Consider the following 55,456-nt stretch of genomic DNA (forward strand, 5'->3'; position numbering starts at 1 on the left):
GGCGCGGACCGCCCTCGCCCTCAGGGCGCCGCTCGCCGCCGGCGGCGCGGCGCTGGTCGGGCCGGCCGCCCTCGGGGCGCGCCCCCTCGGGCCGGCCGCCCTGGCCCGCGTCCCGGCCGCGGCCGGCGCCGCGCGGGCGGTTCTGCGGCCGGGCCTGGGGCTGGCGCTGGTAGCGCTGGAGCCGCCAGACCTCGACCTGGGGGACCTCGACGGGGGCGCTCTCGCTATCGGCAGCCTCGGACGCCTCGGCGGACGGCGCCGCCGCGACCGATTCGGCGGGGGGCTCGCCATCCGTCCCGGCCCCGTCCGTGTTGGCGGGCGCCGACGCGGCGACGGGCTCGGCGTCCTCGCCGGCCCGCTCGGACGCGCCGTCCGCGGCGGACGCCGCCTCGGGGACGGTCTCCTCGGGGGCAGCCTCCTCGGTGGTGGCCTCCTCGGCGATGGTCTCCTCGGCGACGGCCTCCTCCGCGGCGACCGGCTCGGCGACGGCCTCCTGGGGGGCGTCCTCGCCGGGACCCGCCGCCTCGGTCGCCTCGGCCGCGACCGTCGTCTCGAGGTCGGCGAGCGCCGCCTCCTCGGTCACGGCGGTCGGGACGGCCTCTTCCACGGCCTGTTCGCCCGCGCCGGCCTCGGTCGCGGCCTGGGATGGGGCCGTCTCGTCCGGGCTGCCGGCCTTGGCGGGCGCCTGCGCCGCGTCCGGTACCGCCGCGTCCGTCGCCGCCGCGTCCGCCGCGGCCTCCGGTCCGGCCGCCAGGGTCTCGGACCCGGCGGCCGCCGAGGGGGCGGCCGGGGCGGTCGCGGCGGCGGGCAGCAGCGGCACGGTGACCGCCGGTCCGGGCCGCGTCTCGGAGACGTAGCCCAGCGATTTCAGGATCGAGGCGAAGTCCTCGCCCGAGCAGCCGACCAGCGAGGTCATGCCGACGGTGGCGACGAACCCGTCCCCGTCGGCGGTGCCGTCCGGCGCCGCGCCGGGCGTGGTGCCGGGGCGGTAGGCGATCGCCGGGCGGATCAGGTCGGCCAGCCGCTCCAGGATGTCGACCCGCACCGCCCGCTCGCCGCAGACGCGGAAGCCCGCCGCCCGGTAGAGCCCCTTGGCGATCTCGCGGTCGACCTTGATCGAGGTGCGGCCGGACCCGGCCAGATGCGCGATCTCGTCGAGGCCGCGCTGGTCGAGGCCGCCGTTGCGCAGGGCCCAGAGCTGCGCCGCCAGCGTGCGCGGAGCCGGCTTCAGCAGCGCGGGCAGGAAGATGTGGTAGGCGCCGAAGCGCACCCCGTGCCGGCGCAGCGCCCCGCGGCCGTCCTGGTCGAGGCTGCGCATCTCGTGGGCGACCTTGGCGCGCTCCAGCACGCCCAGCGCCTCGACCACCTGGTAGCCGATGCCCTTCGACAGCCCGGTGAGGTCGGCGGCCGTCTCGATCTCCATCAGCGGGCCGAGCAGCCGGACGATCTGCGCCTTCAGCCACGCGTCGAGCCGCGCCTCCACCCGCTCCCGGTGGCCGCCGGCGAGGCTGTCGTCGGCGAGCAGGCGGATCTGGGGGGCGAACAGCTTGTCGCCGGGGGCGAGCTTGGCCACCGGCGCGCCGGTCCAGCGGATCGTGCCGTCGTGGCTGAGCACGAGGGAGGCGTCGGGCGTGGCCGCGAAGCGCTCGGCGCGCGCCTCGATCTCGCCGGCGAGCGCCTTCTCGGCGGCGCTGCGCAGGGTCTTGGCCTCGTGCCCCTCGGCGCTCGCGTCCGGCACGAACAGGAATCCGTGCAGGTGACCGACGTGCTGACCCTCGACGGTCACGTCCCCGTCGGGGGTAATCTGGGCTTCGAGCATCGTGTTCTCTCTCAGGCGCCGCATCAGGACGCTGGTGCGCCGGTCGACGAAGCGGCTCGCGAGACGTTCGTGCAGGGCGTCTGACAGCCTGTCCTCTACCCGACGCGTCTCGCCCTGCCAATGTTCGGGGTCGCGCAGCCAGTCGGGCCGGTTGGCCACGAAGGTCCAGGTCCGCCCCTGGGCGATCCGGCGGGACAGGGTGTCGATGTCGCCGTCGACCCGGTCGATCATCGCCACGTGCTCGGCGAACCACGTGTCGGGGATGCGCCCGGCCATGCCCTTCATCAGGAACCGGTAGAGCTGGGCCACGAGGTCGGCGTGGGTCTGGGGGTGGACCTTGCGGTAGTCCGGCACCCCGCACACGTCCCAGAGCCGGCGCACCGCGGCGGGGCCCCGCGCCATGTCGCGGATGTCGTCCTCGCGCATGAGGATCTCCAGCGCCTGCTGGTCCTCGCCCATCGGCGCCCGGGTCAGCCCCGCCTCGTGCGGGTGCTCGTCGAGGCTCCCCTGGAGGGCCTCCAGGCTGCCGAAGCTGAGGTCCGGGTTGCGCCATTGCAGGATGCGCAGGGGATCGAAGTCGTGGCTTTCCAGCCGCTCGACCAGCTCCGCCTCGAAGGGCGGGCAGCGGCCGGTGGAGCCGAAGGTGCCGTCGGAGAGGTGACGCCCGGCGCGCCCCGCGATCTGGCCCATCTCCGCCGGGGTCAGGCGGCGGAAGCGGGTGCCGTCGTATTTCCAGTTCGCGGCGAAGGCGACGTGGTCGACGTCGAGGTTGAGGCCCATCCCCACCGCGTCGGTGGCCACGAGGTAGTCCACGTCGCCGGACTGGTAGAGCTCGACTTGGGCGTTGCGGGTGCGGGGCGAGAGCGCGCCGAGCACCACCGCCGCGCCGCCCCGCTGGCGCCGGATCAGCTCGGCGATGGCGTAGACCTCCTCCGCCGAGAACGCGACGATCGCCGTGCGCCGGGGCAGCCGCGACAGCTTCTTCTCCCCCGCGAAGGTGAGCTGCGAGAGGCGCGGGCGGGTGGTGGTGTGAACGTTCGGGATCAGGTCCTGCACCAGCGGCAGGATCGTGCCCGAGCCGATCAGCAGGGTCTCCTCGCGGCCGCGGACGTAGAGCAGCCGATCGGTGAAGACGTGGCCGCGGTCCATGTCGGCGCCGAGCTGGATCTCGTCGATGGCCACGAACGCCACGTCGAGGTCGCGCGGCATCGCCTCGATCGTGCAGATCCAGTAGCGCGGCCGGTCCGGCTTTATTTTTTCCTCTCCCGTCACCAGCGCGACCTTGTCGGGGCCGACCTTGGCGACGACGCGCAGAAAAACCTCCCGGGCGAGCAGCCGCAGGGGCAGCCCGATCATGCCGGTCGGGTGGGCGAGCATGCGCTCGATGGCGAGGTGGGTCTTGCCGGTGTTGGTCGGCCCCAGCACCGCCGTGACCCCGCGGGCGCGGGCGTGGCGGGGCAGGGAGCGCCGGTCGGAGCGGAACGGGGCGTCGATAATCGGCGGTTCCTCGGGACGGAAGACCGTCGGGGGGAGGAGCCCCGTCAATAGCGGCGGGACCAGCGCCTCTCATATGGGACGCCGCCGCCGTCGCCGCCAACCTGCGGCGTTATGAACGGGTACACGTCGATCTGCATGTTGGCGGCCGGCCCCTGCGGCGCCACGTCGGCGCACAGCGTCTGGGGCACCGCCACCAGCGGGCCGCGCTGGGGGCCGTCGACCACCTGGGCCGAGGAGTAGGCGTCGCCGCCGCAATCGGAGCCGGAGCCGGCATCGAGCGAGCCGGCCGCGGCCGGGGCGGCACCGAGGAGGGCGAGGAGGGGGAGGAGGGGGAGAAGCGTGCGCATGGCGCGATTGGACGGCGCGGAGCGTTAAGGACCCCTCTCCGGGGCGAGCCTCCCCGCGATCACGGTTGACATTAAACCATATGGTTTTACAAAAACCGATATGGTTGACAGATCGGATCAACGTCTCGACGCCATCTTCCACGCGCTGGCCGATCCCACCCGGCGCGCGATCCTCGGCATGCTGGCGCAGCGCGAGCACGCCATCGGCGAACTCGCCCCCGCCTTCCCGATCTCGGGCGTCGCCGTCTCGAAACACGTCCGGACGCTGGAGGCCGCCGGCCTCGTGACGCGGCGCGTGCGGGGGCGGTCCCACCTGTGCCGGCTGGATCCCGTGGCGCTGCTCGAAGCGCATCGCTGGCTGGGCGGCTACCAGCGCTTCTGGTCCGAGCGCCTCGACGCGCTGGAAGCCCTGCTGGAGGAGATGAAGCGCGAGCCCGACGGCCGCTGACCTCCGGCACGGCCACCGACCCGAAACGAGCAGGGAGGACGAGGATGACGCAGGACGCCGCCTATCATCCGGCCGGAGCGCCGACCGGAGCGTCGGCTCGCCGCGCCCCGGCCCCGGTGGAGGCGGCCGCGCCGGCGGGGGACAGCGGCCGGATGCGCCGCGTGGTCGTCGCCTCCTCCCTCGGCGCGGTGTTCGAGGCCTACGACCTCGTCCTGTACGGGCCGATGGCGGCGATCATCGCCCGCACCTTCTTCTCGGGGCTGGACGAGGCCTACGCCTACGTCTTCGCCCTGCTCTCGGCGGCGGTCAGCTACCTCGCGCGCCCGTTCGGCGGCCTGATCTTCGGCCGCCTCGGCGACCTCGCCGGGCGCAAGTACGCGTTCCTGCTCACCATCGTGGTGATGGGCGGCTCCACCGTGCTCATCGGCCTGCTGCCCTGCTACGCGGCGGTCGGGATCGCCTCGCCGATCCTGCTGATGAGCCTGCGCTTCGTGCAGGGGCTCGCCTTCGGCGGCGAGTTCGGCGGCGCCGTGACCTACATCGCCGAGCACGCCAGCGCCCGGAACCGCGGGCTGGCCACCAGCGCGGTCGGCATCACCATGGCCTGCGGGCTGATCCTCGCCATCCTGGTGGTGCTCGCCTGCGAGACCCTGCTCGGCAAGGCCGCCTTCGAGGCCTGGGGTTGGCGGATCCCCTTCCTGCTCTCGGCCGTGCTGATGCTAGTCTCGGTCTACATGCGCCTGCGCCTTCAGGAATCGCCCCTGTTCCTGCGCATGCGCAGCGGCGGCGGCCTCGCGAAGCGGCCGGTGCGGGAGGCGCTGGGCCAGTGGCGCTACCTGCGCACCGGCCTGCTCGTGCTGTTCGGCGCCGTGGCCGGGCAGTCGGTGGCGACCGCGACCGGCGCCTACCCGATCTACCTGCTGATGCTGAACCTGAAGATCGACCCGTTCCTGCTGCACTACACGATCCTCGGCTACAGCACCGGCCTCGTCGCCTGCCTGATCGCCGCCGGCTGGCTCTCGGACCGGGTCGGCCGCAAGCCGGTGATGCTCGCGGGTTTCATCGGCACCGCCCTCGTCGCGCTCCCCGTGTTCCAGGCGGTCACGCACCGCGCCCACCCGGCCCTGGAGACGGCGATGGCCGCCCATCCCGTGGTGGTGGCGGCCGACCCCGCCGGGTGCAGCCGCCAGTTCGATCCCCTCGGCCTCGCCCCGTTCCGGACGCCCTGCGACGTCGCCCGCCGGGCGGTCGCCAAGCTCGGGATCCCCTACGAGACCCGGGCGGTCGAGGCCGGCGCGCCGGCGCAGGTTCTGGTCGGCGCGGCGGCCGTGGCGGCCTTCGACGGGCGCGGGATGGACAAGGCGGCGTTCGACGCGGGCAACGCCGCGTTCGGCCGCAGCCTCGCGGCGGCCCTGAGCGAGGCGGGCTACCCGGCCAGGGCCGACCCGGCGCGCACCGACGTGCCGGCCCTGATCGGGCTGCTCGTGCTCCTCAACGCCTTCGTGGCGCTCGCCTCCGCCCCGCTGGCCGCGTGGATGATCGAACTCGTCCCCACCCGCATCCGCAGCACGGTGCTGTCGCTGGCCTACAACCTCGGCGGGCTGTTCGGCGGCTTCTTCCCGGCCATCGCCTTCTCGGCCTTCACGGCGACCGGGAGCCTCTACGCCGGCCTGTGGTACGCGACGGCCGTGCTCGCCGTCTCCGCGGCGGTCGCGGCGCTGTTCCTGCCCGAAACCCGGGGCCGACCCCTCGACGCGGTCGCGTGAGGCGCGGCCCCCCGGTCTGCACTCAGAGCCGTCCCCGACCGCGTTGCGATCGGGAACGGCTCTAAGTCATTGTTTTGACGCGCTCTCCTTCGCCGAACCGGCATCCACTTCGGCGGCGAGCGCTCTTGGAGGGACCCACGATGTCGGACGACACACGCGTCGCCGTCGTGCTGGTGCGCCAGCTCAACGCCCCGCGGCGGACGGTGTTCGAGGCCTGCACCGACCCGCGGCGGCTGGCGCGCTGGCTGGCGCCGGCGGCCGGCGAGGTCCGCTCGGTCACCGGCGACCCGCGGGTGGGCGGTCTGTTCCGGCTCGACGGCGTCGATCCGAACGGGCAGGCCTACGCCGTGCGCGGCACATACCTGGAGATCGTGCCGGACCGCGGCCTGCTGATGACGTGGCTGTTCGAGGGGGCCGCGCCGCTCGGCGGCCCGCCCTCCCGGGTCCGGATCGACCTGCGCGCCCTCGGCGCCGACACGACCGAGATGACCCTGTCGCACGAGCGGATCGACGATCAGGCCGTGGCCGACCGCTACGGGACGGCGTGGGCGATCTGCCTCGACCGGCTGCGCTGGTCGACGGATCCCAAGCCCGAGGGGGCCGTGTTCCGCTCGCCGCTGGGGCAGATCGGCAGCCTCTACGGCGACCGGCACCGGGTCCTCCAGGACGCCTTCGGGACCCGGCCGCTGGCCAACCGCCTGCGCGGCCTGTCCGTCACCAGCGCGATGACCGACGCGCAGATGCGGTTCGTGGCGGGGCGCGACGCCGTCTTCCTGACCACGATCGACCATCGCGGCTACCCGACCTGCTCCCACAAGGGCGGCCAGCCCGGCTTCGTGCGGGTGCTCGACGCCGCCACGCTCGAAATCCCGAGCTACGACGGCAACGGCATGTACCTCAGCGCCGGCAACGTGGCGGAGAACCCGAAGGTTGGCCTGCTGTTCATCGATCTCGAGCGGCCGCACCGGCTGCGGGTCCACGGGACGGCGTCGCTGCTGCGCGACGCGGGGGCGCTGGAGGCCCATCCCGGCGCGGAGCTGGTCCTGCGGGTCGCGATCCTGGAGATCTTCGCCAACTGCCCTCGCTACATCCACCGCTATCGCCGCGTGGCGACCTCGCGCTTCGCGCCCGGCGAGGACCGGGCGGGGGAGGTGCCGGCCTGGAAGACCATCGACGTCGTCCGCGACGCGGTGCCGGAGCGGGACCGCACGCGGATGGAGCGCTCCGGCGCGGCGCCGATCACGATCGAGACCTACCGGGAGCGTCTGGAGCGCGGCGAGACGTGACCGCGCCCCGTCGACGCCCTCGACGCGCCGGTCGCGGCTACTGGCCCGGCAGGCTCGCCTGCGCCATCGCCGGTGCGGGCGGTGCGGCCTGCGCGGCACCGGCGGTCGGCGCGGCGGGGCCCGTCCAGCGCGTCGCCTCGATGATGTTGGTGCCGATCTGGGTGAGCACCGCGATGCGCAGCGGGATCAGCACCCGCGTCCCCTCCACGGGGGCGAGCCAGACCGACATCTCGCGGTTGTCCTCCATGAACTTCACCCCGGGCCGGTCGGGCCGGTGGCCGGCGATCGCCTGGTAGCGGGCGGTGCACACGAGCACCGGCCCGGCATAGCCCGGCTTCTGCACCTCGCGGGTCTCGGCGTAGCTCAGCACGACGTTGAAGCGGGTGGCGCCGTCGAACACCGGCAGCGTCCGGTTGCAGTTCTCCGGATCGGTCGGGGCGCCCTGGGCGCGCACCGGCATCACCAGGGCGCTCGCCGGATCCATGATCCCGCGCCGGTTGGCGGCGGTGACCGGCACGCGGTCCTGCATGTCGAGGAGCGGCGGCGTGATCTCGGTCTGCACGACGTTGCCGCGGGCGAGCGCCATGCGCACCGCGATCCCGGCATGCGCCGTGCGGGTGGCGATCGAGAAGGTGCCCGGCACCGGTCCGGCGCCGAGGACGCCCGAGGCGCGGGCCGAGCCCTGGCCGCCGGTGATCGCGCCGACGAGGCCGGTCAGCGTCGCCGAGACGTCCATGGTGTAGCGGTCGCGCTCGAACGCCCCGGCGAGATGCGCCGTGCCGATCGGCAGGCCCGCGAGGTTGATCCCGTACTCCACCGCCACCGCGGTCGTGCCGGGCTTGGCGGCCTTGGCCGCCCGCGAGCGGGCCTCGGCGGGGGCGTGGAGCAGGATCGGCCCGGCGATCCCGACGAGCAGTCCGGCGCAGAAGAGGGCGGCGCTCCGCAGAGTCTTGACGCGCATGGTCCGGATCGAATCCTGAGGTCCGCGCCGGTCGCCCCGCGCGGGATGAGGGTCGGTTATCCGCACCGCATGGTTAACAGACGGTTGGGCCGGCTCCTGTCGCGGCCGCGCCACGGGGCGCACTCTTCGTGACCGGCTTCGCCTTGACGGGACGGGCCCCCCTCGCCTATAGGCTCGCGCCTTCAACAGGACTCCGCCGGACCTGGACGGACGCACGGGCGCGGCCCGAGGCGCGCGACGATCGCGCCGGCTGCGGCCCACCCTCGGCGGAACGAGACGGGATCAAGCATCATCATGGCGCGCCGCTGCGAACTCACCGGCAAGGCCGTTCAGGTCGGTCACCTCGTGAGCCACTCGAACCGCAAGACCAAGTGCCGGTTCCTGCCGAATCTCTGCAACGTCACGCTGCAGTCGGACACGCTGGGCAAGCGGGTGCGCCTGCGCATCACCGCCCACGCCCTGCGCTCGGTAGAGCACCGCGGCGGCCTGGACGCGTTCCTCGTCAAGGCCTCCGAGGGCGAGCTGTCGCAGACTGCCCGCCTGCTGAAGCGCGAGATCCACAAGAAGCTCGCCGAGGCCCCGGCCGCCGCCTGAGGCGTCCACCCGCGCTGTCTCAGAGAGCGGCGGTTCGCGCGAGGCGAGCCGCCGTTTTCGCGCGTCTAGGGGATCGGCCAGGGCTCGACGGCTTGACGGGCCGGCTCCGCTTTGTACCAATCGGTACAGACCGAGCCGGTCGTCCGAGCCGTGGAAGCAAAGCATGTCCGAGAGCCGCCCGCCGCTGCCGCCCTTCGACCGCGAGGCGGCGCTCCGCAAGGTGCGCGCCGCCGAGGACGGCTGGAACGGCCGCGACCCGCACAAGGTCGCCCTGGCCTACACCCCGGACAGCCGCTGGCGGAACCGCACGGACTTCTTCTCCGGCCGCGACGCGATCGTCGCCTTCCTCACCCGCAAGTGGGAGGCGGAGCGCGAGTACCGGCTGATCAAGGAACTCTGGACCTTCGGCGGGGACCGGATCGCGGTGCGCTTCGCCTACGAGTTCCACGACGCGGACGGGGCGTGGTTCCGGGCCTACGGCAACGAGAACTGGGAATTCGACGGCCACGGCCTGATGCGGGCGCGCCACGCCAGCATCAACGACCTGCCGATCTCCGAGGGCGAGCGCCTGTTCCGCTGGGACCGGTCCGGCCCGCGGCCCGACGACCATCCGGGCCTGTCGGACCTCGGCCTGTGACGCGGGCGTGAGCCGCCGCGGCCGCGAGCGGGCCGAGGCGGTCGCCGCCCTCGCGGAGGTGTTCCGCACGCACGGCTACGAGGGGGCGAGCCTGTCGGCGATCACCGCCGGGACCGGGCTCGGCAAGGGCAGCCTCTACCACCTCTTCCCCGGGGGGAAGGCGGAGATGGCCGCCGCCGTGCTGGCCGAGATCGACGCCTGGTTCGAGGCGGCAGTTTTCGCGCCCCTGCGTGACGGGCCGGACGCGGCGGCGGCGATCCGGCGGATGCTGCGCGAGACCGACGCCTACTTCCGGTCCGGGGGCCGCGCCTGCCTCGTCGGCGCCTTCGCCCTCGACGGGACGCGCGACCGGTTCGCGGCGCGGATCGGCGGCTACTTCGCGGCGTGGCGGGCGGCGCTGGCCCAGGCCCTCGCCCGTGCCGGCCGGGACGCAGCAGCCGACCGGGCCGAGCACGCGGTGCTGGCGATCCAGGGGGCGCTGGTGCTGGCCCGGGCCCTCGACGACCCGGCCGTGTTCGGCCGGGCGCTCGCCCGGCTGGAAGCCGAGCTGCTGCCCCCTCCCGGGTAGGGGACCCTCAGCGTCGCCCGCCCGCGGCGCGCTGGGGCTGCCGGACCGGCGCCGGGGCGCCGTCCTCCTCGAACAGCTCCGCGAGCTTCTCCGTCATCGCGCCGCCGAGTTCCTCGGCGTCGATGATCGTCACGGCGCGGCGGTAGTAGCGGGTCACGTCGTGGCCGATGCCGATCGCCAGGAGCTCCACCGGCGAGCGGGTCTCGATGTCCTCGATCATCCAGCGCAGGTGGCGCTCCAGGTAGTTGCCGGCATTCACCGACAGGGTCGAGTCGTCGACCGGCGCGCCGTCGGAGATCACCATCAGGATCTTGCGCTGCTCGGGCCGGCCGAGCAGGCGCTTGTGCGCCCAGTCCAGCGCCTCGCCGTCGATGTTCTCCTTGAGCAACCCCTCGCGCATCATCAGCCCGAGGTTCTTCCGCGCACGGCGCCAGGGAGCGTCCGCGGCCTTGTAGACGATGTGGCGCAGGTCGTTCAGGCGCCCGGGGGAGGGGGGCTTGCCGGCCGCCAGCCACGCCTCGCGCGACTGCCCGCCCTTCCACGCCCGGGTGGTGAAGCCCAAGATCTCGACCTTCACCCCGCAGCGCTCCAGCGTCCGCGCCAGGATGTCGGCGCAGGTCGCCGCCACGGTGATCGGCCGCCCGCGCATCGAGCCCGAGTTGTCGAGCAGCAGCGTGACGACCGTGTCGCGGAAGTTGGTGTCCTTCTCCTGCTTGAAGGAGAGCGGCTGGAACGGGTCGATCACCACCCGCACGAGCCGGGCGGGGTCGAGGGTGCCTTCTTCCAGGTCGAAGTCCCAGGCGCGGTTCTGCTGGGCCAGCAGCCGCCGCTGGAGGCGGTTTGCGAGCCGCCCGACCACGCCCTGGAGATGGGAGAGCTGCTTGTCGAGGTAGCTGCGCAGCCGCGCCAGCTCGTCGGCGTCGCACAGCTCCTCGGCGTGGACGACCTCGTCGAACTTCGCGTTGAACACCCGGTACTCGGGGCCCCGCGCCTCGTTGCCCTGCCGCTGCGGCGGCCGCCACGATTCGGAGGCCTCCTCCGATTCCGCGTCCTCGGCCTCGTCGGGCAGCTCGCCCGACGGCGCGTCGGCGGATTCCTGGGCGCCCTCCTCGATCTCGTCGGAGGCCTCCTCCGAGGTCTCGATTTCGGCGCGCTCGCCCTGGCTCTTCTCCTCCGAATCGCCCTCGCTCGGGTTCTGCTCGTCGTCCTGGGCCTCGTTGTCGTCGTCGTTCTCGTCGTCCTCCGGGTCGAAGGGCGTCTCGTCCGACATGTCGAGGGAGGAGAGCAGGTCGCGCACGGAGCGGGCGAAGGCGCGCTGGTCCTCCAGGGTGCCGATCAGCCCGTCGAGGTTCGGGCCGGCCTTGGCCTCGATGTGCTCGCGCCACAGGGAGACGATCTTGGCCGCGGCCTCCGGCGGGCGCTGGCCGGTCAGCCGCTCGCGCACCATCAGCGCCACCGCATCCTCCAGCGGCGCGTCGGCCCGGTCGGTGATGGTCTCGTACTTGCCGCCGCGGTGGTAGCGGTCCTCCAGCATCGCGGCGATGTTGCTCGCCACCCCCGCCATCCGGCGCGAGCCGATCGCCTCGACCCGGGCCTGCTCCACCGCGTCGTAGACGGCGCGCGCCGCCGCGTTCTCGGGGGCGAGGCGGCGGTGCAGCGCCACGTCGTGGCAGCCGAGCCGCAGCGCCATCGCGTCGGCGTTGCCGCGCAGCACCGCCACGTCCTGGACCGAGAGCTTGCGCGGCGGCTCGGGCAGGCGGGCCTTGTCGCCGGTCAGCGCCGGGCGGTCGGTGGCGTAGGTCACCTCCACCTCCGACCGCCGGGCGATGGCGCGCAGGCACCCGGCCACCGAGCGCTTCAGGGGCTCGGCGACGGGCTCGCGGCGCTCGCCGGTCTTGCGGTTGGAGAGGGACATGCGGGCTATTTCTTCACCGAATCGAGATCGAAGGGCCGTTCAAGAAGATCCTCCCAATCGTAAGGGCAGTTCGGCGGAAATTCGTCCGGCTGAAGGTTACATTCGTCCGCCGCCCAGTCGCGGGAAATCGGGTAGATATCCTCGCGGATCGTTTCGAGATGTTGCTTCAGACCCGGGTTCTTCCGGAGGATCTTCGCGTAGCGACGCCTCTGCTCACGGATCGAGTAGATCCAGCTCGGTGTGCGCTTCTCCGGCTGCTGGTCCCACTTGAGCATATGGATCATGAGGACGCGAAGAGCGCTTTCCAACTGACTGTACTGCGCGTTCCCCACGTCGCTCAGCTCCTCGGCGATATTGTCGAGGTCGAGCGCATCAACCCGGCCAGCGCGGAGCAGTGCGATCTGCTCCTGCACCCAGGTGTAGAGGTCGTCCTCATGGCGCGTGCGGCCGGGCGCCGCCGGAGGGGCGTCCGTCGCTTCCATCACCTCAGCCGGATGCGCCATCGCCTCCTCCATGCGGGTCGGCCGTTCAGCTCAGCGCGACGTTCAGCGCGCTCTCGGGCAGCTCCTTGCCGAAGGCGCGCTGGTAGAACTCCGCCACCAGGGTGCGCTCCAGCTCGTCGCACTTGTTGAGGAAGGTCACCCGGAAGGCGAAGCCGATATCCTTGAAGATGTCGGCGTTCTCGGCCCAGGTGATCACCGTGCGCGGGCTCATGACGGTCGACAGGTCGCCGTTCATGAAGGCGTTGCGGGTAAGGTCGGCCACGCGCACCATGCGGTTGACGACGTCGCGGCCCTGGTCGCCCCGGTAATGGGTCGCCTTCGAGAGCACGATGTCGACCTCGCGGTCGTGCGGCAGGTAGTTCAGCGTGGTGACGATCGACCAGCGGTCCATCTGGCCCTGGTTGATCTGCTGGGTGCCGTGATAGAGGCCGGACGTGTCGCCGAGGCCGACCGTGTTGGCGGTGGCGAACAGCCGGAAGGCCGGGTGCGGGCGGATCACCCGCTTCTGGTCGAGCAGCGTCAGCCGCCCCGAGACCTCCAGCACGCGCTGGATCACGAACATCACGTCCGGGCGGCCGGCATCGTACTCGTCGAACACGAGCGCGACGTTGTTCTGGAGCGCCCAGGGCAGGATGCCGTCTTGGAAGGCGGTGACCTGCTTGCCGTCCTGGAGCACGATCGCGTCCTTGCCGACGAGGTCGATGCGCGAGACGTGGCTGTCGAGGTTGATCCGGATGCAGGGCCAGTTCAGCCGCGCGGCGACCTGCTCGACATGGGTCGACTTGCCGGTGCCGTGGTAGCCGGTGACCATCACGCGGCGGTTGCGGGCGAAGCCGGCGAGGATGGCGAGCGTCGTCTCCCGGTCGAAGATGTAGTCCGGATCGACGTCCGGCACGTGCTCTTCCCGCTCCGCGAAGGCCGGGACCTTGAGGTCGAGGTCGATGCCGAACACGTCGCGGACGGAGACGGTGCGGTCTGGCAGCGTGGCGGGCGTGTCGTCGGAGAGCATTCGGGACCTCGTGAGGCGCGGGACCGCCCCGGAGGGACGGGTCTCGCGCGGGAAGATTGTCGGGCCGGGCGTCCGCGGCGCGGACCCCTCATAGAGCCGCGCCCGACCGCGTTGCAATCGGGCCCGCCTCCAAGGTCTTGTTTCAACGCGCGCTCGTCTCGCCGAACCGGTGTCCACGTCGACGCAGAGCGCTCTGGACGGCGGCGCGCCGGGGCGCCGCCGCGAGCCTGTCGCCTCTCATATAGGCGCGGACCGCCCGGTTCCGACCCGTGCGCGGAGCGGGCGGGGCGTGCATCGATCGTGCCGCCCGCCGGAACCGCTCAGCACAGGCCCGCGGCGCGCAGCACGTCGTGGGCGCGGATGATGTCGCGCAGCCGATCCTCGAAGGAGCGGTCGCCGCCGTTGGCGTCGGGGTGGAAGCGCTTCACCAGGGTCTTGTACTGCGCCTTGATGGCGGCGGTGTCGGCGCCCTCGTCGAGGCCCATCACGTCGAGCGCCTTGCGCAGGGCGGCCGAGCGGCGCGGCCGCTCCGGCTCGGCGGCCTTGGCCCGCCCGCGGGCGTCGCCGACCCCGCCCGCGCGCAGGATGCCGAGCGGATCGACGTAGGCCCAGTCCCGCACCGCGTCGGCCTCCGGCTTCTCGGGGCCGGCCCGGTTCACGCCCATCGCCCAGGTCGGGCGGTGACCGATGATCGCGTCCTTCTGGTAGGCCTGGACGGCGGCGTCGTTCATCCCGTCGAAGTAGTTGTAGGCGGCGTTGTAGGCGCGCACGTGGTCGATGCAGAAGCGCCAGTACTGCCCCTCCGCCTTGCGCCCCTTCGGCGCCCGGTGCAGCCCCGGCTGCCCGCAGCCCGGGCTCTCGCAGGCCGGCTCGGCGGCAGCCGCCTTCGGCTCGTCGCAGGACGGCTTGATGCGGATGCTGTCGAACAGGCGCGAGTTGAGATCCATGACGGGCCGATTATGAGGGGGCGAGACCGAGACACAAGGGCGCCGGGCCTGATGACGCATGCGCCGGATCGGGCTTGACGGACGGGACGGGCGCGGGAGCGGTGGGACGATGGCCGAGGCGACGCTGCGGGACTGGATCGAGGGCAGGCTGCGGGCGGAACTCGCGCCCGCCCACCTCGACGTGATCGACGAATCGCACCTGCACGCGGGCCATTCCGGCGCGCGCCCGGGGGGCGAGACCCATTACCGGCTCGATGTCGTGGCGGCGGCCTTCGAGGGCAAGAGCCGGGTCGAGCGCCACCGGCTCGTCAACGGGCTGCTCGACGAGGCGTTCAAGCGCGGGCTGCACGCCCTGGCGCTGCGCGCGCGCGCGCCCTCGGAGACGGCGTAACGCGGCGCTGGGCTCGGACTTCAGGAGGAGGGCGGTCGTGGCGCTGGTCTGCACCCCTCAGATCGCCATCGACGAGGCGGAGCTGGCGGAGAGCTTCGTGCGCGCCTCGGGCCCCGGCGGGCAGAACGTCAACAAGCTCTCGACCGCCGTGCAGTTGCGCTTCGACGTGCGCCGCTCGCGGGCGCTGCCCGACGCGGTGGCGGTGCGGCTGATGCGGCTCGCCGGACGGCGGCTCACGGACGAGGGCGTGCTGGTCATCAACGCGCAGCGATTCCGCACCCAGGAGCGCAACCGGGCCGACGCCCGGGAGCGGCTGGCCGCCCTGGTGGCCGAGGCCGCGGTGCCGCCGACCCCGCGCCGGCCGACCCGGCCGACGCTCGCCTCGAAGAAGCGCCGGCTCGACGAGAAGACCCGGCGCGGCGCCACCAAGCGCATGCGCGGGGCGCCGGCGGATTAGGGGCGGAGCGCCGTCGGCGGGGCGTATGGGGTCTGCTTGGGGTAGTTTGCAGACCTAATGTCGAGTGTCTATGATAGTCACAACCATCTCAGCTTCGGCTACCTGTGCCGATCCCTTCCAAACATTCACGAGATTTTCGCTAGGCTGGGGATCGATACTCCAAGCCGCCTGCGTTTCTCGTTTCCTTAGCTCGGGGAATGCGCGAGCAATTATTTCCTGCATCCAACCCCGGTAGTTGCTCCGGCGTTCTTGCAGAACAGCCGTTTTACCTCTGTATGTTAAGACATATGTATAGAGGGGCATCTTTATCCTCCGTCGAGTCAGATTGGACTCAAAGGGGTATTGTCCGCAATGTATCGAAATCAGCTCCCGTCAATTGGACGTCGACCCTGATGGGCCCTCCGACGCGGACGCCGACGCCGCGGCGAAGGACACGCCCGAGCCGGCGTCGGGCGAAGCGGGATCCGGCCGCCCGTCAGTGGATCGGGTCGATCACCTGCGCCTTCGGGCTGGCGTCCGGGGCGGGGGCGGAGCCGGCCACCAGCGGGCTGCCGGGCTTGGCCAGGGTCAGCGCGATGGCGATCAGGGCCAGCACCGCCGCCAGCGCGGCCGGGAACAGGAAGGCGGTCTCCCCGTAGCGGATCTGGAGCAGGCCGCCGAGGACCGCGCCGGTGCTGAGGCCCGCCCAGAGCGGCGCCTGGATCCAGAACGAGGGCGCCACCGTGCCCATCAGCAGGTTGGCGCAGCCGGTGCCGAAGCGGACGACGGCGCCGGTGACGTAGGTGAGCGCCAGCGAGCGTCCGCCCTCGTCCTGCAGGGTCGCGTTCTGGAGCCCCAGCGCCAGGACGATCGGGTAGGCGTGCAGCGGGTAGGCGAAGGTGCCCCACGGCATCAGCAGCCCGATCGCCAGCAGGGCCGCCTGGACCGTCAGCAGCACCGCGAGCCGCCAGCGCCCGACCCAGGCGGCGAGCAGCGTGCCGAGGAAGGCGCCGAAGCAGAACACCGCGATGGTGCTCGCCACGCGGGTGACGTTCTCCCAGTCGGCATTGGCCACCGCCACGCCGAAGCGGGTGGTGTTGCCCGACATGAACGACATGAAGAGCTGCGAGAATTCGAGGAAGCCGATCGAGTCGGCGCAGCCCGCCAGCGCCGACAGCGCGATGGCGAAGGGGATGCGCGTCCGGGGATCGGCCGGGAACGACTTGTCCTCGGGTGCCGCCGGCTTGGCCGCCGCGCTTCCCTGCTCACCCGCCTGTCCCGCCATCCCTCGTCCCGATCTCCGTGGCCGCGGCGCGCGGCCGACAGTCAATCGACGAGGGCGCAACGGGTTTCATCCTGCAAACCCAACTTATGTCTGTATCCCCGCGTGCGGTGCCACGATCTCCGCGTGCGGTGCCCCATGGCCGCGGCGCAGCACGGCGACCCGGCCCGGCACCGGCCGGCCCCGCTCCCGCCGAACGTCGGCGGCCGCGCAGGTCAGGATCGCCAGGCCTGCCCCCGCCGCCGCGGCGGCGAGGTGGGCGTCCGGGTGGGCGTAGCGGCCGTCCGCGCCGAGGATCGCGCCGCTGGCCGCCCCGACGACTGCCCCCGGCGCATCGGCGTCCGGCGACTGCACGGTGAAGGCCGCGAGCCCCTCGGGGCGCAGCACCCGCGCGATCTCCCGGAGCACGGGGGCGAGGTCGGCCACGTAGATGAACACGTCCGCCGCGAGGCAGAGGTCGGCCGAGGCCGCGGGCTCCCCCGCGAGGAAGGCGCCGAGCTCCGCCGTCACGAGGCGGTCGTACACAGCCTTGGCGCGGGCCCGGGCCAGCATCTCCGGGGAGAGATCGACGCCGCCGAGGTGGCCGACCCGGTCGCGGATCGCGGCACCCATCAGGCCGGTGCCGCAGCCGAGGTCGAGCGCCGCGGCGAAATGCGCCGGCTCGGCGGGCAGCGCCGTCCGGAGCAGGGCCGGGCCGACATAGTGCAGGCCGTCGACGAGATGCGCCTCGAAGCGCGGGGCGTAGCCGTCGAACAGGGTGCGGAGATAGGCCGGCGACAGGGCCGCCGGATCCGCCCCGCAGCCCAGCCGCGCGAGGTGCATCCCGGCGCCCAGCGCGTCGGCGGGGTCGGCGGCGCGGGCGGCGGCGTAGGCTGCGCGCGCGCCGTCGCGGTGAGCCGGGTCGCCGTCCAGCCCGAACAGCCCCTCGCGCGCCCGGCCGAGCAGGAGCCACGCGGCGGCGTAACCCGGCGCCAGCGACAGCGCCTGCTCGGCGAGGTCGGCGGCCCCTGAGAAATCGCCGTCGGCGAGGCAGCCCTCCGCGTACAGGTAGCGGCGGTCGGCCAGGATGTCGCCGGAACTGTGCTGGGGTCGCATGCGTCGGTCGCGTCGGGGGCGCCTATATACCGGCGCTCCCGGCGGACGCCACGCCCCCGAACGAGCCCGATGCCGACACGCGCGAGCGACCTCCTCACCCTGACCCGCGAGGGCCTGTACTGCCCGCTGGGCGACTTCCACGTCGATCCGACCTGGCCGGTGCCGCGGGCGCTGATCACCCACGGCCACGCCGACCACGCCCGCGCCGGCCACGGCCGCGTGCTCGCCACGCCCGAGACCCTGCGGATCATGGCGACCCGCTACGGCGAGGCGTTCTGCGCGGCACGCCAGGAGGCCGAACTCGGGCAGGCGATCCGGATCGGCGACGTGACTGTGCGCTTCGCCCCCGCCGGCCACGTGCTCGGCTCGGCGCAGATCGCGGTCGAGCGGGAGGGGATGCGGGTGGTGGTCTCGGGCGACTACAAGCGCGCCCACGACCCGACCTGCCGGCCGTTCGAGGTCGTGCCCTGCGACGTGTTCATCACCGAGGCGACCTTCGGCCTGCCGGTGTTCACGCATCCCGACACGCGCGACGAGGTGCGCAAGCTCCTCGACTCGCAGCGGCTGTTCCCGGAGCGCACCCACATCGTCGGCGCCTACGCGCTCGGCAAGGCGCAGCGGGTGATGGCGCTGCTGCGGGAAGGGGGCTGGGACCGCCCGATCCACCTGCACGGGGCGATGGAGAAGCTGACCGAGCTGTACAAGCGCGAGGGGCTCGCGCTCGGCGAGACGCCGAAGGTCGTGGCCGCCGAGCGCAAGGAACTGGCGGGCGCCATCGTGATCTGCCCGCCCTCGTCGATCCAGGACCTGTGGTCGCGCAAGTTCCCCGATCCGGTGACCTGCTTCGCCTCGGGCTGGATGCGGGTGCGCGCCCGCGCCCGCCAGAAGGGCGTCGAGCTGCCGCTGGTGATCTCCGACCACGCCGACTGGCCGGACCTGTGCCGCACCATCCGCGACACGGGCGCCGGCGAGGTCTGGGTCACCCACGGGCAGGAGGACGCGCTGGTGCACTGGTGCGGCACGCAGGGCATCCGCGCCAAGCCGCTGCATCTTTTAGGGTACGGCGAGGATGAGGAAAACACGGCCTCGATTTTGGAAGCTTCGGCATAGTCGATGAACTATATCAAGGGAAACATAGCTGAACTCGGATTGATTGTGGCCTTGGTGGCGGCAGTCATAGGACTTATGCAGCTTGTTTATCAAATAAAATCAGGAAACAGGAAAGTAAGCTCAATAAAATCAAAAATTGCTGGACAAGAGAGGGCGTGGATCAACGAAACGAATGAGCTAATAGAGGAAGTTGCTTTAGTGAAATTTACCAATAATGGCCTAGTTCCTGATGCTGTCGAAGGAGCTAGATTTGAAGTATTTGCAGGAGATGATGCAGGCAAATGGGATTTATTGGATGTGGTAGGGGCAGATAAGGAATTCCAGATTTCAATGCCGATCCGTCTCGATCCGGCCGCTTCTATTGAAGTTCGTTTTGCATTCAGCAAAGAACGCTCCGAATTAATAAAAAATAATAGGGTAATATTTGTGCAGAAATTCATGAGACAGGCAAATGAATCGAGAAAAGAATTCGCTGTAAGATATGGTAGATTTACGTTCCCGGACGATGGTGCCGAAACGTGAACGACTTCGCCCACCTCCTCGACCGCCTCGCCTACGAGCCCCGCCGCAACGCCAAGCTGCGCCTGCTCCAGGACTATTTTTCGCGCACGCCGGACCCGGAGCGGGGCTACGCGCTCGGCGCCATGACCGATTCGCTCAGCTTCCGCGAGGCCAAGCCGGCGCTGATCCGGGGGCTGGTGGAGGAGCGGATCGATCCCGTGCTGTTCCGGCTCTCGCACAACTACGTCGGCGACCTCGCCGAGACCGTGGCGCTGATCTGGCCGGCGCCGCTCCCGCCCGCGGCGGAGTCCCCCGGCATCGGCCACAACAACCCGCCCCCCCACATCCCGTCGCTCGCCGAGGTGGTCGAGACGCTGGCGGGCATCCCCAAGCGCGAGCTGCCGGGCCATCTCGCCGGATGGCTCGACGCCCTCGACGAGACCGGGCGCTGGGCGCTGCTGAAGCTCGTGACCGGCAACCTGCGGGTCGGCGTCTCGGCGCGGCTCGCCAAGACGGCGGTGGGCGCGCTCGGCGGCCACGGGGCGGACGCGGTGGAGGAGGTCTGGCACGGCCTCACGCCGCCCTTCGCGGGTCTGTTCGCCTGGGTCGAGGGCCGGGCCGAGCGGCCCGAGACCCTGAACCCGGCCCCGTTCCGGCCGCCGATGCTCTCGCACCCGATCGAGGAACGCGACGACCTCGACAAGCTGGAGCCCGAGGCGTTCTCCGCCGAGTGGAAGTGGGACGGGATCCGCGTGCAGCTCGTCGGCGGCCGCGACCGGGCGGGTCGGCAGGTCAAAAAAATCTACTCGCGCACGGGGGAGGACATCACGGGGGCGTTCCCCGATCTCGCCGAGGCGATCACCTTCGCGGGCACCCTCGACGGCGAGCTGCTGATCCTGCGCGCGGGCCGGGTGCAGAGCTTCAACGTGCTCCAGCAGCGCCTCAACCGGAAGGCGGTGACGGCCAAGCTCCTGGAGGAGTTCCCGGCCCATGTCCGCGCCTACGACCTCCTGACCAGCGACGGCGAGGACCTGCGCGGCGAGCCCTTCTCCGTGCGCCGCGGGCGGCTCGAAGCGGTCATCACGCGATTGGATCACGCCCGGGTCGACATCTCGCCCCGCGTGCCCTTCGCCGACTGGGACGCGCTGGCCGCCGCCCGCGCCGACCCGGCCTCGGTGGGGGCGGGGGAGGACGCGGACGCGATCGAGGGCGTGATGCTCAAGCGCCGCAACAGCGCCTACCTGCCGGGCCGCCCCAAGGGCCCGTGGTGGAAGTGGAAGCGCGAGCCCTACACGGTCGACGCGGTGATGATGTACGCCCAGCGCGGGCACGGAAAGCGCTCGTCCTTCTACTCGGACTACACGTTCGGCGTGTGGCGGGCGGCGCCCGAGGGCGGGGACGAGCTGGTGCCGGTGGGCAAGGCCTATCACGGCTTCACCGACGCGGAGTTGCAGAAACTCGACCGCTACGTCCGCAACCACACGACCAAGCGCTTCGGCCCGGTGCGCGAGGTCGCCCACGGGCGCGAGGCCGGGCTGGTGCTGGAGATCGCCTTCGAGGGCGTGCAACGCTCCACCCGGCACAAGTCCGGGGTCGCCATGCGCTTCCCCCGGGTCGGCCGGATCCGCTGGGACAAGCCCCCCGCGGAGGCCGACCGGATCGACGTGCTGGAGCGGATTCTCGCCCGCGGCGAGCGCGAGGTGATGCCCGGCGAGACCTTGAAGGAGCAGGCATGAGGACGGGCAGGAAACCGGGCGGGAAACTGGGAACCATCGGATCGGTGGAGACCCTGGCCGCCGGGCCGGCGACGCGGCAGGCCACCGGCCGGCTGACGATCGCGACGCCCGGCCCCGGCTTCACGGACTTCACCGCGGCGGTGGCCGGCTTCGTGCGCGACAGCGGCGTGACCCACGGCCTCGTCACGGTGTTCTGCCGGCACACCTCGGCCTCGCTGACCATCCAGGAGAACGCCGATCCGGACGTGCAGGCCGACCTGATGACCGCGCTCGACGGCCTCGCCCCGCGCGGGGCCGGCTACGTCCACGGCGCCGAGGGGCCGGACACATTACAAAGCCGGCCCCAGTACGTTCACTCGGCCGAAGGCCCTGACGATATGCCCGCCCATATCCGGACGATGCTGACCGATTCGAGCATGTCGATCCCAGTCATAGAAGGGCGACTCGCGCTCGGCACGTGGCAAGGCATTTACCTCATCGAGCACCGGGACAGGTCGCACCAGCGCGAGATCTTGCTACAAATCATTGGTGCTTAGCTGTTTGGTTGCGGAACGTCGTTGGGACATGGCACGTTGGGCGCTCATAACGAGCGGCGCCGCCCGCCCGTCCGCTGACGCGGGCCAGCCCGCCCCCGACCTGACCCTCAGCGCGTCGGTCGCCGAGAAAGGGCACGGCCGCATCGAGACGCGGCGCCTGAGCGTCAGCCACGACTGCGTGGCCCCTCTCGGCTGACCGGGGGCCGCCCAGATCTGCCGGATCGAGCGGATCCGCCAGACGAAAGGTCGGATCAGCCGCGGGATCGCCTGCGCGGTGACCAGCCTCACGCCCGAGCAAGCCGATCCCGACGCCCTACTGGCGCTCTGGCGCGACCACGGGCTGATCGAGACCCGCCCGCACTGGCGCCGCGACGTGATCCTGCGCGAGGAGGGCCGCCGCATCCGCACAGGGGCCTGCCCGCAGGCCATCGCCGCGCTGCGCAATGCCATGCTCCGCCTTGTGAAGGACGCCCCCGGGCCGCTGCGCGCGATCCGCGAAGCCTTCGCCGAAAACAGGCACCGCGCCATCAAAGCCGCTCAGCAGGGCTTTCTTTGAAGCGTCCTGCGGCCTCCCGCGCTCGCGTTCCGGCGCGCGCGGGGGCATGCTAGCCCTGCCGTCCGACCCCACCGCCCGCCAGAGGACGGCCATGCACGCGCACTCGCTCGAACCCTGGACCCACGGTCACGTCTTCCTCGGCGAGCGGCACGACCGGCACGAGCGGCGGACCTGGGCCGTCGTGGCGCTCACCGCCGTCACGATGGTCGCCGAGATCGCGGGCGGCACCTGGCTCGGATCGATGGCGCTGGTGGCCGACGGCTGGCACATGTCGACGCACGCGGCGGCCCTCGGCATCGCCGCGCTCGCCTACCGCTTCGCCCGGCGGCACGCGCACGATCCGCGCTTCACCTTCGGTACGGGCAAGTTCGGGGATCTCGCGGCCTTCGCGAGCGCGATCATCCTCGGGCTGGTCGCCCTGCTGATCGGCTTCGAGAGCCTCGACCGGCTGATCCACTCGGTCGCGATCGGCTACGGGCAGGCGATCCCGATCGCCCTGGTCGGCCTCGCCGTGAACCTCGCCAGCGTCTGGCTGCTGCACGACGACCACCACCACACGCACGATCACCATGGGCATGAGAACCACGGGCACGATCACCACGGGCACGACCACCACGACCACGGTCACGACACCAACTTCCGCGCGGCCTACGTCCACGTGATGGCCGACGCGCTGACCTCGGTGCTGGCGATCGTCGCGCTGCTCGGCGGGCTCTACGCGGGCTGGACGTGGCTCGATCCGGTGATGGGTCTCGTCGGCGCGGCCGTGATCCTGGCGTGGTCCTGGAGCCTGCTGCGGGCGGCCGGGCTCGTGCTCCTCGACGCCGCCCCGGCGCCCGCGGTGTCGGCCGCGATCCGCGCGCGGCTGGAGCGGGACGGGGACCGGGTGAGCGACCTGCATCTCTGGCAGGTCGGGCCGGGTCACCGCGCGGCGGTGATCGCGGTCGTCAGCGACGCCCCGCGCCCGCCCGCGCACTACAAGGCGCTGCTCGCCGACCTCGCCGGCCTCAGCCACATCACCGTGGAGGTGCAGCCGTGCCCCGGGCACGCGCCGTAGGGCCCAGGGCAATGCGACGCCGAGCGCCCACAGGACATCACTCGTCGGGGCGTACCGCCTGACCGCCGTAATCGATCGGGAGCTTCGGGCCCTTCAGCTCGGCGTCGCTCGGCAGCGAGCGGGCGTCCCAGCCGCCGCCGAGGGCCCGGATCAGGGTGACGGCGGCAGTGAAGCGGTTGAGGCGCACCTGGAGGGCCGAGATCTCGTTGGTGACGAGCAGGCCCTGCGCCGTCACCACGGTGGTGAAGTTCTGGGTGCCGGCCCGGTACTCGTTGAGGGTGATCTCGACGGCCTTGCGGGACGAATCCACCGCCGCGTCCAGCGCCGTCTGCTGCTGGCCGAGGATGCGCACGGCGGCCATCTGGTTCTCGACCTCGGCGAAGGCGGCGAGGACGACCTGCCGGTAGTTGGCCACCGCCGCGTCGTAGCCTGCCTCGGCCGCGCGCACCGCCGCGACCCGGGCGCCGCCGTCGAACAGGACCTCGCTCCCCGCGGCCGTCACCGCCCAGACCTGGTTGGCGGCCGAGAGCAGGCCGTTGCGGGTCAGCCCCGAGATGCCGCCGGACGCCGAGATCGTCACCGTGGGAAAGAAGGCCGCGACCGCGACGCCGATCCGCTCGCTCTGGGCCTGCACAAGCCGCTCGGCCTGGGCCACGTCCGGGCGCCGTTCCAAGAGGTCGCCGGGGATGCCGACCGGCACCGGCGGCGGGTTGCGGCCGATGGCGGCGACCGGGATCGACAGCTCGGAGGGCGGGCGCCCGATCAGCGTGGCGATGGCGTTCTCGAACTGCACCCGCGTCAGCCGGATCGCGATGGCCTGCGCCTGGAGCGTCTGCACCTGCGTCTGCGCGGTGATCACGTCGGAGCGCGCGGCGACCCCGGCCGCGTACTGGTTCTCGGTGATCGCGAGCGTCCGCTTGAAGCTCTCGAGGTTGGCGTCGAGCACCTGCCGGAGGGCGTCGGCGTAGCGCACCGTCAGGTAGTCGGCGGCGATCTCCGCCTGGATCGCGAGGCGGGTCAGCGCGAGCGTCGCGGCGTCGGACTGGGCCAGCGCCGTCTCGGCCTCGATGTTGCGCCGGACGCCGCCGAACAGGTCGAGCTCCCAACTCGCCTGACCCTGGAGGGAGACGCTGGTGCGCTCGACCCCCCCGCTGCGCAGCCGGGTGATGCTCGGCGCGCCGATCACCGTCGGGTAGAGGGCGGCCTGGGCCGAGGCGACCAGCGCCCGGGCCTGCCGATAGTTGGCCACCGCCTGCCGCAGGGACTGGTTGTCCACGTCGACGAGGCGGATCAGCCGGTCGAGGTTGGGATCGCGAAAGACCCGCCACCAGTCGCCGCGCTCGGCCGCGTCGTTCGGCTGGGCCTCCCGCCAGCCCTTCTTCCGCGCGGCCACGTAGGCCGGGCTGTCCTCGCGCACGCCGCCCTGCTTGTAGGCCAGCGGCGTCTCGACCGACGGGCGGCCGTAGTCCGGGCCGACGACGCACCCGGCGAGGAGGACGGGGAGCAAGAGGGCGCACAGCGGCATCCGCGACGTCCCTCCCCCCTCTGCGGGGGAGGGTGGGCTGGCCGTCAGGCCGGGTGGGGAGAGGGGAGCGACGGTGCCGGAGAAGTCGCGTCGGGTGCCCCGTTCTCTCCCATCGCGCTGCCCCTCTCCCGACCCCCTTCGGGGGCCACCCTCCCCCGCAGAGGGGAGAGGGGGCGTCTCGGCCTTCGAGGCGCGCGTACGGGCACCGTCCATGTCAGACGAGAACAAAAAAAACATCACTCGGCCGCCGGCAGCGCCGCTGTTCCGCCCCGGCGCCCGCGCCGGCGGGCCAGGAACCGGTGCCGCAGCCGGTCCAGGGCGAGGTAGACGACGGGGGTGGTGTACAGGGTCAGCACCTGGCTGACGATCAGGCCGCCGACGATGGCGATGCCGAGCGGCCGGCGCAACTCCGCGCCCTCGCCGCCCGACAGGATCAGGGGCAGGGCGCCGAGCAGGGCGGCGAGCGTCGTCATCAGGATCGGGCGCAGGCGCAGCAGGCAGGCTTCGCGGATCGCGTCGAACGGGTTCGCGCCGCGGGTGCGCTCGGCGTCGAGCGCCACGTCGATCATCATGATCGCGTTCTTCTTCACGATGCCGATCAGCAGGAACACGGCGATCAGCGCGATGATCGTGAACTCGGTGCCGGTCACCAGAAGCGCCAGCACCGCGCCGACCCCGGCCGAGGGCAGGGTCGAGAGGATGGTGAGCGGGTGCACGAAGCTCTCGTAGAGGATGCCGAGCACCGCGTAGACCGCCAGGATCGCGGCGAGGATGAGCAGCGGCTGGCGCGAGGCCGAGGCGACGTAGTTCTTGGCCGCACCGGCGAACTCGCCGTGCACGGTGGCCGGCAGCCGCAGCTCCGCCATCGCCCTGTCGATCGCGGCGGTGGCGTCCGACAGGCTCTTGCCGGGGGCGAGGTTGAACGAGATCGTGGTCGCCACGAACAGGCCCTGGTGGCTGACCTGGACGGGCGCGTTGCCGGTCTCGAACCGGGCGAAGGCCGAGAGCGGCACCATCGTCTCCTTGGCGGACGAGACCGGCGCGCTCGACGAGGCGCCGCCCTTCGTCGCGGCGAGCGCGTTGGAGGAGGCGTTGCGGGCCGAGTCCGAGGCGATCGCCGCCGCGCTGGCGCTGGCGTCGGCCGCGCTCGTCGCGGTGGCCGCGGTCGCGGCGGCGACGGCGCCCGCCGCGGATGCCCCGGTGCCGCTCGTGCCGATCGCCGCGTTGGTGTTGACGCTGCCCCCGGCCGCCACCGTGCCGGCCACCGCGTTGGTGACCGCCGAGCCGCGGGCGTTGCCCCCCGAGGTCGAGACGAAGATCCGCTTCAGCGTCTCCGGGGTCTCCAGGTAGCGCGGGGCGATCTCCATCACGACGTGGTACTGGTTCAGCGGGTTGTAGATCGTCGAGACCTGGCGCTGGCCGAAGGCGTCGTAGAGGGTGTTGTCGATCTTGTCCGGGGTGATGCCGTAGCGGAAGGCGGTGGCGCGGTCGATCACGATCCGGCTCTCCAGGCCGCCCTCCTGCTGGTCGGAGGTCACGTCGGCGAAGGTCGGGTCCTTCTGGAGCGCGGCCACCAGCTTCGGCGCGGCGGCGAACAGCTCCTCCGCCGTGTCCCCCTGGAGGGTGTACTGGTACTGGGCGAAGCTCTGGCGCCCGCCCATCTGCAGGTCCTGGCGCGGGAAGACGTAGAGCCGGGCGCCGGCCACCTGCGCGAGCTTCGGGCGCAGCCGGCCCATCACGGCGCTCATCGAATCGCGCTCGCCCAGCGGCTTCAGGCCGACGAACACGTTGGCCGAGTTGGTGCCGCGCCCGCCGGTGAAGCCGACGATGCTCTCCACCGCCGGGTCGGCGCCGACGATCTGGGTGGCCTGGGTGAGCTTCTTCTCCATCGACTGGAAGGAGATGCGCTGGTCGGCCTGGATGCCGCCCATCATCTGCCCCGTGTCCTGCTCGGGGAAGAAGCCCTTCGGCACGATGACGTAGAGGTAGATGTTGAGGCCGACCGTGGCGAGCAGGCTCAGCAGCACGAGGCGCGGGTGGCGCAGGGCCACCGACAGTGTCCGGTCGTAGCCGGCGTGCACGCCGTCGTAGGCGCCCTCCAGCGCCCGGACCAGGATGTTGCGTCGGGCCCCGGCCGCGTGTCCGTGCCCTTCCGGCCGCAGCAGTCGGGCGCACATCATCGGCGTGGTCGTCAGGGACAAGACCAAAGAAATCAGGATCGCCAGCGACAGGGTGACGGCGAATTCCTGGAAGATGCGCCCGACCAGCCCGCCCATCAGCAGGATCGGCAGGAAGACGGCGATGAGCGACAGGCTCATCGAGATCACCGTGAAGCCGACCTCGCGGGCGCCGACCAGCGCCGCCTGGAGGCGCGGCTTGCCCATCTCGATGTGGCGCTGGATGTTCTCCAGGACGACGATGGCGTCGTCGACGACGAAGCCGGTGCCGATGATCAGCGCCATCAGCGACAGGATGTTGAGCGAGTAGTTCAGCAGGTACATCGCCGAGAAGGTGCCGACGATCGAGATCGGCACGGCCACCGCCGGGATCAGGGTGGCGCGCCCCGAGCGCAGGAACGCGTAGACCACGAGGATCACGAGGCCGACCGCGACGAGCAGCGTCTCCTCGGTGGCCGCGAGCGAGGCGCGGATCGTGGCCGAGCGGTCGCCGGTGAGCTTGACCTCGATGCCGCCGGGCAGGGCCGCGGTGATCTGCGGGAGCGCCGCCTTCACGGCGTTGATCGTCTCGATGACGTTGGCGCCGGGCTGCTTGTAGACGAACAGCAGGACCCCCGGCTTGCCGTTGACGATGCCGAGGTTGCGCTTGTCCTCGACGCCGTCGAGCACCGCGCCGACGTCGGTGAGCTTCACCGCGGCGCCGTTGCGGTAGGCCACGACGATGTCGCGGTAGTCGGCGGCCTTGCGGCCCTGGTCGTTGGCGTAGAGCTGGTAGCGCCGGTTGCCCGCGTCGATCTCGCCCTTGGGCGAGTTGGCGTTGGCCGAGGCCAGCGCCGCGCGGATGCCCTCCAGGCCGATGCCGTAGTGGAACAGGGCGGTGGGATCGAGTTCGACCCGCACGGCCGGCAGCGACGAGCCGCCGATGTCGACGTTGCCGACGCCGGGCAGTTGCGACAGCTTCTGCTGCACCACCGTGGCGGCGGAATCGTAGACCTGCCCCCGGGTCAGGGTGTCCGAGGTCATGCCGAGGATGACGATCGGCGTGTCGGCCGGGTTGAACTTGCGGTAGGTCGGGTTCTGGCGGAGCGCGGCGGGCAGGTCGGCGCGCGCCGCGTTGATCGCGGCCTGCACGTCGCGCGCCGCCCCGTCGATGTTGCGGTTCAGCCCGAACAGCAGCACGATCCGGGTGGTGCCGAGCGAACTCGTCGAGGTCATCTCGTTGACGTCGGCGATGACCCCGAGCCGCCGCTCCAGGGGCGCGGCCACCGTGGTCGCCATCGTCTCCGGCGAGGCGCCGGCCATCTGCGCCTGGACGAGGATGACGGGGAAGTCGACCTGCGGCAGCGGCGCCACCGGCAGCTTCAGGAACGCGAAGAGCCCGGCGAGCAGCACGCCGATCGTCAGCAGCGTGGTCGCGACCGGGCGGCGGATGAAGGGCTCGGAGATGTTCACGGGAGCAGGCTCCCGCGGGATGAGTCACGCGGCTCGTGTGCGTTCCCTCCGCCCGCCCAAGTCAGGCCTGCCCGACTTGGGGTCCCTCGCGGATCTCGGGCAGGCCCGAGATCCGTGGGGGAGGGTGGCCCCGGCGTCAGCCGGGGTCGGGAGAGGGGAGCGACGGTGCCGGACGTGGCGCGCGCGTCGAGCGCCGCTCCGACCGTGTCGAGCACCCGCTTCAGGTTGCTCGCCACGAGATCGTTCGGGAAGCGCAGCACCGTGAAGCCCTGCGCCCGCAGCCACGCGTCGCGGGCGGCATCGCGGGTGCGCCGCGCCTCCGTCTCATGGGGCGCCCCATCGAGTTCGACGATCAGACGCGCGGAGGCGCAGAGGAAATCGGCGATGTAAGGCGGGATCGGGGCCTGCCGGCGGAATTTCAGGCCGCGGAAACGGCCGCCGCGGACCTGCTGCCAGAATGCGTCCTCAGCCTTGGTGTGTAGCTTCCGCTGCTCCCTGGCGAAGGCTCGCAGGCGCGGATCGGGCCTCGGATGAGACCGCCCATCGTCCCGGCCGATGCCCGGTTCGAAACCAACACGCGCCCTCCCTCCCCCCTCTGCGGGGGAGGGAGGCCCCCGCGTGAGCGGGGGTCGGGAGAGGGGAGCGACGCCTCCGGAGAGGTCGCGCTGCGTGCCGCATCCGGCACCGTCGCGCTGCCCCTCTCCCCCCCCGCTGCGCGGGGTACCCTCCCCCGCAAAGGGGGGAGGGGGGGCTGTGGCGGCGTTGCGCTCTGTCACGACAGCGCCTCGCCGGTTGAGACGTCTTGGCCGCCCCGCCCCGCGATCCGGCGCTCCAGCCGGTCGAACGCCAGGTAGATCACCGGCGTGGTGAACAGGGTCAGCACCTGGCTGACGATCAGGCCGCCGGCGATGCAGATGCCGAGCGGCTGGCGCAGCTCGGAGCCAACGCCGCTGCCGAGGATCAGCGGCACCGCCGCGAACAGGGCGGCGAGCGTGGTCATCAGGATCGGGCGGAAGCGCAGCAGGCAGGCCTGGAAGATCGCCTCGCGCGGCGGCAGGCCCTCCTCGCGCTCGGCCTGGAGCGCGAAGTCGATCATCATGATCGCGTTCTTCTTCACGATGCCGATCAAGAGCACGATGCCGATCACCGCGATGATGTCGAGCGACAGCCCGAACAGCATCAGGCCGACGAGCGCCCCGATCCCGGCGGAGGGCAGCGTCGAGAGGATGGTGATCGGGTGGATGAAGCTCTCGTAGAGCACGCCGAGCACGATGTAGACGGTGACGATGGCCGCGAGCACCAGGAACAGCTCGTTGCCCAGCGCCGCCTCGAAGGCGAAGACCGAGCCCTGCGGCACCACACGGAACGAGGGCGGCAGGCCGATCTCCCGCTCGACCCGCCCGATCGCCTCCACCGCCTGCCCCAGGGCCGCGCCGGGGGCGAGGTTGAACGAGACGGTGGTCGCCGGGAACTGGCCGAGATGCGAGATCAGCAGCGGCGCCCGCCGCTCGGTGATCCGCGCGACCGAGGCGAGCGGCACCTGCCCGTTGGTGGCGGTGGAGGAGGGCAGGTAGATCGCGTTGAGGCTGTCGAGCGTCCGGTGCAGGGCCGGGTCGGCTTCGAGGATCACCCGATACTGGTTCGACTGGGTGAAGATCGTCGAGATGATGCGCTGGCCGAAGGCGTCGTAGAGCGCGTTGTCGATGGTGGCCGGGGTGATGCCGTAGCGGCCGGCGGTGGGCCGGTCGATGGTGATGTAGGCGGCCAGGCCCTGGCCCTGGTGGTCGCTCGCCACGTCGGCGACGACCGGCGACTTGGCCAGCGCCTCGGTGAAGCGCGGCACCCAGGTCTCGAAGTCGTCGAGGTTCGGGCTCTCCAGGATGACCTGGTACTGGGTCGCCGAGACCGCGGTGTCGATGGTCAGGTCCTGGACCGGCTGAAGGTAGAGGCGCACGCCGGTCTCGGCCGCGGTCGCCGCGTTGATCCGCCGGATGATCGCGCTGGCGTTGGCGCTGCGCTCGGAGCGCGGCTTGAGGTTGATCAGCAGGCGCCCGGAATTGAGCGTGACGTTCTGGCCGTCGACCCCGATGAACGAGGACAGGCTCGCCACGTCCGGGTCCTTCAGGACGATGGCCGCGATCCGCTGCTGGCGCTCGGCCATCGCCGCGTAGGACACCGACTGGTCGGCCTGGGTGATGCCCTGGATCACGCCGGTGTCCTGCACCGGGAAGAAGCCCTTGGGGATCACCACGAACAGGTAGGCGGTGAGCGCCACGGTGCCGAGCGTCACCAGCAGCGTCAGGCCCTGGTGGTCGAGGACGATCCGCAGCGAGCGGCCGTAGGAGGCGATCACCCCGTCCACCGCCTGCCGGCCGAGGCGCGCGAAGACGCCCTCGCGGCGCGCCTTGGCCTCCGGCACGTGCTTGAGGAGGCGCGCGCACAGCATAGGCACCAGGGTGAGCGAGACCACCGCCGAGATGATGATGGTCGCCGCCAGGGTGATCGCGAACTCGTGGAACAGTCGCCCGACCACGTCGCCCATGAACAGCAGCGGGATCAGCACGGCGATCAGCGAGACGGTGAGCGAGATGATGGTGAAGCCGATCTCGCGCGAGCCCTTCAGCGCCGCTTCGAGCGGCGAATCCCCGGCCTCCACGTGGCGGGCGATGTTCTCGATCACCACGATCGCGTCGTCGACGACGAAGCCGGTGGCGATGGTGAGCGCCATCAGCGACAGGTTGTCGAGCGAGAACCCGTACAGGTCCATCACCGACAGGGCGCCGACGAGGGACAGCGGCACCGACAGGCTGGGGATGAGGGTTGCGGACAGGCTGCGCAGGAACAGGAAGATGACGAGGACGACGAGGGCGATGGCGAGCCCCAGCTCGAACTGCACGTCCTCCACCGAGGCGCGGATCGTCGTCGTCCGGTCGGTGAGGGGAGCCACCGCCACCGCCGCCGGCAGGCTGGCCTGGAGCTGCGGCAGTAGCGCCTTGATCTTGTCCACCGTCGCGATGACGTTCGCGCCCGGCTGGCGCTGGATGTTGAGGATGACGGCCGGCGTCTCGTCGGCCCAGGCGCCGAGCTTGGTGTTCTCCGGCCCTTCGACCACGTCGGCGACATCGGAGAGCTTCACCGGCGCACCGTTGCGGTAGGCGATGATCGCCGCGTCGTAGGCTTTCGGGTCGCGGATCTGGTCGTTGGCGTTGATCGCGTAGGACTGCTTCGGCCCGTCGATCGTGCCCTTCGGCGTGTTGACGTTGAGGTTGGTGATCGTGGTGCGCAGGTCGTCGATGTTCAGGCCGTAGGCGGCGAGCGCCCGGGCGTTGAAGCGCACCCGCACCGCCGGCCGCTGCCCGCCGGAGATGCTGACGAGGCCGACGCCGGCCACTTGGCTGATCTTCTGGGCGAGCCGCGTCTCGGCCAGATCCCGCACCTGGGTGAGCGGCAGCGTCTTCGAGGTCAGCGCCAGCGTCAGCACCGGGGCGTCGGCCGGGTTCACCTTGGCGTAGACGGGAGGTGCGGGAAGGTCGGACGGCAAAAGATTGCCGGCGGCGTTGATCGCCGCCTGGACCTGCTGCTCGGCGACATCCAGGGCGAGGTCGAGGTTGAACTGGAGCGTGATGACCGAGGCGCCCGCCGAGGATTGCGAGGTCATCTGGTTGAGGTTGGCGAGCTGCCCGAACTGCCGCTCCAGCGGCGCCGTGACCGAGGAGGTCATCACCTCGGGCGAGGCGCCGGGATAGAATGTCTGGACCTGGATCGTCGGGTAGTCGACCGAGGGCAGGGCCGAGACCGGCAGGTTGAGATACGACACCCCGCCGACGATCAGGATCGCCAGCATCAGGAGCGTCGTCGCGACCGGACGCAGGATGAACAGGCGCGACGGGTTCATGCCGCCGCCCCGCGCCGCATTCCCCTCCCCCCTCTGCGGGGGAGGGTGGCCCGGCCGTCAGGCCAGGTCGGGAGAGGGGAGCGACGGTGCCGGAGAGGTCGCGACGCGAGCCACACCCTGCACAGGCGCTCCCCTCTCCCCCCCTGCTGCGCAGGGTACCCTCCCCCGCAGAGGGGGGAGGGAAGGGCGTGGCGCGGGTCGGATGTTCGTACTGCGGACCTCACGGCGCCTGACGGTGCCGCCTGCGACCGCCCTCCTTGACCGCGTCCTTGCCCGCCTCCTGGCTCGTGTCCTTGCCGGTCTCCTTGCCGGATTCCTGGCCAGCCGATGGACCGGCGGCCGGCGCGCCCTGCGTGGCCCCCTGCTGCGGTGCGTCCTGCGCCGCGGCGTCCGCCCCACCGGCCGGGTGGCCGGCCGCGGACGCCTGCGCCCCGTCCGTGATCCGCACGTCCGCCCCGTCCTTCAGCCGGTCGGTGCCGTCCGTGACGACGCGGTCGCCGGGCTTGAGGCCGGAGACCACCACCGTGTTGGTCCCGTCGGTCTCCCCGGTCTTGATCGGGCGGACGACGACCTTCTTGTCCCCGTCCATCAGGTAGACGTAGGTTCCGGGCGTGCCCTGGAGGATCGCCGCGTTCGGCACGAGCGCGGCGTCCTTCACCGTGTCGACCGTCAGCCGGGCGTTGACGAACTGGTTCGGGAACAGCTCGTCGTCGCCGTTGTCGAACAGGGCGCGCAGCTTCACCGTGCCGGTGGTCGTGTCGATCTGGTTGTCGACCGTGTCGAGGCGTCCCACCGCGATCTGGTGGGCGTCGCCGCGGTCGTAGGCGCGCACGTCGAGCTTGGCCCCGGCGCGCACCCGGCGCATCACCCGGTTCACGTCGTCCTCGGGCAGGGTGAACACCACCGAGATCGGGTGGAGCTGCGTCACCACCACGATGTTGGTCGAGCCGGCCGAGATGTAGTTGCCCTGGTCGACCTGCCGCAGCCCCACCCGGCCGTCGACCGGCGCGATGATGCGCGCGTAGGCGATGTTGAGCTTCTGCTGGTCGACGAGCGCCTGGTCGGCGGCGACCGTGCCCTCGTTCTGCTTCACCAGCGCACCCTGCGTGTCGACGTTCTGCTTCGAGATCGAGTCCTGACGGTTCAGCGTCTGGTAGCGCTGGAGGTCGAGCTTCGAGTTCTGGAGCAGCGCCTGGTCGCGGGCGAGCTGGCCCTGGTACTGGGCGAGCAACGCCTCGTAGGGCCGCGCGTCGATCTGGGCGAGTTCGTCGCCGGCCTTGACCGTCTGGCCCTCGCGGAACTTCACCGCAGTGAGGTAGCCGCTGATCTGCGACTTCACCGTCACCGTGGCGAGCGGCGTGACCGTGCCGAGGCCCTGGAGCACCACCGGCATGTCGCCGGTCGTCACCGGCGCGATGCCCACCGCCTGCGGCATGTCCGCCCCGCCGCGCCGGCCGCCGCCCTTGCCGCCGCGGTGCGCGGCGGCCGGCCCGGCGCCGGGCTCGACCCGCGCCTCGTACCAGCGGTGGCCGATCGCCCCCGCGCCGGCGAGCAGGACGAGCAGCAGCAGCCAGCGGATCGGCCGGAACCGCCGCTTGGTCCGTGCGGGAGCGTCCGCCGGCTTGTAGGCCCGCGCCGTGTCGGTGCGGATCGGTGAACTCTCGTTCATGCCTGACTAGAGCACAGGCCGGGCGCCTCCGCGACCGGCCGCGACTCTATCCCTCGTTTCCGCGCCTCCCGGCCCGCATCCCCTCCCGCCCCGGTGGAGATGCGTCCGGCCCCCAATATGGGGTGTGGTGCTGTACGGGACCGGAACGATGCGCCCGGACCACTGCGTATCGCGGGCCCGCCCGCTCGATGGCCCGGGCACCGTGCTCGGGCAATGCGCCGTGACTAGGGCGCCCGGGTTTCGCCCGTGTTGCTGCCCGTGTTCGCGTAGGCGCGCAGAACGTCGCGGAACGGATCGTCCACCGGCGTCACCGGCATCGCGAGCCGCAGGGCGAGGCCCAGACCGGTGATCGCCGCAGCGAGGAGGAAGCAGGTGCGCATCGGCGTCCCGCGGACGAGAAAGGGCCACCGACCCTGGGGTCGATGGCCCTCTATAGGGACCGGTGCGGCGCACCGCGAGAGGCGGAGCGAGGGGGCAGAGCCCCGCCGGTTGCGAGCGCCGCGCCGGCCGTGATCGGAAGGTACGTCACGGCTGATGAATGTCAATAATCGTCAGCCGTCGCATTCGGGCATCGCGGCGCGTCTGTGCGTCGGCGCACATTTCGTGGATCGGACGTCGCCATGCGCTCCCATGTCTCGATCGGTTGAACGCGCTGCAGCACGGCTTCGCAGCGACCTCTGGGCGTGCTATAACTTCGTTTGTAGCTACATTGTAGCGTCGATGGCGGGAGGCGAGGCATGGCGACGGATACCGTGGTTCGGGCCCGGATCGATGCGGCGACGAAGGAGCAGGCCGCCGAGGCGCTGGCCGCGATGGGGCTGTCGATCTCCGACGCGATCCGTCTGCTCATGGTACGCGTCGCATCCGACAAGGCGCTCCCCTTTCCGGTGAAGGTCCCGAACGCGACCACGCGTCGAGCCATGGCCGAACTGGAAAAGGGCGGGGGGGAGCGCTTCGGCTCGGCCGAGGCGCTGTTCGAGGATCTGGGCCTCTGACGTGCGCACGCCCATCCGCTCCGGCCCGTTCCGGCGGGACGTGAAGCGCGCGGAGCGGCGGGGCAAGGATCTGGGGAGGCTGCGGGCTCTGCTGCTGCTCCTGCTCGCGGGCGAGGAGCTGCCGCCAAGCTACAGGGACCATCCGCTGAAGGGTGACTGGAAGGGCTATCGCGACGCGCATATCGAGCCGGATTGGATCCTGATCTATCGCGTCGTCGGCGACGAACTGCACCTCGTCCGGACCGGGTCGCATGCCGATCTGTTCGACGCCTGACCGGGGATGGGCGCGATGCCGACGCGATCGGCGTCAGCCATCCGGTGCGCGGGAGCCCACGGACACATTCCGCCCGCGCGCGGCGGCGTGCTACAGCGCCCGGATGAGCCCCACCCCCGCACCGCGACCGGCATGAACCCGGTCTTTTCCGACCTGCCGACCACGGTGTTCGAGACGATGTCGCGGCTCGCCCGCGAGCACGGGGCGATCAACCTCGGCCAGGGCTTCCCCGACGATCCCGGTCCCCTGGACGTGCGCGAGCGCGGCGCGCAGGCCCTGCGCGACGGCTGGAACCAGTATCCGCCGATGATGGGGCTTCAGGCGCTGCGGCAGGCGGTGGCCGCGCACTACGCCCGCCACCAGGGGCTCGACCTCGACCCCGAGGCGGAGATCATGGTCACCTCGGGCGCCACCGAGGCGCTCGCCGGCGCCCTGCTGGCCTTGATCGAGCCCGGCGACGAGGTGGTGCTGTTCGCGCCGATGTACGACGCCTACTTGCCGCTGGTGCGGCGGGCCGGCGGCGTGCCGCGGATCGTGTCGCTGAAGCCCCCCGCCTTCCGCCTCGACGAGGCGGCCCTGGCCGCGGCCTTCTCCCCCCGCACGCGGGTCGTGGTGCTCAACAATCCCCTGAACCCGAGCGCCACCCTGTTCGGGCACGACGACCTCGCGCTGCTCGCCCGCTTCTGCCGCGCCCACGATGCGGTCGCCGTCTGCGACGAGGTGTGGGAGCACGTTGTGTTCGACGGTGCCCGTCACATCCCGCTGATGGCGCTGCCCGGGATGCGGGAGCGCACGGTCAAGATCGGTTCGGCCGGCAAGATCTTCTCGCTCACCGGCTGGAAGGTCGGATTCGTGATGGCCGATGCCCGTCTGATGCGCGGGCTCGCCAAGGCGCACCAGTTCCTCACCTTCACCACCCCGCCGAACCTCCAGGAGGCAGTGGCCTACGGGCTCGGGAAGCCCGACGCGTGGTTCGACGCGATGCGCGCGGACTACGCCCGCTCCCGCGACCGGCTGGCCGACGGCCTGACGGGGCTGGGCTTCCGCGTGCTGCCGGCCCGGGCGACGTGGTTCCTCAACGTCGACATCTCGGGGCTCGGCCTCGGCGACGACGCGGCCGCCTGCGAGACGCTGGTCGCCCGGTACGGGGTCGCCGCGATCCCGGTCAGCGCCTTCTACCCGGACGGCGGGGTGCGCGACCTCGTCCGCCTGTGCTTCGCCAAGGCCGACGCCACCCTCGACGCGGCCCTGGGCCGTCTGGCCGGCCTCGCCCGGAGGGCCGCCTGATGCCGGCCGGCTTCCCGTGCGGCGGCGTCCTTGCGGGGAACCGGGGCGGGGGCCACATCGTCGTGCATGACAGCCTCCGCACGGATTCCGACGATGGATTTCTCCCAGCGTGCCGGCGCCAAGCCGTTCCCGGACGGCCGGGCCTTCCCCGGCGGCCGTCCGCCGTTCCTCTCGGCCGATCTCGGCCGCGAGGCGAGCCTCGCCCGGCTCGAGACGCTGGCGCACCTGATGGACACGGCCTTCGTGATCCCGGGCATCAACCGGCGGGTCGGGTTCGACGCGCTGATCGGCCTCGTGCCGGTGATCGGCGACGTGGCCGGCATGGTGATCTCCTCCTTCATCGTCTACGAGGCCAAGCGGCTGGGCGCCCCGCGCTGGCTGATCGCCCGGATGGCGATGAACGTCGCCTTCGACGGGATGCTCGGCGCGGTGCCGATCGCCGGCGACATCTTCGACGCCGCCTTCAAGGCCAACCGCCGCAACGTCCGCCTGCTGCGCCGCTGGCTGGAGCGCAGCGGCGGCCTGCGGCCGAGCGAGATCGAGGGCACCGCGACCCGGCTCGACGGCTGATCTTCTTGGGTTCCGGGACGGCCCTTCCAACGCGCCTCGTCCTCCCTCCCCCCTCTGCGGGGGAGGGTACTCCGCGAAGCGGGGGGGGAGAGGGGCAGCGCGACGGTTCGGGATGGGGCGCCTGCTGCGTCCTTCTCGGAAGCGGCGCTCCCCTCTCCCGACCCGGCCTGACGGCCGGCCCACCCTCCCCCGCAGTGGGGGGAGGGTGGGCCGTGGTGCGACGGGCTTCCCCGCTCGCGGGGCGCCCATGAACGAGATCCCCCGCCCCCCGGACGGCGAGGTCGTCCCCGCGCCGATGCCGGGCGCCCAGCCGATCGTCCTGCGCCCCGGCGAGGGGGCGCCGCCCGCGCCGCCGCAGGGGCGGGGCCTGTCGCCGCTCAACCGGCGCCGGCTCGACAATTTCCGGCGCAATCGCCTCGGCTACGCGTCGTTCCTGGTCTTCGTCGCCCTGTTCGTGACCAGCCTGTTCGCCGAGGTGATCGCCAACGACCGGCCGATCTTCCTGTCCTACAAGGGCGAGTGGCTGTTCCCCGTCCTCGTGAACTACCCCGAGGAGAAGTTCGGCGGCTTCCTCGCGGTCACGGACTACAACTCGCCGGAGATCCGCAAGGAGATCGCGGAGAACGGCTGGGCGGTCTGGCCGCCGATCCCGTTCGCCTACGACACGATCAACCAGGACCTGCCGACCCCGTCCCCGTCGCCGCCGACCTGGATGCTCACCGACGCCCAGTGCAAGCCCGTCGCCGAGAAACTCGGCGGCTCGACCTGCGCCGACATCCCCTGGCACTGGCTCGGCACCGACAACACCACCCGCGACGTGCTCGCCCGCGTCATCTACGGGTTCCGCATCTCGGTGCTGTTCGGGCTGATCCTGGCCGCCGTCTCCTCGGTGATCGGCGTGATCGCCGGGGCGGTGCAGGGCTATTTCGGCGGCTGGGTCGATCTCGCCTTCCAGCGGTTCATCGAGGTCTGGGGCGGCATCCCGACCCTCTACCTGATCATCATCATCTCGGCCTTCATCGCCCCGGGCTTCTTCGTGCTGCTCGGGATCATGCTGCTGTTCTCGTGGGTGGCGCTGGTCAGCGTCGTGCGGGCGGAGTTCCTGCGGGCGCGCAATTTCGAGTACGTGCGGGCGGCGCGGGCGCTCGGCCTGTCCAACCTGCGCATCATGACCGTTCACCTGCTGCCGAACGCCATGGTGGCGACGCTGACCTTCCTGCCGTTCATCCTCAACGGCTCGATCACCACCCTGACCTCCCTCGACTTCCTCGGCTTCGGGCTGCCGCCGGGCTCGCCGTCCCTCGGCGAACTCCTGGCGCAGGGCAAGGACAACCTGACGGCGCCGTGGCTCGGCCTCACCGGCTTCGTCGTCATCGCCGCGATGCTGAGCCTGCTCGTCTTCGCCGGCGAGGCGGTGCGCGACGCCTTCGACCCGCGCAAGACGTTCCGCTGAGGCGCAACCCGCCATCCTCCGGCCCCGCCGCCGATTCGGTCGCCGCACCCCAGTCCCGCGCCCCCGAAGGGGAGGCTTGCGCACCCGCACGACCGCGGACGGCGAGCGTAAATGACGCAGGTGCGGACGCGATCGTCCGCGAATGCCTGGACGGCGGAAAATCCACTTTGGGATGACTGTGCCGTCCGTGCCGAGGACCGGTCCAGGACCTGGATTCCGGTCATTCGCTGCGGTCGTAACGGTCTCTCCCGGCTGCAAAAACGCCGTTTCGAGGGGCGCTCAGGTTTCGTGCGTCGGCCGTTGCGAGATCATCCCGCCACTGCCCACCTATGCAACCGCAAGACGCGAAGCCGGTAGAACAGGTTTGGATTAACTTTGGTCTGATCACAGGAAAGGTCGCAAAAAAACTTGCTTTTTTTTCCAGTCCCCATAACTCGGGCGTGAGGGGACCTTTCGCCCGGGAAAGAGAGCGAGGAAATCACGAATGTCCGAGATCGCACCGACATCGCAACTGGACTACATCGAGCGCACGGTGGACGTGGTCGCCGCCTACGTCTCGAACAACTCCATTCCGACTGCCGAACTGCCGGCGCTGATCGTCAGCGTGCACGAAGCCCTGAACGCGATCGCCTCCGGTTCCGTCGCCCCGAGCGCCGAGACCGTCGAGAAGCCGACGTCCGCGCAGGTCCGCAAGTCGATCCGCCCCGACGGCCTGATCAGCTTCATCGACGGCAAGTCGTACAAGACCCTCAAGCGTCACCTGACGAAGCACGGACTCGATCCGCACAGCTACCGCGAGCGCTACGGCCTGCCGGCCGACTACCCCACCACCGCCGCCAACTACTCGGCGCAGCGCTCGGCGCTCGCCAAGAGCCTCGGCCTCGGTCAGCCCGGACGCGGCGGCGCGACGGCGGATGAGGGTGAGCCCGAGGTCGAGGAGGCGCCGTCCGCCCCCGCCCGCAGCCGCCGCAAGGCCGCCGCCACCGCCGCGGTCAAGGACCGTGCAGGCCGCAAGACGGTCGAGGCCGCCTGACGGCTCCCGGCTCTCTCACGGGCACCGCGCGACTGCCGGCTCCCGGGCGGTGACGGTCCGGGAGGCTTTCACGATCGGTCCCGGACCGCGCCGTCCGTGCCCGCTCAGGCCGCCAGACGACCCTCCAGCGGGAAGACCTTGGCCGGGTTCAGGAGCCAGTCCGGGTCGAACACCGCCTTCACCCGCATCTGCTGCTCCAGGTCGGCCTGGGCGTACTGGAAGCGCATCAGCTCGCGCTTTTCGATGCCGACCCCGTGCTCGCCGGTGAGGCAGCCGCCGACCTCGACGCAGAGCTTCAGGATCTCGTCGCCGGCGGCCTCCGCCTTCTGCAACTCGCCGGGCTTGTTGATGTCGAACAGGATCAGCGGGTGCAGGTTGCCGTCGCCCGCGTGGAACACGTTGGCGACCCGCAGCCCGTGGCCGGCGCAGATCGCGCCGATGCGCTCCAGCACCGGCCCGAGCTGGCCGGTGGGGATCGTGCCGTCCATGCAGATGTAGTCGGAGATCCGGCCCGTCGCGCCGAAGGCCGACTTGCGGCCCTTCCAGATCGCCGCCGACTCGGCCTCAGAGCGCGAGACCCGCAGGCTGGTGGGCCGGAAGTCCCCGGCGATGGCCTCGATCCGGGCGAGCATCGCCGTGCACTCGTCGTCCGAGCCCTCGACCTCGATGATCAGCATCGCCTCGGCGTCGCGCGGATAGCCGGCCCCGGAGAAATCCTCGGTGATCAGGATCGCCTCGCGGTCCATGTACTCGATGGCGACGGGGATGATGCCGGCCGCGATGATCGCCGCGACGCAGTCGCCCGCGTCCTCCACCCGGGAGAAGCCCATCAGCGCCGGCCGCGCGCCCTCGGCCGCCCGCAGGATGCGCACGGTCGCCTCGGTGACGACCCCGAGCTGCCCCTCCGATCCGCAGATCAGGCCGAGCAGGTCGTAGCCGGGGGCGTCGAGATGGTCGCCGCCGATCTGGACCACCGTGCCGTCGTTCATCACCAGGGTGACGCCGAGCAGGTTGTTGGTCGTCACCCCGTACTTGAGGCAGTGGGCGCCGCCCGAATTCATCGCGATGTTGCCGGCGATGGTGCAGGCGAGCTGGCTCGACGGGTCGGGGGCGTAGAAGAAGCCCTCGTGGGCGACCGCCCCGGAGATCGCGAGGTTGGTGATGCCGCTCTGCACCCGCGCGGTCCGGTTGGCGAAGTCGAGGTCGAGGACGCGGGTCATCTTGGCGACGCCGAGGATGATCGCGTCCTCCTGGGCAATCGCCCCGCCCGCCAGTGACGTACCGGCGCCGCGCGGCACCACCCGCACGCCGTTGGCGTGGCAGTAGGCCATCACCGCCGCGACCTCCTCCGTCGTGGAGGGCAGGACGACGGCCAGCGGCATCTTGCGGTAGGCGGTGAGCCCGTCCGTCTCGAAGGCCCGGCGCTCGTCCTCCGAGACGATCAGCGCCTCCGCCGCAACCAGCGGGCGCAGGCCCGCGACGATCGCCTCGCGGCGGTCGATGACGGTCTGATCGGGTTCGGGGAAGCGGATCGTCATGGGACACCCGGCGCGGGATTTCTCGTGATCGGGCCTCACCATGCGCCGGTCCGCGGCCGCGGGCAACGGCACCCCCCGGGTCACAATCCGGCCACGCCGCCTGCCTAAGCGTCGCACCCCGGGCCGGCGGCCCGCGCCGCCCGCGCGGACGCCGAGGGTGCAAGACGAGACGACATGACGCCATCCGCCGCGACCGCGCTCCTCGACGACAGTTTCCCCGTCCCCGTCTCGGCCAACCGCGACAGCCGCCGCGATATCACCCGCGACATGGGCGTGCGCAGCCTCCAGATGGGCATCACCGCCCTCCAGGAGGCAAGCGCCGCCTTCGAGGGGCCGCTCGGCGAGGCGTTCGAGCGCGCGGTCGAGCTGATCCTCGGCGGCAAGGGCCGGGTGATCGTCAGCGGCATCGGCAAGAGCGGCCATATCGGCCGCAAGCTCGCGGCGACGCTGGCCTCCACCGGCACCCACGCGTTCTTCGTCCACCCGACCGAGGCGAGCCACGGCGATCTCGGGATGATCGCCCGCGACGACGTGATCATCGCGCTGTCGTGGTCGGGGGAGACCGCCGAGCTGTCCGACCTCGTCGGCTTCACCCGGCGCTTCTCGATCCCGCTGATCGCCATCACCCGCAACGGCGCGAGCACGCTCGGCCGGGCGGCGGACGTGCTCCTGGAACTGCCGCGGGTGCGCGAATCCTGCCCGCACGACCTCGCCCCGACCTCCTCCAGCTTGATCCAGCTCGCGCTCGGCGACGCGCTCGCCGTGGCGCTGCTGGAGCGGCGCGGCTTCACCTCGGCCCGCTTCCGCACCCTCCATCCCGGCGGGACGCTCGCCGCGCGCCTCAAGACCGTGCAGCAGCTCATGCACGGCGCCGACATGCCGCTGGTGGGCGAGGACGCGCTGATGTCGGAGGTGCTGATCGAGATGGCCGCGCGCCGCTACGGCTGCGTCGGCGTCGCCGATGGCGCCGGCCGGCTCGTGGGCATCGTCACCGACGGCGACCTGCGCCGCCACATGGGCCCGGCGCTCCTCGACACGCCGGTCCGCACGGTGATGACCCGCGATCCCATCACCGTCGAGCCGCACAAGCTGGCGAGCGCCGTGCTGGAGCTGATGAACCGCCGGCTCATCACCGCCGTCTTCGCCGTCGACGACGGCCGGCCGGTCGGCATCCTGCACGTCCACGACCTGCTGCGCGCCGGCATCGCCTGATCTTTTTGGGACTTCTTGCGCGCCGCGCGCCGGTGCGCGGCGCGTCTACAGGCGCGCCAGCAGCTCGGCCTTCTTGTCCGCGAACTCCTGCGCCGTGAGCACGCCCCGGGCGTGCAACGCGGCCAGCCGCTCGATCGTGGCGAGGACGTCCCCCGGTGTGTCCGAGCCCGGCGGGTTGGCCGCGGGTGCGGGCGGCTGCTCCGGCGGCGCCGCGGCCGGGTCGGCCTGCCGCGGCGCGGCGCTCTCCGCCTCGATCCGGCGCAGGCGGTCGAGGGCGACCGCGCCGCCGGGACCGGTGAAGCCGAGGACGCCGTTCGCCTGCGACACCCCGGAGATGCTGTGCTCGCCGGTGTCGTACAGCGCGACGCCCGCGCCGGAATCCACGGCGAGCCGCCGGCTCTCGGGGAAGTAGGCGTAGCGCAGCCCGTTCTGCGAGCCGGAACTCGACGGCCGGCCGAGGTCGGCCGGCCACCACTCGCCACGGCCCGAGGCGACGGGGGTCGCCTCGGAGAAGCCGCCCGCCGGCAGGGCGGCGGCCAGCTCGTTGCACAGGGCGTTGACCCGCGCCTTCAGGCCGTCGTCGAACATCCGGCCGACCATGGTCATGCCGCCCGCGAACCACTGGCCCATCCCGCCGAGGTCCGGATGGTCGAACTGCGCCATCGTCCCGCCGCCGCGCTCGAGTGCGTGCACGAGATGGCGCACCGCGTCGATGCCGACCCCGTGGCGGTCGGCCATCGCCTGGAGGCCGGAGGCGTGGTCGAGACCGCCCGCGTCGATGAAGTCGGTGCCGCTCATGAACATCCCCCGATCCTGCGCAGGGCGCCGCGCCGCCCGGATCCGCCGTCCCAACCTCGAAAGAAACGGTCGGGACGCGGCGGGTTTCCCCGCGAGGCCCCGCAGTGCACGCCGACGACGCAAGCCCCGCGCCGCCGGCCGGCCCCGGGTCAGGCCGGGAACGGTCCGGCGTGGACGAAATCGGTGATCGGACGGCGGCCGTTCGGCGCCTCGCGCGGCCGTTGCTCCTCGGTCAGCTCCGCCTCGGGCGTCTTGCGGCCCACGGCGAAGGCGGCCTCGACCCGGTGGTGCTCCGGCAGGCGCAGGGTCTCGGGGGCGCGGGCGTGGTCGAACCCGGTCATGCCGTGGGCGTGCCAGCCCTGGCGGTTCGCCTGGAGCTGGAAGGCCAGCGAGGCCGCGCCGGTATCGAAGGAGTGGCTGTAGGAGGGCTTCAGCTCGTCGCCGACCTTCATCCGGCCGTTCGAGACGAGGAACAGGATCGCGCCGGTGCCCGCCACCCATTTCTGGTTTCCGGGCACGAGCAGGCCGAAGAACGTCTCCCAGTTGGCGTCGTCCCGCAGGGCGTAGAGGAAGCGCCAGGGCTGCGAATTGTAGCCCGAGGGCGCCCAGCGCGCCGCCTCGATCATCCGCATCAGCTCGGCCTCGGGCAGGGCCTCTCCGGTGAAGGCGCGGGGGCTGTGCCGCTCGACGAAGATCGGGTCGATGGCGTGGTCGGGCCGGCGGGGCTGGCTCAAAGGATGTCTCCGGGGGAGCGTCTCGGGTGCGGATCTCCCTGCACGAAACGCGCCCCCGGAGGCAAACCCTCAGGCCACGCTGCGCTCGATCTCCTCCTCGTCGCAGATCACGCCGGCGTTGCCCTCGAACTCGGCGGCGAGGTCGACCGGCGCCTGGACCGGCGCGGCGGCGCGGTCCCGGGCGAAGGTCGAGAGGAACAGGCGCATCACGTGGCGCACGCCCGCGTCGTTGATGGTACGCTGGTCCTCGTTGTAGTAGCGCCCCGCGTTCACGTTGCTGGTGACGATGTCGTAGGCGGGGAAGTAGACCGCCCGGGGATCGTTGCGCGCCACCACCTCGCCGGCCGCCACCCGCAGAACCGACTTGGAGTAGCTGTTCGACTCCATCACGTGCCGGTCCATGTAGGTGGCGATCATCGGCACCGGCGAGACCGTGAAGATCACCCGCGCCTTGGGGTTCACGCTCCACAGCCGGTCGAGGAAGCCGTTGAGGTCGCCGAGCACCTCCGCCGCGCCCGCGTTGACGCATTCGTAGAGGTCGGGGTCGAAGGTGCCGCCGGCCACGCCCGGCGCCAGCGGCAGGGCGGCGCCGTCGGCCCGCCAGCGCCAGCCCTCGGTGAGCCCGAGCGTCAGCACGAACACGTCCAGCGTCTCGAACAGACGGCGCACCTCGGCCAGATGCGCGTCGCGGGCGGCGATCACCTCGGCCTCGCTGGCGTAGCCGTCCGGCTCGACGGTGGGGCGGAACGGGTCGACGTAGCGGCCGTCGTCGCGGGTCCACGCCTTCAGCTCCGGCTCGAACCGGCCGTAGGCCCGGTCGAAGAGCTGCACGAACTGGCGCGTGTAGTAGAGGTTGCCGTAGCGGGCCGAGAAGGTGCCGAACTGCCGGGCGTTGGCCTCCTCGGCGCTCATGCCGGGAGCGGGCGGCTCGGTGAGGTAGTAGTTGAAGCCGGCCCCGCGCACCGCCTCGGCCACCCGCTGCGCGAAGCAGGAGCCGCCGGTCGCCACCTTGTCGGTGGGGCCGATGACGAAGCTGTCCTTCGGGTGCGGGTTGACCGCGAAGGGCGGCACGTTGGTCACGACCTTGCGCCAGAATCGCTCGGCCGGTAGACCCGTGTACGGATTCAACGCCATCTTCGAACCTTCTCCATCACGGCGGCGGCCTGCCCGCCCTCCGCTGGGACCGGCGCGCAACGTGGCCCTGAACGACCTGCCCCGGCGCGCCCGCAGCGCGTTCACACTCTCGGCGCCATCCTGGGCGACAGCGTGGCGAACGCGCGGCCGCGAGCCGTCGGACCGCACCGGCCCGTCCATCGCCGTGCTCGGCAACTGCCAGGCGCGGGGCGTCGCGCAGGCGATGCGGCTGCTCGCCCCGAAGAGCCCCGTGCGCTACCTGCCGATGGGCACCCTGAAGCGCGACCACGGCCAGCTCGACGGTCTCGCCCGCGCGCTCAAGGCCCACGCCCACGTCTTCAGCCAGACCTTCCCCGCCGGGCTGATCCCCGGCGGCGACAGCGCGGCCCTCCAGGCGCGCGAGCCCCGGCTCAGGCTGTTCCCGGCGATCGTGTTCTCGGCCTTCCACCCGGACGTGGTCTATGCCGGGCAGGCCTCCGACCTCGCGGCGCTGAAGCTCGCCCCCTCGCCGCTGGGCCAGTACCACTCGGCGATCGCGCTGTGCGCCCACCGCCTCGGGCTCGACGTGCCCCGCACCGCCGGCCTGTACCGGGCCGACGTGTTCGCCCGGCTCGGCTATCTCGACCACTGGGACCCGGCGACGCGCGAGCTGGTGGCGTCCGCCGCCGGCACCGGCTTCGGCCTGGAGCGGGAGCTGACCCGCTGGGCGCGCCGCGGCGCCTTCATGCACGTGATGAACCACCCCAAGGCCCACGTGATCGGCGACATCGCCCGGCGGCTGCTGCGCGAGAGCGGGATCGAGCCCGAGCCGGTGGAGGTGGAGGACTATCTCGGCGACGAACTCGCCCACGACGTGGTCTGGCCGGTCTACCCGGCGGTCGCCGAGCATTTCGGCCTGACCGGCTCGTACCTGTTCAAGACCAAGCCCCGCGGCGACGGCTTCCCGCGCCTCTACGACCTGCCGGGCTTCCTCGCCGCGAGTTTTTCGCTCTACGACGCGACGCCCGCCGCCGACCGGCACTGCCCGCGGGTGGAGACGTGGCTCGGCGCCCCCGAGCTCGTGGCGCTGTTCCGGGGCGGGTGAGACCTCAGCCCGCCGCCCGCACCGGCGCGTCGGCGAGCCCCTGGACCATCAGCCGGACGGTCTGGTTGACCTCGCGCACCTGGAACGGCTTGCGCAGGAACAGGCTGCCCGGCACGCCCCGGCCGCGCCGGCCCGCATCCGCCGAGGTGTAGACCACCGGCCGGTCGGGATGCATCGCCCGGTAGGCCGTCGCCACCGTCCAGCCGTCGATCAGCCCCGGCAGGTTGATGTCGGTGAACAGCCAGTCGATCTCGTCCCCGCGCTCGCGCAGGATCGTCAGGGCCGCCTCGCCGGTCGAGGCCTCGATCACCCGGATCCCTTGCGTCTCGCACAGGCTCGCGATGATCTCGAGCAGCAGGTAGCTGTCCTCGACGATGAGCACGCACTGGGCGCGGGGCATGGCGGTGTCCGGGTCTGCGATCCATGCAATCCAGGGGCGAACAGGGTTGAGATTTCCTTAACGACTGTCCCAGCCGGGGACGCCGGGGCCTGTTGCGCCGGTGCAACCCGGCCGGCCGAAACGGCGGCGCCCGTCGGCCCCGCCCCGCTGGGGCCGCAATCCGGGCGCGTCAGCGGGAGCCGCGGGTGCGTCGCCGCACGCCGCGGGCCGGAACGGGGTGCCAGGGACGGGCCTGCCCGCCCCGGCGGAACCCGGGCTTAACCAACCGCGCCTAGGAACGGCGCTCGGAACGACGCGGACCCCCCTCGAAGACCCGCAGCCGGCCTTCGGCCCCGCGCGAGGAGTTATTCGACCATGCCCCTGCGCCCCAGCGCCACTGCCCCGCGCAGCACGCCCCTGCGCACAGCCGCCCTCGGCCTCGCGCTCTGCGCCGCCCTCGGGCTCGGCGCGTGCAGCAACGACAAGAACCTCGCCGACGCCTCGGCTCTCGGCGGCGGCCTCAACGGCGGCGCCGGGGTGCCCGGCAGCGCGCAGGACTTCGTGGTCAACGTCGGCGACCGGGTGTTCTTCGAATCCGACTCCACCGACCTCACCCCGACCGCGGTGGCGATCCTGGACAAGCAGGCGGCGTGGTTGCAGCGCTACCCGCGCTACACCTTCATCATCGAGGGCCACGCCGACGAGCGCGGCACCCGCGAGTACAATTTCTCCCTCGGCGCCCGCCGCGCGCAGGCGGTCAACGACTACCTCGCCACCCGCGGCATCGCCGCGAGCCGCATGCGCACGGTCTCCTACGGCAAGGAGCGCCCGGTGGCGGTGTGCAACGACATCTCCTGCTGGTCGCAGAACCGGCGGGCGGTGATCGTCCTCGACCGGGGCGCCGGCGCCTGACCCGGCCGGCGCGGCGGGACCGGGAACGGCGGGACCGGAAAGATCCCGCCGCGCCGCAGTTTCGCCGCGGCACGGGCGCATCTGACGGGGCCCGCGCGTCGCGGCCGCCCCGGAACCCTCTCCGGCGGGCGCGACAGCGGGACCTGGAGACGCGGGGTCCGATGCCGGATCGGGCCGCCTCTCCGCCACCGGACCGCAGCCCCGCCATGCCCGCCCGTCTCCGCACCCGCCTCGCGCTCGCCACCGCCCTTGGCGCCGCGCTCCTCGCCAGCCCCGCCGCCGCGCAGGACGCCTCCGAGCTGGTCGTGCGGCTCGGGCGCATCGAGAGCCAGACCCGGGTCATGGCCGGGCAGATCGAGACCCTCCAGTACGAGAACCGGCAGCTCAAGGAGCAGCTCCGCAAGTTCCAGGAGGACGTCGAGTACCGGCTGAACGAGGGCAAGGGCGGCAAGGGCAACGCCTCGGGCGCCCCCGCGGCGCAGTCGCCCGCCCCCGCCTCCCGGCCGCCGGCCGGCGCGGTGGACGGCGTCAATCCCGGGAACGGCGCCCCCCGGCCGCAGCGGCGCGGCGACGCCTTCGACCCGGAGAACGCCCCCGGCGCCCCCGGGGCGCCGCGGCAGCTCGGCACCACGCAGCCCTCGACCCCGCTCGCCCGGCAGGCCTACGAGCCGCCGCCGGCGCAGCCGCTGCCGCAGGCGGCGATCGACGACGAGGACGCGGATGCGGGCGGCTACGACGAGCCGGTCGACCTGCGGCCCCCGGCCCGCACCGGCGTGACCGGCGCCATCGCCCCGCCCGACCGCGCCGCGAGCGTGGCGGCCACCGGCAGCGGCGACCCGTCCGCCGACTACGAGGCCGCGGTGAACCTCGTCCGGGACCGCCAGTACGAACAGGCCGAGATGGGCCTGCGCCAGTTCCTCCAGTCGCACCCGCGCGACGGCCGGGTGCCCGGCGCCACCTACTGGCTCGGCGAGAGCTACCTCGCCCGCGGCCGCAACCGCGAGGCGGCGGAGCAGTTCCTGAAGGTCTCCACCGACTACGCCCGCTCGACCCAGGCCCCCGACGCGATGCTGAAGCTCGGCGTCTCGCTCGCCGCTCTCGGCGCCCGCGAGCAGGCCTGCGCCACCCTGGCCGAACTCGACCGCAAGTTCCCGAACGCGGCCGCCACCGTCCGCCAGGGCGTCGCGCGCGAGCAGAAGCGCGCCCGCTGCACCGCGTGAGCGGGCGGGGGGACGCGGGTCCCTCCGATCCCGTCCTCGCCGCGCTCGCCCCCTGGCTCGCCCCCGCCCGCGGGGGCGCGGCGCTGCTGGCCGTCTCCGGCGGCCCCGATTCCACCGCCCTGATGCACGCCGCCGCCGCCCTCGGCGCGTCCGCGCACGTCGCCACGGTCGATCATCGCCTGCGTCCGGATTCCGCCGCCGAGGCCGCCTCGGTTGCCCGGGCCGCCGCGGCGTTGGGCCTGCCGCACGCGACCCTCGCCTGGACGGCCACGAAACCCGCGACCGGCCTCCAGGAGGCGGCCCGCGCGGCCCGCTACCGGCTGCTCGCCGCCCACGCCGCGGCGGTCGGCGCCGACCGCGTCCTCACCGCCCACACCCGCGACGATCAGGCCGAGACGGTGCTGCTGCGGCTCTGCGCCGGCAGCGGCCCGGCCGGCCTCGCCGGCATGCGGGCCGAGCGCCCGCTCGCCCCCGGGATCGGCCTCGGGCGGCCCTTCCTCGCCCTGCCGAAGGCCGCCCTCGTGGCGTGGTGCGAGGCGCGCGCGATCCCCTTCGTGCGCGATCCCTCGAACGCGCAGCCGCGCTTCGCCCGCGCGCGGCTGCGCGCCGCCCGGTCCGCCCTGGAGGCCGAGGGGCTGACCGCCGCCCGCCTCGCCCGGCTGGCCGAGCGCGCCGCCCGCGACGAGGCGGCGCTGACCGAGGCCGCCGGGCGCGCCCTGGAGGCCGCGCGGCTCGGACCCGACGCCCCCCTGCGGCTCGACGGCGGGATGCTCGCCGCGCTGCCCGAGGCGGTGGCCCTGCGCTGCCTCGACCGGGCGATGACCCGGGCCGGCGCCGCCCCGCGCCGCCTGGAGCGCCTGGAAGCCCTCGTCCTCGGGGCGCTGCTGCCGGCCCTGCGCCGGGGCGAGGCGGTGCGCCGCACCCTGGCGGGACTCGTGGTCGCGGCCGATGCCCGCGGGACCCTGACACTCGCGCCCGCCCCGCCCCGGCGCTCCGCGCCCGGCGCGTTACCCATGGGGCGCGATGTCGGGCGCGACGGCGTCCCGGCGGCACCCGACTTACTTGGCAAGGGGGAGCCCCACGCCTACATTGGCGGGGCGTGCTCGGAGGAGCCGGCGCTCCTTCACGAGAAGGACGCCCGGGGGACCGCACGCGCCAGGGATTGATCGATGAACCCGAATTTTCGCAACTTTGCCTTGTGGGTCGTCATCTTCCTGCTGGTGCTCGCCCTCGTCACCCTGTTCCAGAACCCGGGACATCGCGGCGGCGGCAGCGAGATCGCCTACAGCCAGCTTCTCAACGACGCCGATTCCGGCAAGATCCAGTCGGTGGTGATCTCCGGCCAGGACGTGTCCGGCACCTATGTCGGCGGCGGCAACTTCACGAGCTACATCCCCAACGACCCGAGCCTCGTCTCGAAGCTCCAGGGCAAGGGCGTGCAGATCACCGCACGCCCGCCGTCCGACAACACGCCCTGGTTCATCCAGCTCCTCGTGAGCTGGCTGCCGATCCTCGTCTTCATCGGCGCCTGGATCTTCCTCTCGCGCCAGATGCAGTCGGGCGCCGGCCGCGCCATGGGCTTCGGCAAGTCGAAGGCCAAGCTGCTGAACGAGGCGCACGGGCGCGTCAGCTTCGACGACGTCGCGGGCGTGGAAGAGGCGAAGGAAGATCTCCAGGAGATCGTCGAGTTCCTGCGCGACCCCCAGAAGTTCCAGCGCCTCGGCGGCCGGATCCCGCGCGGCGTGCTGCTCGTCGGCCCGCCCGGCACCGGCAAGACGCTCATCGCCCGCGCGGTGGCGGGTGAGGCCAACGTGCCGTTCTTCACCATCTCGGGCTCGGACTTCGTCGAGATGTTCGTCGGCGTCGGCGCCAGCCGCGTGCGCGACATGTTCGAGCAGGCCAAGAAGAACGCCCCCTGCATCATCTTCATCGACGAGATCGACGCCGTCGGCCGCCACCGCGGCGCCGGCCTCGGCGGCGGCAACGACGAGCGCGAGCAGACCCTGAACCAGCTCCTCGTCGAGATGGACGGGTTCGAGGCCAACGAGGGCGTCATCATCATCGCGGCGACCAACCGCCCGGACGTGCTCGACCCGGCGCTGCTGCGTCCCGGCCGGTTCGACCGCCAGATCATGGTCCCGAACCCGGACGTGACCGGCCGCGAGCGCATCCTGCGCGTCCACGTCCGCAAGGTGCCGCTGGCCCCCGACGTCGACCTGAAGACCATCGCCCGCGGCACCCCCGGCTTCTCGGGCGCGGACCTGATGAACCTCGTCAACGAATCCGCGCTGCTCGCCGCGCGCCGCGGCAAGCGCATCGTCACGATGCACGAGTTCGAGGACGCCAAGGACAAGGTCATGATGGGCGCCGAGCGGCGCACCCTGGTGATGACCGAGGACGAGAAGCGGCTCACCGCCTACCACGAGGGCGGCCACGCCATCGTCGCCCTGAACGTGCCGGCGACCGATCCGGTCCACAAGGCGACGATCATCCCGCGCGGCCGGGCGCTCGGCATGGTCATGCAACTCCCCGAGCGCGACAAGCTCTCGATGAGCTACGAGCAGATGACCTCGCGGCTCGCCATCATGATGGGCGGCCGCATCGCCGAAGAGATGATCTTCGGACGCGAGAAGGTCACGTCGGGCGCCCAGTCGGATATCGAGCAGGCGACGCGGCTCGCCAAGATGATGGTCACCCGCTGGGGCTTCTCGCCCGAACTCGGCACCGTGGCCTACGGCGACAACAACGACGAGGTCTTCCTCGGCATGTCGATGGGCCGGCAGCAATCGGTCTCGGAGGCCACCGCCCAGAAGATCGACGCCGAGGTCCGCCGCCTCGTCGAGGCCGGCCTGGAGGAGGCGCGCCGCATCCTCGGGGAGCACAAGGACGACCTCGAATCCCTGGCCCAGGGCCTTCTGGAGTACGAGACCCTGACCGGCGAGGAGATCCGCAACCTGATCAAGGGCCAGCCCCCGGTCCGCGACGGCGGCGACGTGCCGCCGACTCCGGCCCGCGGCTCCTCGGTCCCCTCCGCCGGCCGCGGCCGGCCGAAGGAGAACGACGGCGGGCTGGAGCCGCAGCCGCAGGCCTGAGGTCGGCGACGCGCGATGGAATTCGGAAGGGGCGCCGAGAGGCGCCCCTTTTCCGTCCGCAGCCGGTCCCGGGGGTGCCGTCCGGTGACGATCCCGGGCGCCTGTCCCCCGAACGGCGCGGCGGCCCCGCTATCGGGCTCGGCCGCGCGCGGGGAAATCGGCGAGATCGGCGGCGCAGGCCCTCCCAGGCCGACGAGCGGGCCCCAGGATGTCCTTCGCGATCTACTGTATCGTCGGTCTCGGCGCCGCCGCGGCCGGGTTCGTGCAGGGCCTGTCGGGCTTCGCCTTCGGCCTCGTCGCGATGTCGTTCTGGGCCTGGGTGATCGACCCGAAGCTCGCCGCGGTGCTGGCCGTGGCGGGCGCCCTCACCGGGCAGGTGGTCGCCGCCCTCACGGTCCGGCGCGGGTTCGACCCCGGCCGCCTCGCCCCCTTCGTGCTCGGCGGCCTCGTCGGCATCCCGCTCGGCGTGCTTCTGCTGCCGCGCCTCGATACGGACTGGTTCAAGGCGATCCTCGGCGCCCTGCTCGTGGTCTGGTGCCCGGCGATGCTGCTCGCGAAGGATCTGCCGCGGGTGACGGCCGGAGGGCGGGTCGCCGACGCCGTGGTCGGCCTCGGCGGCGGCCTCCTCGGCGGCCTCGGCGGCTTCGCGGGCACGCTGCCGACCCTGTGGTGCACGCTGCGCGGCTACGAGCGCGACACGCAACGCGCGGTCATCCAGAACTTCAACCTCGCGATGCTCACCGTGACGATGGCCGTCTACCTCGCCTCGGGCCTCGTCACCGCCGCCGCGCTGCCGATGCTCGCGATGGTGCTGCCCGCCATGCTGATCCCGACCGTCCTCGGGACGCGGGTCTACCTCGGCATCAGTCAGGCGGCGTTCCGCAGGTTGGTCCTGGGCCTCCTCACGGTCTCGGGCGTCGCCCTGCTGGCATCGACCCTGCCGCGGATCCTGTAGGCCCGGCCCCGATCCCGGCCGCATTTCGACCGCCTTTGTCGCGGAGCACCGGATTCACCATGCCGATACCCGGGCATCCGGCCGGGACCGGACATCTGCTAGACTTCGCCTCGGCCTTCGGGCCCGGCACCGGGGAAGCGACGTTGCGCAAGTATTTCGGGACCGACGGCATCCGCGGCCGCGCCAACGGGGTCATCACCCCCGAACTCGCCCTCAAGGTGGGTCAGGCGGCCGGCCTCGTGTTCCAGCGCGGCGACCACCGCCACCGGGTGGTGATCGGCAAGGACACCCGGCTCTCCGGCTACATGATCGAGACCGCGCTCGTGGCGGGCTTCACCTCGGTCGGCATGGACGTGCTGCTGCTCGGACCGGTCCCGACCCCGGCGGTGGCGATGCTGACGCGCTCGATGCGCGCCGATATCGGCGTGATGATCTCGGCCTCGCACAACCCCTACGAGGATAACGGCATCAAGCTGTTCGGCCCCGACGGGTTCAAGCTCAACGACGCGATCGAGCGCGAGATCGAGGCGCTGATCGACGCCGAGCTGAACCGGCGCCTGTCGGCCTCGGGCGATCTCGGCCGGGCCAAGCGCATCGAGAGCGTCCACGCCCGCTACGTCGAGTTCGCCAAGCGCACCCTGCCGCGGCAGGTCACCCTCGACGGCCTGCGCGTCGTGGTCGACTGCGCCAACGGCGCCGCCTACCGGGTTGCCCCCGAGACCCTGTGGGAGCTCGGCGCCGAGGTGATCGCCATCGGCACCGAGCCCGACGGCTTCAACATCAACCGTGACGTCGGCTCCACCGCCCCCTCGGCGCTGGTCGAGAAGGTCCGCGAGCGCCGCGCCGACATCGGCATCGCGCTGGACGGCGACGCCGACCGGGTGCTGATCGTCGACGAGAAGGGCCACGTGGTCGACGGCGACCAGCTCATGGCCGCGGTCGCCCGCTCGTGGAAGGAGGACGAGCGGCTGACGCAGCCGGGCATCGTCGCCACGGTGATGTCCAACCTCGGGCTGGAGCGCTTCCTCGGCGGGATCGGCCTCGGCCTCGCCCGCACCGCGGTCGGCGACCGCTACGTGCTGGAGCACATGCGCGAGCACGGCTACAACCTCGGCGGCGAGCAGTCCGGCCACATCATCATGTCGGACTACACCACCACCGGCGACGGGCTGGTGGCCGCGCTCCAGCTCCTCGGCGTCGTGCAGCGGCAGGGGCGGCCGGTGAGCGAGGTCTGCCACTGCTTCGAGCCGCTGCCGCAGATCCTCAAGAACGTCCGCTACCGCTCCGGCGAGCCCCTGCGCCAGGACAGCGTCGTGACCGCGATCGAGCAGGCGCGCGAGCGGCTCGGGGCGGGCGGCCGCCTCGTGATCCGCCCGTCGGGCACGGAGCCGGTGATCCGCGTGATGGCCGAGGGCGACGACCGCGGCCTCGTCGCCGAGGTGGTCGACGAGGTGGTGGACGCGGTGGCCCGGGCCGCCGCCTGAGCGCGCGCATGCGCGGCGTTCGCGTTCCGGGCGGCTCGGCGCTCGAACGGCGTTCGCGCGCTGCCACGGCCGACCGGGATCAGCGATCCACGTAGGCGGCGACGAGGTCGGGCGGCGCCGTCGTCCGCCACGCCGCGAGCAGGGCCCCGCGCAGGGTCTCGTCGTCGCAATCGTCGAGGTCGAGGTTGGTCCAGCCGCGCCGGCCCCAGGCGCCGTCGAGGGGCGCGAACAGGTCCGGCCCGGCCGCGCAGGCCGCCTCCTGAAGCGCCGGCGTCAGCCGCAGCACGATCCGCGCCTCCTCGACCCACAGCGTCGCCAGAACCCGTCCGCCGACCCGGAAATCCGGGTTGCCGCTGTGCACGCCCTCGACCGTTTCGGGCAGCAGCCGCGCCAGGGCGCGCACCGCGTCGGGGCTCACGCGGGTCCCCGCGCCGATCCGCAGGCCTGTCCGTCCATCGCGCGCATCGCCTCGGTTCGACTGTCGCCGGAGGGTCTTCAGCGGCCGGGAGCCCAGCAGACCGGCCCGGGAACCGCGATCCGGCCAGATGTTTAGCGACCCCGCAAGCCTAACATTTAACGTTAAGTCGGATTTAAGACGTTGCCGTCATCCTCCGCTTCGTCCCCTGGGCCGGCATGCAAGCTTCCGGCACACGAGTCGAGTGAAGGAATCCTATGGCCCGCTCCAAGCTCTCCGCGCTGGTGCGTAGCCTGACGCTCGCTGCGAGCGTCGGCGCGCCCTGCCTCGCCGCCGCCGCCGACCTGCTGCCGCCCCCGCCGCCGCCCCCGCCGCCCCCGCCGATCGAGGTCGGCGGCGGCTGGTACCTGCGCGGCGACGTCGGCGCGAGCATCTACGACCGGACCAAGTACGTCTCCTACGACGATTGCCACACCTGCGGCGGCGACAAGCGCGCCTTCGGCAACGCGATCGGCAGCGGCGGCTTCGCCGGCGTGGGCGTCGGCTACCAGTTCACGCCCTTCTTCCGCGGCGACGTGACCGCCGAGTACCGCTACTCGACCGGCCTGCGCGGCAGCAACTACTACAACTTCGGCACCGACGACTGGGGCAACGGCCTCTACGGCACCGAGAAGACGACCGGTCACTTCGATTCCGGCGTGTTCCTGGCCAACGCCTACTTCGACCTCGGCACGTGGTACGGCATCACCCCGTTCATCGGCGGCGGCGTCGGCGTGGCGCTGAACAACGTCAGCGGCTTCCAGACCGACTCGAGCTTCAACAGCCCGGTCTACGGGTATTCGCCCTACTACGACTCGTGCAAGTGCGGCGGCAAGGGACATCCGTCGTTCGTCTACGGGCCGAGCTACAACCCCGACGGCAGCACCCAGTACAAGAGCGCCACCGGCACCACCTACTACAAGGACAAGTCCACCACGAGCTTCGCCTGGGCCCTCCACGCCGGTCTCGCCTACAACGTCACCGACGCGTTCAAGGTCGAACTGGCCTACCGCTACCTGAACCTCGGCAAGGTCGAGACCGGGATCGGCTGGAGCACCTGCTGCGGCACGCTCCAGTCCGTGAAGATCAAGGACATCGAGGCGCACGACGTGAAGATCGGCCTGCGCTACTAC

General features: G+C 71.9%; 51 protein-coding genes (1 of these 51 cut by a window edge). 30 read left to right on the forward strand and 21 right to left on the reverse strand.

Features of this window, described 5'->3' with window-relative positions:
* Together Q8W71_RS03120 and Q8W71_RS03125 are read right to left on the reverse strand one after the other, a co-directional pair.
* Nucleotides 1-3,244: helicase-related protein (locus Q8W71_RS03120; RefSeq protein ID WP_370875333.1), on the reverse strand; the 3,244-nt coding region annotated here is incomplete at its 3' end.
* 116 nt (nt 3,245-3,360) lie between these two features.
* Nucleotides 3,361-3,663 (reverse strand): hypothetical protein, encoded by a 303-nt coding sequence (locus Q8W71_RS03125; protein WP_305523864.1) that lies wholly within the window; start codon nt 3,661-3,663, stop codon nt 3,361-3,363.
* 100 nt (nt 3,664-3,763) lie between these two features.
* On the opposite strand from Q8W71_RS03125, the gene Q8W71_RS03130 reads away from it, so the two are divergent.
* The 3 genes from Q8W71_RS03130 (at nt 3,764) to Q8W71_RS03140 (ending at nt 7,163) form a co-directional block, all read left to right on the forward strand.
* Nucleotides 3,764-4,111, forward strand: coding sequence for an ArsR/SmtB family transcription factor (locus Q8W71_RS03130; protein WP_305523865.1), 348 nt, complete (start codon nt 3,764-3,766; stop codon nt 4,109-4,111).
* 44 nt (nt 4,112-4,155) lie between these two features.
* Nucleotides 4,156-5,877 (forward strand): MFS transporter, encoded by a 1,722-nt coding sequence (locus tag Q8W71_RS03135; RefSeq protein ID WP_305523866.1) that lies wholly within the window; start codon nt 4,156-4,158, stop codon nt 5,875-5,877.
* A 140-nt stretch (nt 5,878-6,017) separates the two neighbouring features.
* Entirely contained in the window at nt 6,018-7,163 is a 1,146-nt protein-coding gene (locus Q8W71_RS03140) for an SRPBCC domain-containing protein (protein WP_305523867.1), read from the forward strand.
* A 37-nt stretch (nt 7,164-7,200) separates the two neighbouring features.
* On the opposite strand, the gene Q8W71_RS03145 is transcribed toward Q8W71_RS03140, so the two are convergent.
* The gene (locus Q8W71_RS03145) at nt 7,201-8,124 is read right to left on the reverse strand and encodes a DUF3108 domain-containing protein (protein WP_305523868.1); all 924 of its coding nucleotides are present in this window, start codon (nt 8,122-8,124) and stop codon (nt 7,201-7,203) included.
* A gap of 294 nt (nt 8,125-8,418) precedes the next feature.
* Here Q8W71_RS03145 and rpmB point away from each other — a divergent pair, with 294 nt between their 5' ends.
* The 3 genes from rpmB (at nt 8,419) to Q8W71_RS03160 (ending at nt 9,923) form a co-directional block, all read left to right on the forward strand.
* The gene (rpmB, locus tag Q8W71_RS03150; protein ID WP_305523869.1) at nt 8,419-8,718 is read left to right on the forward strand and encodes a 50S ribosomal protein L28; all 300 of its coding nucleotides are present in this window, start codon (nt 8,419-8,421) and stop codon (nt 8,716-8,718) included.
* A 163-nt stretch (nt 8,719-8,881) separates the two neighbouring features.
* The gene (locus tag Q8W71_RS03155) at nt 8,882-9,355 is read left to right on the forward strand and encodes a nuclear transport factor 2 family protein (RefSeq protein ID WP_305523870.1); all 474 of its coding nucleotides are present in this window, start codon (nt 8,882-8,884) and stop codon (nt 9,353-9,355) included.
* Nucleotides 9,356-9,362: 7 nt separating this feature from the next.
* Entirely contained in the window at nt 9,363-9,923 is a 561-nt protein-coding gene (locus tag Q8W71_RS03160; protein WP_305523871.1) for a TetR/AcrR family transcriptional regulator, read from the forward strand.
* A 7-nt stretch (nt 9,924-9,930) separates the two neighbouring features.
* On the opposite strand, the gene cobT is transcribed toward Q8W71_RS03160, so the two are convergent.
* From cobT to Q8W71_RS03180, 4 genes are all read right to left on the reverse strand, one after another.
* Nucleotides 9,931-11,838 carry a cobaltochelatase subunit CobT gene (cobT, locus tag Q8W71_RS03165; RefSeq protein ID WP_305523872.1) on the reverse strand — a complete coding sequence of 636 codons (1,908 nt, stop codon included), beginning with the start codon at nt 11,836-11,838 and terminating at the stop codon, nt 9,931-9,933.
* A 5-nt stretch (nt 11,839-11,843) separates the two neighbouring features.
* A complete protein-coding gene (locus Q8W71_RS03170) occupies nt 11,844-12,353 on the reverse strand; it encodes a DUF29 domain-containing protein (RefSeq protein WP_305523873.1) in 510 nt (169 codons plus the stop codon).
* Between the two features lie 13 nt (nt 12,354-12,366).
* Nucleotides 12,367-13,350, reverse strand: coding sequence for a cobaltochelatase subunit CobS (gene cobS / locus Q8W71_RS03175; protein WP_305523874.1), 984 nt, complete (start codon nt 13,348-13,350; stop codon nt 12,367-12,369).
* A gap of 320 nt (nt 13,351-13,670) precedes the next feature.
* On the reverse strand, nt 13,671-14,297 hold the full coding sequence (locus Q8W71_RS03180) for a J domain-containing protein (protein ID WP_305523875.1): 627 nt from the start codon (nt 14,295-14,297) through the stop codon (nt 13,671-13,673).
* A 109-nt stretch (nt 14,298-14,406) separates the two neighbouring features.
* On the opposite strand from Q8W71_RS03180, the gene Q8W71_RS03185 reads away from it, so the two are divergent.
* Entirely contained in the window at nt 14,407-14,688 is a 282-nt protein-coding gene (locus Q8W71_RS03185; RefSeq protein WP_305523876.1) for a BolA family protein, read from the forward strand.
* A 37-nt stretch (nt 14,689-14,725) separates the two neighbouring features.
* Nucleotides 14,726-15,145, forward strand: a complete 420-nt coding sequence (gene arfB, locus Q8W71_RS03190) for an alternative ribosome rescue aminoacyl-tRNA hydrolase ArfB (protein ID WP_305523877.1) — start codon at nt 14,726-14,728, stop codon at nt 15,143-15,145.
* Nucleotides 15,146-15,620: 475 nt separating this feature from the next.
* Here the strand turns inward: arfB and Q8W71_RS03195 are convergent, their stop codons facing one another.
* Both Q8W71_RS03195 and Q8W71_RS03200 read right to left on the reverse strand, forming a co-directional pair.
* Nucleotides 15,621-16,409, reverse strand: a complete 789-nt coding sequence (locus Q8W71_RS03195) for a YoaK family protein (protein WP_305523878.1) — start codon at nt 16,407-16,409, stop codon at nt 15,621-15,623.
* A gap of 84 nt (nt 16,410-16,493) precedes the next feature.
* Complete coding sequence (locus Q8W71_RS03200) at nt 16,494-17,501, reverse strand: class I SAM-dependent DNA methyltransferase (protein WP_305523879.1); 1,008 nt, start codon at nt 17,499-17,501, stop codon at nt 16,494-16,496.
* Nucleotides 17,502-17,570: 69 nt separating this feature from the next.
* On the opposite strand from Q8W71_RS03200, the gene Q8W71_RS03205 reads away from it, so the two are divergent.
* From Q8W71_RS03205 to dmeF, 7 genes are all read left to right on the forward strand, one after another.
* Nucleotides 17,571-18,611, forward strand: a complete 1,041-nt coding sequence (locus Q8W71_RS03205; protein WP_305523880.1) for a ligase-associated DNA damage response exonuclease — start codon at nt 17,571-17,573, stop codon at nt 18,609-18,611.
* 3 nt (nt 18,612-18,614) lie between these two features.
* Nucleotides 18,615-19,133, forward strand: coding sequence for a hypothetical protein (locus tag Q8W71_RS03210; RefSeq protein ID WP_305523881.1), 519 nt, complete (start codon nt 18,615-18,617; stop codon nt 19,131-19,133).
* Nucleotides 19,130-20,848 (forward strand): cisplatin damage response ATP-dependent DNA ligase, encoded by a 1,719-nt coding sequence (locus Q8W71_RS03215; protein WP_305523882.1) that lies wholly within the window; start codon nt 19,130-19,132, stop codon nt 20,846-20,848. The genes Q8W71_RS03210 and Q8W71_RS03215 overlap by 4 nt, the downstream gene beginning before the upstream one ends.
* Nucleotides 20,845-21,384 carry a YjbQ family protein gene (locus Q8W71_RS03220; protein ID WP_305523883.1) on the forward strand — a complete coding sequence of 180 codons (540 nt, stop codon included), beginning with the start codon at nt 20,845-20,847 and terminating at the stop codon, nt 21,382-21,384. Before Q8W71_RS03215 ends, Q8W71_RS03220 begins: the two co-directional genes overlap by 4 nt.
* A gap of 28 nt (nt 21,385-21,412) precedes the next feature.
* Nucleotides 21,413-21,580: a hypothetical protein gene (locus Q8W71_RS03225; RefSeq protein ID WP_305523884.1), complete on the forward strand. Its 168-nt coding sequence runs from the start codon at nt 21,413-21,415 to the stop codon at nt 21,578-21,580.
* Between the two features lie 78 nt (nt 21,581-21,658).
* On the forward strand, nt 21,659-21,940 hold the full coding sequence (locus tag Q8W71_RS03230) for a hypothetical protein (protein ID WP_305523885.1): 282 nt from the start codon (nt 21,659-21,661) through the stop codon (nt 21,938-21,940).
* A 91-nt stretch (nt 21,941-22,031) separates the two neighbouring features.
* Nucleotides 22,032-22,997, forward strand: coding sequence for a CDF family Co(II)/Ni(II) efflux transporter DmeF (gene dmeF, locus Q8W71_RS03235; RefSeq protein WP_305523886.1), 966 nt, complete (start codon nt 22,032-22,034; stop codon nt 22,995-22,997).
* A gap of 37 nt (nt 22,998-23,034) precedes the next feature.
* Here dmeF and Q8W71_RS03240 read toward each other — a convergent pair whose 3' ends face one another.
* From Q8W71_RS03240 to Q8W71_RS03265, 6 genes are all read right to left on the reverse strand, one after another.
* A complete protein-coding gene (locus tag Q8W71_RS03240; RefSeq protein ID WP_305523887.1) occupies nt 23,035-24,522 on the reverse strand; it encodes an efflux transporter outer membrane subunit in 1,488 nt (495 codons plus the stop codon).
* Nucleotides 24,523-24,758: 236 nt separating this feature from the next.
* Entirely contained in the window at nt 24,759-28,151 is a 3,393-nt protein-coding gene (locus Q8W71_RS03245; RefSeq protein WP_305523888.1) for an efflux RND transporter permease subunit, read from the reverse strand.
* The gene (locus tag Q8W71_RS03250; protein ID WP_305523889.1) at nt 28,148-28,927 is read right to left on the reverse strand and encodes an endonuclease domain-containing protein; all 780 of its coding nucleotides are present in this window, start codon (nt 28,925-28,927) and stop codon (nt 28,148-28,150) included. Before Q8W71_RS03250 ends, Q8W71_RS03245 begins: the two co-directional genes overlap by 4 nt.
* Nucleotides 28,924-32,046: an MdtB/MuxB family multidrug efflux RND transporter permease subunit gene (locus Q8W71_RS03255; RefSeq protein WP_305523890.1), complete on the reverse strand. Its 3,123-nt coding sequence runs from the start codon at nt 32,044-32,046 to the stop codon at nt 28,924-28,926. The genes Q8W71_RS03250 and Q8W71_RS03255 overlap by 4 nt, the downstream gene beginning before the upstream one ends.
* Before the next feature lie 220 nt (nt 32,047-32,266).
* Nucleotides 32,267-33,715 carry an MdtA/MuxA family multidrug efflux RND transporter periplasmic adaptor subunit gene (locus tag Q8W71_RS03260; protein ID WP_305523891.1) on the reverse strand — a complete coding sequence of 483 codons (1,449 nt, stop codon included), beginning with the start codon at nt 33,713-33,715 and terminating at the stop codon, nt 32,267-32,269.
* A gap of 224 nt (nt 33,716-33,939) precedes the next feature.
* Entirely contained in the window at nt 33,940-34,095 is a 156-nt protein-coding gene (locus Q8W71_RS03265) for a hypothetical protein (protein WP_305523892.1), read from the reverse strand.
* 357 nt (nt 34,096-34,452) lie between these two features.
* Here Q8W71_RS03265 and Q8W71_RS03270 point away from each other — a divergent pair, with 357 nt between their 5' ends.
* The 6 genes from Q8W71_RS03270 (at nt 34,453) to Q8W71_RS03295 (ending at nt 39,327) form a co-directional block, all read left to right on the forward strand.
* Nucleotides 34,453-34,710, forward strand: coding sequence for a type II toxin-antitoxin system RelB/DinJ family antitoxin (locus Q8W71_RS03270; protein ID WP_305523893.1), 258 nt, complete (start codon nt 34,453-34,455; stop codon nt 34,708-34,710).
* 1 nt (nt 34,711) lies between these two features.
* The gene (locus tag Q8W71_RS03275; protein ID WP_305523894.1) at nt 34,712-34,984 is read left to right on the forward strand and encodes a type II toxin-antitoxin system RelE/ParE family toxin; all 273 of its coding nucleotides are present in this window, start codon (nt 34,712-34,714) and stop codon (nt 34,982-34,984) included.
* Nucleotides 34,985-35,116: 132 nt separating this feature from the next.
* Nucleotides 35,117-36,271, forward strand: coding sequence for an aminotransferase (locus tag Q8W71_RS03280; RefSeq protein WP_305523895.1), 1,155 nt, complete (start codon nt 35,117-35,119; stop codon nt 36,269-36,271).
* 93 nt (nt 36,272-36,364) lie between these two features.
* Nucleotides 36,365-36,841, forward strand: coding sequence for a DUF4112 domain-containing protein (locus tag Q8W71_RS03285; RefSeq protein ID WP_305523896.1), 477 nt, complete (start codon nt 36,365-36,367; stop codon nt 36,839-36,841).
* Between the two features lie 247 nt (nt 36,842-37,088).
* Entirely contained in the window at nt 37,089-38,294 is a 1,206-nt protein-coding gene (locus tag Q8W71_RS03290) for an ABC transporter permease (protein ID WP_305523897.1), read from the forward strand.
* A 484-nt stretch (nt 38,295-38,778) separates the two neighbouring features.
* Nucleotides 38,779-39,327 (forward strand): Ros/MucR family transcriptional regulator, encoded by a 549-nt coding sequence (locus tag Q8W71_RS03295; protein ID WP_305523898.1) that lies wholly within the window; start codon nt 38,779-38,781, stop codon nt 39,325-39,327.
* Between the two features lie 104 nt (nt 39,328-39,431).
* On the opposite strand, the gene Q8W71_RS03300 is transcribed toward Q8W71_RS03295, so the two are convergent.
* Nucleotides 39,432-40,865 carry an FAD-linked oxidase C-terminal domain-containing protein gene (locus Q8W71_RS03300; RefSeq protein WP_305523899.1) on the reverse strand — a complete coding sequence of 478 codons (1,434 nt, stop codon included), beginning with the start codon at nt 40,863-40,865 and terminating at the stop codon, nt 39,432-39,434.
* Nucleotides 40,866-41,039: 174 nt separating this feature from the next.
* On the opposite strand from Q8W71_RS03300, the gene Q8W71_RS03305 reads away from it, so the two are divergent.
* Nucleotides 41,040-42,077 (forward strand): KpsF/GutQ family sugar-phosphate isomerase, encoded by a 1,038-nt coding sequence (locus Q8W71_RS03305; RefSeq protein WP_305523900.1) that lies wholly within the window; start codon nt 41,040-41,042, stop codon nt 42,075-42,077.
* Between the two features lie 45 nt (nt 42,078-42,122).
* On the opposite strand, the gene Q8W71_RS03310 is transcribed toward Q8W71_RS03305, so the two are convergent.
* From Q8W71_RS03310 to Q8W71_RS03320, 3 genes are all read right to left on the reverse strand, one after another.
* Nucleotides 42,123-42,875, reverse strand: a complete 753-nt coding sequence (locus tag Q8W71_RS03310; protein WP_305523901.1) for an SHOCT domain-containing protein — start codon at nt 42,873-42,875, stop codon at nt 42,123-42,125.
* A 149-nt stretch (nt 42,876-43,024) separates the two neighbouring features.
* Nucleotides 43,025-43,609 (reverse strand): nitroreductase family protein, encoded by a 585-nt coding sequence (locus Q8W71_RS03315; protein ID WP_305523902.1) that lies wholly within the window; start codon nt 43,607-43,609, stop codon nt 43,025-43,027.
* A gap of 69 nt (nt 43,610-43,678) precedes the next feature.
* On the reverse strand, nt 43,679-44,743 hold the full coding sequence (locus Q8W71_RS03320) for a GSCFA domain-containing protein (protein WP_305523903.1): 1,065 nt from the start codon (nt 44,741-44,743) through the stop codon (nt 43,679-43,681).
* Nucleotides 44,744-44,804: 61 nt separating this feature from the next.
* Here Q8W71_RS03320 and Q8W71_RS03325 point away from each other — a divergent pair, with 61 nt between their 5' ends.
* Nucleotides 44,805-45,827: a WcbI family polysaccharide biosynthesis putative acetyltransferase gene (locus Q8W71_RS03325; protein WP_305523904.1), complete on the forward strand. Its 1,023-nt coding sequence runs from the start codon at nt 44,805-44,807 to the stop codon at nt 45,825-45,827.
* 4 nt (nt 45,828-45,831) lie between these two features.
* Here Q8W71_RS03325 and Q8W71_RS03330 read toward each other — a convergent pair whose 3' ends face one another.
* Nucleotides 45,832-46,227, reverse strand: a complete 396-nt coding sequence (locus Q8W71_RS03330) for a response regulator (protein ID WP_305523905.1) — start codon at nt 46,225-46,227, stop codon at nt 45,832-45,834.
* A gap of 354 nt (nt 46,228-46,581) precedes the next feature.
* Between Q8W71_RS03330 and pal the strand changes: the two genes are divergently transcribed.
* From pal to glmM, 6 genes are all read left to right on the forward strand, one after another.
* A complete protein-coding gene (gene pal / locus Q8W71_RS03335) occupies nt 46,582-47,118 on the forward strand; it encodes a peptidoglycan-associated lipoprotein Pal (RefSeq protein WP_305523906.1) in 537 nt (178 codons plus the stop codon).
* A 206-nt stretch (nt 47,119-47,324) separates the two neighbouring features.
* Nucleotides 47,325-48,338 (forward strand): tol-pal system protein YbgF, encoded by a 1,014-nt coding sequence (ybgF, locus tag Q8W71_RS03340; RefSeq protein ID WP_305523907.1) that lies wholly within the window; start codon nt 47,325-47,327, stop codon nt 48,336-48,338.
* A 122-nt stretch (nt 48,339-48,460) separates the two neighbouring features.
* Nucleotides 48,461-49,504: a tRNA lysidine(34) synthetase TilS gene (gene tilS, locus Q8W71_RS03345; protein WP_305524075.1), complete on the forward strand. Its 1,044-nt coding sequence runs from the start codon at nt 48,461-48,463 to the stop codon at nt 49,502-49,504.
* A 3-nt stretch (nt 49,505-49,507) separates the two neighbouring features.
* Entirely contained in the window at nt 49,508-51,430 is a 1,923-nt protein-coding gene (gene ftsH, locus Q8W71_RS03350) for an ATP-dependent zinc metalloprotease FtsH (protein ID WP_305523908.1), read from the forward strand.
* 208 nt (nt 51,431-51,638) lie between these two features.
* On the forward strand, nt 51,639-52,385 hold the full coding sequence (locus tag Q8W71_RS03355; protein ID WP_305523909.1) for a sulfite exporter TauE/SafE family protein: 747 nt from the start codon (nt 51,639-51,641) through the stop codon (nt 52,383-52,385).
* Nucleotides 52,386-52,528: 143 nt separating this feature from the next.
* The gene (gene glmM, locus Q8W71_RS03360) at nt 52,529-53,869 is read left to right on the forward strand and encodes a phosphoglucosamine mutase (RefSeq protein ID WP_305524076.1); all 1,341 of its coding nucleotides are present in this window, start codon (nt 52,529-52,531) and stop codon (nt 53,867-53,869) included.
* A gap of 79 nt (nt 53,870-53,948) precedes the next feature.
* On the opposite strand, the gene Q8W71_RS03365 is transcribed toward glmM, so the two are convergent.
* Nucleotides 53,949-54,287 (reverse strand): MmcQ/YjbR family DNA-binding protein, encoded by a 339-nt coding sequence (locus Q8W71_RS03365; protein WP_305523910.1) that lies wholly within the window; start codon nt 54,285-54,287, stop codon nt 53,949-53,951.
* 254 nt (nt 54,288-54,541) lie between these two features.
* On the opposite strand from Q8W71_RS03365, the gene Q8W71_RS03370 reads away from it, so the two are divergent.
* Nucleotides 54,542-55,456, forward strand: partial view of an outer membrane protein gene (locus Q8W71_RS03370; RefSeq protein WP_305523911.1) — the 5' portion only. 78 nt of this gene lie beyond the right edge of the window; only the first 915 of its 993 coding nucleotides appear in the window; its start codon is at nt 54,542-54,544; its stop codon lies beyond the right edge, outside the window.

This window comes from Methylobacterium amylolyticum, assembly GCF_030700245.1.
Lineage (GTDB): Bacteria > Pseudomonadota > Alphaproteobacteria > Rhizobiales > Beijerinckiaceae > Methylobacterium.

What these genes read in the sequence shown, in the direction of transcription:
- Q8W71_RS03195 (WP_305523878.1), bottom strand. Translation starts at nt 16,409, where the DNA reads ATGGCGGGACAGGCGGGTGAGCAGGGAAGCGCGGCGGCCAAGCCGGCG.
- Q8W71_RS03280 (WP_305523895.1), top strand. Translation starts at nt 35,117, where the DNA reads ATGAACCCGGTCTTTTCCGACCTGCCGACCACGGTGTTCGAGACGATG.
- Q8W71_RS03330 (WP_305523905.1), bottom strand. Translation starts at nt 46,227, where the DNA reads ATGCCCCGCGCCCAGTGCGTGCTCATCGTCGAGGACAGCTACCTGCTG.
- pal (WP_305523906.1), top strand. Translation starts at nt 46,582, where the DNA reads ATGCCCCTGCGCCCCAGCGCCACTGCCCCGCGCAGCACGCCCCTGCGC.
- Q8W71_RS03220 (WP_305523883.1), top strand. Translation starts at nt 20,845, where the DNA reads ATGAGGACGGGCAGGAAACCGGGCGGGAAACTGGGAACCATCGGATCG.
- Q8W71_RS03255 (WP_305523890.1), bottom strand. Translation starts at nt 32,046, where the DNA reads ATGAACCCGTCGCGCCTGTTCATCCTGCGTCCGGTCGCGACGACGCTC.
- Q8W71_RS03265 (WP_305523892.1), bottom strand. Translation starts at nt 34,095, where the DNA reads ATGCGCACCTGCTTCCTCCTCGCTGCGGCGATCACCGGTCTGGGCCTC.
- ybgF (WP_305523907.1), top strand. Translation starts at nt 47,325, where the DNA reads ATGCCCGCCCGTCTCCGCACCCGCCTCGCGCTCGCCACCGCCCTTGGC.
- Q8W71_RS03270 (WP_305523893.1), top strand. Translation starts at nt 34,453, where the DNA reads ATGGCGACGGATACCGTGGTTCGGGCCCGGATCGATGCGGCGACGAAG.
- dmeF (WP_305523886.1), top strand. Translation starts at nt 22,032, where the DNA reads ATGCACGCGCACTCGCTCGAACCCTGGACCCACGGTCACGTCTTCCTC.
- Q8W71_RS03260 (WP_305523891.1), bottom strand. Translation starts at nt 33,715, where the DNA reads ATGAACGAGAGTTCACCGATCCGCACCGACACGGCGCGGGCCTACAAG.
- Q8W71_RS03185 (WP_305523876.1), top strand. Translation starts at nt 14,407, where the DNA reads ATGGCCGAGGCGACGCTGCGGGACTGGATCGAGGGCAGGCTGCGGGCG.
- Q8W71_RS03320 (WP_305523903.1), bottom strand. Translation starts at nt 44,743, where the DNA reads ATGGCGTTGAATCCGTACACGGGTCTACCGGCCGAGCGATTCTGGCGC.
- Q8W71_RS03225 (WP_305523884.1), top strand. Translation starts at nt 21,413, where the DNA reads ATGGCACGTTGGGCGCTCATAACGAGCGGCGCCGCCCGCCCGTCCGCT.
- Q8W71_RS03200 (WP_305523879.1), bottom strand. Translation starts at nt 17,501, where the DNA reads ATGCGACCCCAGCACAGTTCCGGCGACATCCTGGCCGACCGCCGCTAC.
- Q8W71_RS03125 (WP_305523864.1), bottom strand. Translation starts at nt 3,663, where the DNA reads ATGCGCACGCTTCTCCCCCTCCTCCCCCTCCTCGCCCTCCTCGGTGCC.
- Q8W71_RS03240 (WP_305523887.1), bottom strand. Translation starts at nt 24,522, where the DNA reads ATGCCGCTGTGCGCCCTCTTGCTCCCCGTCCTCCTCGCCGGGTGCGTC.
- Q8W71_RS03295 (WP_305523898.1), top strand. Translation starts at nt 38,779, where the DNA reads ATGTCCGAGATCGCACCGACATCGCAACTGGACTACATCGAGCGCACG.
- Q8W71_RS03130 (WP_305523865.1), top strand. Translation starts at nt 3,764, where the DNA reads ATGGTTGACAGATCGGATCAACGTCTCGACGCCATCTTCCACGCGCTG.
- Q8W71_RS03145 (WP_305523868.1), bottom strand. Translation starts at nt 8,124, where the DNA reads ATGCGCGTCAAGACTCTGCGGAGCGCCGCCCTCTTCTGCGCCGGACTG.
- cobS (WP_305523874.1), bottom strand. Translation starts at nt 13,350, where the DNA reads ATGCTCTCCGACGACACGCCCGCCACGCTGCCAGACCGCACCGTCTCC.
- Q8W71_RS03355 (WP_305523909.1), top strand. Translation starts at nt 51,639, where the DNA reads ATGTCCTTCGCGATCTACTGTATCGTCGGTCTCGGCGCCGCCGCGGCC.
- Q8W71_RS03300 (WP_305523899.1), bottom strand. Translation starts at nt 40,865, where the DNA reads ATGACGATCCGCTTCCCCGAACCCGATCAGACCGTCATCGACCGCCGC.
- Q8W71_RS03140 (WP_305523867.1), top strand. Translation starts at nt 6,018, where the DNA reads ATGTCGGACGACACACGCGTCGCCGTCGTGCTGGTGCGCCAGCTCAAC.
- Q8W71_RS03180 (WP_305523875.1), bottom strand. Translation starts at nt 14,297, where the DNA reads ATGGATCTCAACTCGCGCCTGTTCGACAGCATCCGCATCAAGCCGTCC.
- Q8W71_RS03205 (WP_305523880.1), top strand. Translation starts at nt 17,571, where the DNA reads ATGCCGACACGCGCGAGCGACCTCCTCACCCTGACCCGCGAGGGCCTG.
- Q8W71_RS03210 (WP_305523881.1), top strand. Translation starts at nt 18,615, where the DNA reads ATGAACTATATCAAGGGAAACATAGCTGAACTCGGATTGATTGTGGCC.
- Q8W71_RS03285 (WP_305523896.1), top strand. Translation starts at nt 36,365, where the DNA reads ATGGATTTCTCCCAGCGTGCCGGCGCCAAGCCGTTCCCGGACGGCCGG.
- Q8W71_RS03305 (WP_305523900.1), top strand. Translation starts at nt 41,040, where the DNA reads ATGACGCCATCCGCCGCGACCGCGCTCCTCGACGACAGTTTCCCCGTC.
- rpmB (WP_305523869.1), top strand. Translation starts at nt 8,419, where the DNA reads ATGGCGCGCCGCTGCGAACTCACCGGCAAGGCCGTTCAGGTCGGTCAC.
- Q8W71_RS03310 (WP_305523901.1), bottom strand. Translation starts at nt 42,875, where the DNA reads ATGAGCGGCACCGACTTCATCGACGCGGGCGGTCTCGACCACGCCTCC.
- Q8W71_RS03290 (WP_305523897.1), top strand. Translation starts at nt 37,089, where the DNA reads ATGAACGAGATCCCCCGCCCCCCGGACGGCGAGGTCGTCCCCGCGCCG.
- ftsH (WP_305523908.1), top strand. Translation starts at nt 49,508, where the DNA reads ATGAACCCGAATTTTCGCAACTTTGCCTTGTGGGTCGTCATCTTCCTG.
- tilS (WP_305524075.1), top strand. Translation starts at nt 48,461, where the DNA reads ATGCACGCCGCCGCCGCCCTCGGCGCGTCCGCGCACGTCGCCACGGTC.
- cobT (WP_305523872.1), bottom strand. Translation starts at nt 11,838, where the DNA reads ATGTCCCTCTCCAACCGCAAGACCGGCGAGCGCCGCGAGCCCGTCGCC.
- Q8W71_RS03170 (WP_305523873.1), bottom strand. Translation starts at nt 12,353, where the DNA reads ATGGAGGAGGCGATGGCGCATCCGGCTGAGGTGATGGAAGCGACGGAC.
- Q8W71_RS03135 (WP_305523866.1), top strand. Translation starts at nt 4,156, where the DNA reads ATGACGCAGGACGCCGCCTATCATCCGGCCGGAGCGCCGACCGGAGCG.
- Q8W71_RS03155 (WP_305523870.1), top strand. Translation starts at nt 8,882, where the DNA reads ATGTCCGAGAGCCGCCCGCCGCTGCCGCCCTTCGACCGCGAGGCGGCG.